Annotated in this window: 49 protein-coding genes (2 of these 49 cut by a window edge); 25 read left to right on the plus strand and 24 right to left on the minus strand. The window is 58.5% G+C overall.

Features of this window, described 5'->3' with window-relative positions:
• A protein-coding gene (locus tag ACQQZ8_RS12470) for an acyl-CoA dehydrogenase family protein (RefSeq protein ID WP_431710122.1) crosses the window boundary here: on the plus strand, positions 1-577 show its 3' portion. It extends 653 nt beyond the left edge of the window; the window shows 577 of its 1,230 coding nt (coding positions 654-1,230); its start codon lies beyond the left edge, outside the window; its stop codon occupies positions 575-577.
• 59 nt (positions 578-636) lie between these two features.
• Here the strand turns inward: ACQQZ8_RS12470 and hrpB are convergent, their stop codons facing one another.
• Together hrpB and ACQQZ8_RS12480 are read right to left on the minus strand one after the other, a co-directional pair.
• Positions 637-3,186, minus strand: a complete 2,550-nt coding sequence (gene hrpB / locus ACQQZ8_RS12475) for an ATP-dependent helicase HrpB (RefSeq protein WP_431710123.1) — start codon at positions 3,184-3,186, stop codon at positions 637-639.
• The gene (locus ACQQZ8_RS12480; protein WP_431710124.1) at positions 3,183-3,974 is read right to left on the minus strand and encodes an alpha/beta fold hydrolase; all 792 of its coding nucleotides are present in this window, start codon (positions 3,972-3,974) and stop codon (positions 3,183-3,185) included. The genes hrpB and ACQQZ8_RS12480 overlap by 4 nt, the downstream gene beginning before the upstream one ends.
• A 311-nt stretch (positions 3,975-4,285) precedes the next feature.
• Here ACQQZ8_RS12480 and ACQQZ8_RS12485 point away from each other — a divergent pair, with 311 nt between their 5' ends.
• The 3 genes from ACQQZ8_RS12485 to ACQQZ8_RS12495 all read left to right on the plus strand — a co-directional run bounded on the left by ACQQZ8_RS12485 (position 4,286) and on the right by ACQQZ8_RS12495 (position 7,366).
• Positions 4,286-4,408 (plus strand): hypothetical protein, encoded by a 123-nt coding sequence (locus tag ACQQZ8_RS12485; protein WP_431710125.1) that lies wholly within the window; start codon positions 4,286-4,288, stop codon positions 4,406-4,408.
• A gap of 264 nt (positions 4,409-4,672) precedes the next feature.
• Positions 4,673-5,734, plus strand: coding sequence for an L-glyceraldehyde 3-phosphate reductase (gene mgrA, locus ACQQZ8_RS12490; protein WP_431710126.1), 1,062 nt, complete (start codon positions 4,673-4,675; stop codon positions 5,732-5,734).
• Between the two features lie 249 nt (positions 5,735-5,983).
• A complete protein-coding gene (locus ACQQZ8_RS12495; protein ID WP_431710127.1) occupies positions 5,984-7,366 on the plus strand; it encodes an NAD-dependent succinate-semialdehyde dehydrogenase in 1,383 nt (460 codons plus the stop codon).
• A gap of 67 nt (positions 7,367-7,433) precedes the next feature.
• Here the strand turns inward: ACQQZ8_RS12495 and ACQQZ8_RS12500 are convergent, their stop codons facing one another.
• From ACQQZ8_RS12500 to istA, 5 genes are all read right to left on the minus strand, one after another.
• Entirely contained in the window at positions 7,434-8,567 is a 1,134-nt protein-coding gene (locus ACQQZ8_RS12500; protein WP_431710128.1) for an HTTM domain-containing protein, read from the minus strand.
• Positions 8,564-9,379 (minus strand): DUF5819 family protein, encoded by an 816-nt coding sequence (locus ACQQZ8_RS12505; protein ID WP_431710129.1) that lies wholly within the window; start codon positions 9,377-9,379, stop codon positions 8,564-8,566. The genes ACQQZ8_RS12500 and ACQQZ8_RS12505 overlap by 4 nt, the downstream gene beginning before the upstream one ends.
• A 178-nt stretch (positions 9,380-9,557) precedes the next feature.
• Positions 9,558-15,152: a choice-of-anchor G family protein gene (locus ACQQZ8_RS12510; RefSeq protein ID WP_431710130.1), complete on the minus strand. Its 5,595-nt coding sequence runs from the start codon at positions 15,150-15,152 to the stop codon at positions 9,558-9,560.
• A gap of 192 nt (positions 15,153-15,344) precedes the next feature.
• The gene (istB, locus tag ACQQZ8_RS12515; RefSeq protein ID WP_431710131.1) at positions 15,345-16,124 is read right to left on the minus strand and encodes an IS21-like element helper ATPase IstB; all 780 of its coding nucleotides are present in this window, start codon (positions 16,122-16,124) and stop codon (positions 15,345-15,347) included.
• Positions 16,125-16,126: 2 nt separating this feature from the next.
• The gene (istA, locus tag ACQQZ8_RS12520; RefSeq protein ID WP_431710132.1) at positions 16,127-17,656 is read right to left on the minus strand and encodes an IS21 family transposase; all 1,530 of its coding nucleotides are present in this window, start codon (positions 17,654-17,656) and stop codon (positions 16,127-16,129) included.
• Positions 17,657-18,240: 584 nt separating this feature from the next.
• On the opposite strand from istA, the gene ACQQZ8_RS12525 reads away from it, so the two are divergent.
• The gene (locus ACQQZ8_RS12525) at positions 18,241-18,912 is read left to right on the plus strand and encodes a LuxR C-terminal-related transcriptional regulator (RefSeq protein WP_431710133.1); all 672 of its coding nucleotides are present in this window, start codon (positions 18,241-18,243) and stop codon (positions 18,910-18,912) included.
• A gap of 10 nt (positions 18,913-18,922) precedes the next feature.
• Here the strand turns inward: ACQQZ8_RS12525 and ACQQZ8_RS12530 are convergent, their stop codons facing one another.
• From ACQQZ8_RS12530 to ACQQZ8_RS12540, 3 genes are all read right to left on the minus strand, one after another.
• The gene (locus ACQQZ8_RS12530) at positions 18,923-19,534 is read right to left on the minus strand and encodes an SH3 domain-containing protein (RefSeq protein ID WP_431710134.1); all 612 of its coding nucleotides are present in this window, start codon (positions 19,532-19,534) and stop codon (positions 18,923-18,925) included.
• 204 nt (positions 19,535-19,738) lie between these two features.
• A complete protein-coding gene (locus ACQQZ8_RS12535) occupies positions 19,739-20,239 on the minus strand; it encodes a ferritin (RefSeq protein WP_431710135.1) in 501 nt (166 codons plus the stop codon).
• Between the two features lie 186 nt (positions 20,240-20,425).
• Complete coding sequence (locus tag ACQQZ8_RS12540; RefSeq protein WP_431710136.1) at positions 20,426-22,777, minus strand: Tex family protein; 2,352 nt, start codon at positions 22,775-22,777, stop codon at positions 20,426-20,428.
• 102 nt (positions 22,778-22,879) lie between these two features.
• Here ACQQZ8_RS12540 and ACQQZ8_RS12545 point away from each other — a divergent pair, with 102 nt between their 5' ends.
• The 3 genes from ACQQZ8_RS12545 to ACQQZ8_RS12555 are packed head-to-tail and all read left to right on the plus strand — an operon-like array spanning position 22,880 to position 23,658.
• Complete coding sequence (locus tag ACQQZ8_RS12545) at positions 22,880-23,089, plus strand: hypothetical protein (protein WP_431710137.1); 210 nt, start codon at positions 22,880-22,882, stop codon at positions 23,087-23,089.
• 18 nt (positions 23,090-23,107) lie between these two features.
• A complete protein-coding gene (locus ACQQZ8_RS12550; protein ID WP_431710138.1) occupies positions 23,108-23,230 on the plus strand; it encodes a hypothetical protein in 123 nt (40 codons plus the stop codon).
• 20 nt (positions 23,231-23,250) lie between these two features.
• Positions 23,251-23,658 (plus strand): RNA-binding S4 domain-containing protein, encoded by a 408-nt coding sequence (locus ACQQZ8_RS12555; protein WP_431710139.1) that lies wholly within the window; start codon positions 23,251-23,253, stop codon positions 23,656-23,658.
• Here ACQQZ8_RS12555 and ACQQZ8_RS12560 read toward each other — a convergent pair.
• Positions 23,619-25,589 carry a prolyl oligopeptidase family serine peptidase gene (locus ACQQZ8_RS12560; RefSeq protein WP_431710140.1) on the minus strand — a complete coding sequence of 657 codons (1,971 nt, stop codon included), beginning with the start codon at positions 25,587-25,589 and terminating at the stop codon, positions 23,619-23,621. The two genes, ACQQZ8_RS12555 and ACQQZ8_RS12560, sit on opposite strands and share 40 nt — an antisense overlap.
• A gap of 68 nt (positions 25,590-25,657) precedes the next feature.
• Between ACQQZ8_RS12560 and ACQQZ8_RS12565 the strand changes: the two genes are divergently transcribed.
• Positions 25,658-26,182 carry a DUF1697 domain-containing protein gene (locus ACQQZ8_RS12565; protein ID WP_431710141.1) on the plus strand — a complete coding sequence of 175 codons (525 nt, stop codon included), beginning with the start codon at positions 25,658-25,660 and terminating at the stop codon, positions 26,180-26,182.
• A 70-nt stretch (positions 26,183-26,252) separates the two neighbouring features.
• On the plus strand, positions 26,253-26,906 hold the full coding sequence (locus tag ACQQZ8_RS12570; protein WP_431712195.1) for a trimeric intracellular cation channel family protein: 654 nt from the start codon (positions 26,253-26,255) through the stop codon (positions 26,904-26,906).
• Between the two features lie 12 nt (positions 26,907-26,918).
• Here the strand turns inward: ACQQZ8_RS12570 and ACQQZ8_RS12575 are convergent, their stop codons facing one another.
• Together ACQQZ8_RS12575 and ACQQZ8_RS12580 are read right to left on the minus strand one after the other, a co-directional pair.
• Positions 26,919-28,172: a CynX/NimT family MFS transporter gene (locus tag ACQQZ8_RS12575; protein WP_431710142.1), complete on the minus strand. Its 1,254-nt coding sequence runs from the start codon at positions 28,170-28,172 to the stop codon at positions 26,919-26,921.
• Positions 28,173-28,191: 19 nt separating this feature from the next.
• Positions 28,192-28,746, minus strand: coding sequence for a TetR family transcriptional regulator (locus ACQQZ8_RS12580; RefSeq protein WP_431710143.1), 555 nt, complete (start codon positions 28,744-28,746; stop codon positions 28,192-28,194).
• Positions 28,747-28,878: 132 nt separating this feature from the next.
• On the opposite strand from ACQQZ8_RS12580, the gene ACQQZ8_RS12585 reads away from it, so the two are divergent.
• From ACQQZ8_RS12585 to ACQQZ8_RS12595, 3 genes are all read left to right on the plus strand, one after another.
• Complete coding sequence (locus tag ACQQZ8_RS12585) at positions 28,879-30,399, plus strand: MFS transporter (RefSeq protein WP_431710144.1); 1,521 nt, start codon at positions 28,879-28,881, stop codon at positions 30,397-30,399.
• Between the two features lie 299 nt (positions 30,400-30,698).
• Positions 30,699-30,902, plus strand: coding sequence for a cold-shock protein (locus tag ACQQZ8_RS12590; RefSeq protein WP_265161222.1), 204 nt, complete (start codon positions 30,699-30,701; stop codon positions 30,900-30,902).
• Between the two features lie 127 nt (positions 30,903-31,029).
• Positions 31,030-32,022 (plus strand): LLM class flavin-dependent oxidoreductase, encoded by a 993-nt coding sequence (locus tag ACQQZ8_RS12595; RefSeq protein WP_431710145.1) that lies wholly within the window; start codon positions 31,030-31,032, stop codon positions 32,020-32,022.
• Between the two features lie 26 nt (positions 32,023-32,048).
• On the opposite strand, the gene ACQQZ8_RS12600 is transcribed toward ACQQZ8_RS12595, so the two are convergent.
• A complete protein-coding gene (locus ACQQZ8_RS12600; protein ID WP_431710146.1) occupies positions 32,049-32,540 on the minus strand; it encodes a hypothetical protein in 492 nt (163 codons plus the stop codon).
• Positions 32,541-32,549: 9 nt separating this feature from the next.
• On the minus strand, positions 32,550-33,803 hold the full coding sequence (locus ACQQZ8_RS12605) for an MFS transporter (protein ID WP_431710147.1): 1,254 nt from the start codon (positions 33,801-33,803) through the stop codon (positions 32,550-32,552).
• Positions 33,804-34,083: 280 nt separating this feature from the next.
• On the opposite strand from ACQQZ8_RS12605, the gene ACQQZ8_RS12610 reads away from it, so the two are divergent.
• From ACQQZ8_RS12610 to ACQQZ8_RS12625, 4 genes are all read left to right on the plus strand, one after another.
• The gene (locus ACQQZ8_RS12610) at positions 34,084-34,518 is read left to right on the plus strand and encodes an Lrp/AsnC family transcriptional regulator (protein ID WP_431712196.1); all 435 of its coding nucleotides are present in this window, start codon (positions 34,084-34,086) and stop codon (positions 34,516-34,518) included.
• A gap of 126 nt (positions 34,519-34,644) precedes the next feature.
• Positions 34,645-34,884, plus strand: coding sequence for a hypothetical protein (locus ACQQZ8_RS12615; protein WP_431710148.1), 240 nt, complete (start codon positions 34,645-34,647; stop codon positions 34,882-34,884).
• Between the two features lie 69 nt (positions 34,885-34,953).
• Entirely contained in the window at positions 34,954-35,874 is a 921-nt protein-coding gene (locus ACQQZ8_RS12620; RefSeq protein WP_431710149.1) for a LysR family transcriptional regulator, read from the plus strand.
• Positions 35,875-35,903: 29 nt separating this feature from the next.
• Positions 35,904-36,938 (plus strand): enoyl-CoA hydratase/isomerase family protein, encoded by a 1,035-nt coding sequence (locus ACQQZ8_RS12625; protein ID WP_431710150.1) that lies wholly within the window; start codon positions 35,904-35,906, stop codon positions 36,936-36,938.
• Between the two features lie 8 nt (positions 36,939-36,946).
• On the opposite strand, the gene ACQQZ8_RS12630 is transcribed toward ACQQZ8_RS12625, so the two are convergent.
• Genes ACQQZ8_RS12630 through ACQQZ8_RS12640 form a run of 3 tightly spaced genes read right to left on the minus strand, consistent with a single transcriptional unit; the run spans position 36,947 to position 42,265 of the window.
• Positions 36,947-38,716 (minus strand): FMN-binding glutamate synthase family protein, encoded by a 1,770-nt coding sequence (locus tag ACQQZ8_RS12630; protein ID WP_431710151.1) that lies wholly within the window; start codon positions 38,714-38,716, stop codon positions 36,947-36,949.
• 40 nt (positions 38,717-38,756) lie between these two features.
• Positions 38,757-40,553: an amino acid ABC transporter ATP-binding/permease protein gene (locus tag ACQQZ8_RS12635; protein WP_431710152.1), complete on the minus strand. Its 1,797-nt coding sequence runs from the start codon at positions 40,551-40,553 to the stop codon at positions 38,757-38,759.
• Positions 40,550-42,265 carry an ABC transporter ATP-binding protein/permease gene (locus ACQQZ8_RS12640; RefSeq protein ID WP_431710153.1) on the minus strand — a complete coding sequence of 572 codons (1,716 nt, stop codon included), beginning with the start codon at positions 42,263-42,265 and terminating at the stop codon, positions 40,550-40,552. The genes ACQQZ8_RS12635 and ACQQZ8_RS12640 overlap by 4 nt, the downstream gene beginning before the upstream one ends.
• A gap of 116 nt (positions 42,266-42,381) precedes the next feature.
• On the opposite strand from ACQQZ8_RS12640, the gene ACQQZ8_RS12645 reads away from it, so the two are divergent.
• Positions 42,382-43,392: an acyl-CoA thioesterase gene (locus ACQQZ8_RS12645; RefSeq protein ID WP_431710154.1), complete on the plus strand. Its 1,011-nt coding sequence runs from the start codon at positions 42,382-42,384 to the stop codon at positions 43,390-43,392.
• Between the two features lie 5 nt (positions 43,393-43,397).
• Positions 43,398-44,021: a phosphoribosylanthranilate isomerase gene (locus ACQQZ8_RS12650; protein ID WP_431710155.1), complete on the plus strand. Its 624-nt coding sequence runs from the start codon at positions 43,398-43,400 to the stop codon at positions 44,019-44,021.
• Positions 44,022-44,024: 3 nt separating this feature from the next.
• Here the strand turns inward: ACQQZ8_RS12650 and ACQQZ8_RS12655 are convergent, their stop codons facing one another.
• Positions 44,025-44,576: an acyl-CoA thioesterase gene (locus tag ACQQZ8_RS12655; protein WP_431710156.1), complete on the minus strand. Its 552-nt coding sequence runs from the start codon at positions 44,574-44,576 to the stop codon at positions 44,025-44,027.
• 137 nt (positions 44,577-44,713) lie between these two features.
• Between ACQQZ8_RS12655 and ACQQZ8_RS12660 the strand changes: the two genes are divergently transcribed.
• The 6 genes from ACQQZ8_RS12660 to ACQQZ8_RS12685 all read left to right on the plus strand — a co-directional run bounded on the left by ACQQZ8_RS12660 (position 44,714) and on the right by ACQQZ8_RS12685 (position 51,360).
• The gene (locus tag ACQQZ8_RS12660) at positions 44,714-46,078 is read left to right on the plus strand and encodes a sensor histidine kinase (RefSeq protein ID WP_431710157.1); all 1,365 of its coding nucleotides are present in this window, start codon (positions 44,714-44,716) and stop codon (positions 46,076-46,078) included.
• Positions 46,075-46,731 (plus strand): response regulator, encoded by a 657-nt coding sequence (locus tag ACQQZ8_RS12665; RefSeq protein ID WP_431710158.1) that lies wholly within the window; start codon positions 46,075-46,077, stop codon positions 46,729-46,731. Before ACQQZ8_RS12660 ends, ACQQZ8_RS12665 begins: the two co-directional genes overlap by 4 nt.
• Before the next feature lie 85 nt (positions 46,732-46,816).
• Entirely contained in the window at positions 46,817-47,698 is an 882-nt protein-coding gene (locus tag ACQQZ8_RS12670) for an ABC transporter ATP-binding protein (protein WP_431710159.1), read from the plus strand.
• A complete protein-coding gene (locus ACQQZ8_RS12675) occupies positions 47,695-48,861 on the plus strand; it encodes an ABC transporter permease (protein WP_431710160.1) in 1,167 nt (388 codons plus the stop codon). The genes ACQQZ8_RS12670 and ACQQZ8_RS12675 overlap by 4 nt, the downstream gene beginning before the upstream one ends.
• Positions 48,862-49,066: 205 nt before the next feature.
• Positions 49,067-49,693: a hypothetical protein gene (locus ACQQZ8_RS12680; RefSeq protein ID WP_431710161.1), complete on the plus strand. Its 627-nt coding sequence runs from the start codon at positions 49,067-49,069 to the stop codon at positions 49,691-49,693.
• A gap of 29 nt (positions 49,694-49,722) precedes the next feature.
• Entirely contained in the window at positions 49,723-51,360 is a 1,638-nt protein-coding gene (locus ACQQZ8_RS12685; RefSeq protein WP_431710162.1) for a DUF222 domain-containing protein, read from the plus strand.
• Positions 51,361-51,487: 127 nt separating this feature from the next.
• Here ACQQZ8_RS12685 and ACQQZ8_RS12690 read toward each other — a convergent pair whose 3' ends face one another.
• The 5 genes from ACQQZ8_RS12690 to ACQQZ8_RS12710 all read right to left on the minus strand — a co-directional run.
• Complete coding sequence (locus ACQQZ8_RS12690; protein ID WP_431710163.1) at positions 51,488-52,954, minus strand: amidase; 1,467 nt, start codon at positions 52,952-52,954, stop codon at positions 51,488-51,490.
• Positions 52,954-54,261 (minus strand): M20 family metallo-hydrolase, encoded by a 1,308-nt coding sequence (locus ACQQZ8_RS12695; RefSeq protein WP_431710164.1) that lies wholly within the window; start codon positions 54,259-54,261, stop codon positions 52,954-52,956. Before ACQQZ8_RS12695 ends, ACQQZ8_RS12690 begins: the two co-directional genes overlap by 1 nt.
• A 54-nt stretch (positions 54,262-54,315) precedes the next feature.
• Entirely contained in the window at positions 54,316-55,677 is a 1,362-nt protein-coding gene (locus ACQQZ8_RS12700) for an MFS transporter (RefSeq protein WP_431710165.1), read from the minus strand.
• Positions 55,678-55,815: 138 nt separating this feature from the next.
• A complete protein-coding gene (locus tag ACQQZ8_RS12705; protein ID WP_431710166.1) occupies positions 55,816-56,730 on the minus strand; it encodes a LysR substrate-binding domain-containing protein in 915 nt (304 codons plus the stop codon).
• Between the two features lie 119 nt (positions 56,731-56,849).
• A protein-coding gene (locus tag ACQQZ8_RS12710; RefSeq protein WP_431710167.1) for a proline dehydrogenase family protein crosses the window boundary here: on the minus strand, positions 56,850-57,671 show its final stretch. It continues 2,700 nt past the right edge of the window; 822 of the gene's 3,522 nt are visible here — the last part of the coding sequence; the start codon falls outside the window, past its right edge — the gene reads right to left on this strand; it ends in the stop codon at positions 56,850-56,852.

Here is a 57,671-nt window from a genome sequence, read left to right on the forward strand (position 1 = left end):
GTACCGCGGAAGCACCATTGAAAACAAACTTTCGCTGCGTGCCATCTGGCAAGCTCATATTCGAATGGACGATGTATTCGTCCCGGACGCCATGGTTTTACCCGCGGCCAAAAGCTTCAAGGATACCGCCGGGGTTCTCTTCGCCACCCGGCTAGGCGTAGCTTGGGCCGCCGTCGGCCACGCCACCGCCTGCTACGAATCGGCAGTGCAATACGCCCAGCAGCGTATCCAGTTCGGCCGACCTCTGGCCGCCACCCAGATTGTGCAGGAGCGACTGGCCAGAATGCAGTCCGAGCTGGCAACCATCCAGCTGCTCGCGGTGCAATCCACCAAACGTGAGATGCAGGGCAAACTCACCGGCCCAGCCGCTTCGCTGGCCAAATACACCGCCACCCGCACCGCCCGCTCCATCGCTGCCAACGCCCGCGATCTACTCGGCGGCAACGGCATCCTGACCACTAATCGGGTGGCTCGGCACTTCGCTGATATGGAAGCCCTCCACACCTATGAGGGAACCGAAACCGTTCAGGCCCTCATTATGGGCCGAGCCATTACCGGGCACTCCGCGTTCGCCTAACCGACTCGGACCTTTCGGCTTTCCAGCCCCGGCAACGGTGCGCTGGAAAGCTGATTGTCCTACCCCAAACGCTTCTTTGTCTTGGCCGTCGCCACATGCTCCCACGGATTTTCCGGCCACGGATGCTTCGGATAGCGGCCACGCATTTCCGAACGCACCTGCGCATAGGGTCCGTTCCAAAAACTTGCCAAATCTTCGGTGACGGCCAGTGTGCGCCCCGCCGGCGAGAGCAGATGAAACTGCACCGCCACCCTGCCTTCCAGTAACCGCGGAGATTGTGCCAAACCAAAGCACTCCTGCAATTTCACGGCTACCACCACCGGACCTTCTGCTTCCTGCGGGTCGGGGAATTGCAGGCGAATGCGTGAGCCACTGGGAACTTGCAGTCGCTCGGGCACCAACTGATCAAAGTCATGTGCGTGCTGCCAAGGTATCAACCGGCGGAGTGCCGCAGCTAAGTCAATCTTCTCGCCTCGTTGTCCGATGACCAGCGCCGCCAGTTCAGCTTCCAGCCACTGCTCGCTGCAGCCGATCAGCGAGGCTTCATCCATGGGGCTAAAAGGTTCGCCCCATTCCCGATGCGCCAAGGCCAGCCGGGCGCGCAGTACCGAGAATTCTGGCTGATGCCCAAAAAGTTGTAGCCCCTCACGGTGCAAAGCCGCCCGAACCGCTTGCTGTGCTAAGTTCGCCTCAGCCTTCACCGGGGTGGACAAGAGTTCGATGGCACCGAGAGATTCGATTCGGCGGGCGGCGAGTTTCCCCTCACGGTACTCGGCCTGTTTGGTCACTTGATGTAATTGCGGTACTAGGTCCAGTACCTCCGCACGCCCAATCTCCGCCGCCAGCCGGATGACCGCTTGCGCTCCGCTGCGACCCACCTCGGCAATGGCCAGAAATTCTGCCTCGTCCAAGTGGCTTTTTGGTGGTAGCTTAGCCCGGGTTCCAGAGGCCAACAGGTACTCCCCCACAGCCACTCGGTATCCCACCCAGTGCGGGTAAGCCAGTGCGATGATCCCTGCCACGGCCTCAGAATCGCTCGCCTGTTTACCCCCGAACCGTTCAGCTAGACGTTGAAATCGCGCCCGTTCATTGGCCCAGGATCGGTGCCCCGGGTGTTGAACGGATTGCAGCTGCCGCAACAAGCCCTGCGCGTCTGCGTCGCTGGCCCGTTCGGTACTGGTCAGCAGTGCAACCACCGAGGCCGCGGCCCGAGCCCCGAAATACTCAGCTCCTTCAAGTAACGCCCGCCCTAGTCGAGGTTCGGCCGGGATTTGGACCAGCGCGGCGCCTTGTTCGCTTAACCGCCCTGAGTCGTCTACCGCGCCAAGCGCAACCAGCTGGGAATGCGCTTCCTGCATTGCCGTAACCGGCGGACGCGCCCACATATCTAATCCTTCACCACCCGGGGTACCCCAAGCACACAGGTATAACGCTGCCTGAGTCAGATCCGCGGTCCGGATCTCCGGGGTGAGGTAAGCCGCAGCCGCGGTAAAGGAGCGTTCGTCCAAGGTGCGCACCACCTTGCCCGGCCCCAAACGTCCAGCACGTCCGGCCCGTTGGGTGGCCGAAGCGCGGCTGGCCACCACCGTGACCAATCCACTCATTCCACGTGCGGCGTCCCGTCGCGGTTCACGCGCGTACCCGGAATCGATCACCAGGTTCACTCGCGGTACGGTCAGCGAGGACTCGGCAACCGAGGTTGCCACAATGATCCTCGGCGGTTCGTGGGGTGACGGGTCACGAAGAATCTGGTCCTGTTCCCAGCCCGGAATCCCGGCGTGCAACGCCAAAGCCGCGATCCTGCCATCGGTCTCAATCGCTTGGCACACCCGTTGAACTTCGGCCACCCCGGGAACGAAAACCAACGTATCGTGCGCCTGCCCGTCGGCGGTATTTAGCAGGGTGTGCTCAATCGCGTTGCGCGCAATGTGCTGCAAGTATTCCCGCTCTAGGCCGCGTTCGCCATTGCGGGTACCGTTAAACGCGGCGAATTCTGCTTCGACAGGGTGCTGAATCCCCTGGCCGGACACGATCCGCGCTGGTACGCCACGTGCTAAAAAGTCTGCCAATTCCTCGGCGTGCAGGGTAGCGCTCATGACTAGCAGCGCAAAGTCTTCACGCAACTGACTGACCTGGTTCAGCATCGCCAGCAGGAGATCGGTGTCGATGGATCGCTCGTGAACTTCATCGACGATAACCGCGGAAATATTCGGCAGATCCGGGTTTTGCAGCAACCTGCGTAACAACAACCCTGCGGTGACAAATTCGACCCGAGTACCGGGCCCGGTAGCTTGTTCCCCGCGCACCGAAAAACCAATCCGCTCTCCCACTGCGCTACCGTCGAGGAACGCCAAACGACGTGCTGCCGCCCGCGCCGCCATTCGTCGCGGTTGAGTGACAATAACCCGTCCGGTCAATCGATGCGCGGCCAAAGCATTCGCTACCGCAGGTGGCACGATTGTGGTTTTTCCCGAACCCGGCGGCGCCTGAATCACTTGCGGTAAGTCCACCGCTTCGGCCAGATTCTGTTGCACCTGCTGATAGTTCTCCCCGAATGCCAACCCCGAAGAAATCAGCGTCAGGTCAAACTCTGGACAGGACTCACTCATTGGCTTACCCGTTGGATAAAGCCCGCAATAGCTTCGGTGACCGGTTCGATCGGGTACAGCGTCCCGCCATGAGTTCGGCCCACCAGCGAGACCATACGCGCCTGAGGCATGGTTCTAGCCATCACCTTATTGTGCTCGAAGCGTGGCTGATCCCGGGTCCCGATCAGCAGCAAGGTGGGTACGCGCAGCGAGCTCAGTGCATCAAGTTCGATGTTCTGCTGAGTTTCAGCGGCTTCAAAGTAGGCGGCCAGAGCCAGTGGGTCATTGGCCAGAAAGGCCATCCGAGTGGCCGGGTCGAGTCGTCCACGGGTTTCTTGACCGGTAACAAACCCTTCAATGTCCCCAGCACGCAACACATCCAAGTAACCATCGAAGAATAGACCGTCTATTTCCCCGGATTCGATGGCATAGGTTCCGCCGAGCATGCTGAGACTCAGCACCCGCTCTGGCTGTGTCAGGGCAATAGCTAACGCGGTGCGGCTTCCCATGGAATATCCCACGAAATGTGCCCGCTCCAATCCGAGGTGATCCATCACCGCGAGGATATCGCCGGTAATCAGTTCCATCGAATAGCTGGCGCTATCGTGCGGTTTGCCGGACTTACCGTGGCCACGCAGATCAATGCGGATGGTGCGTCGCTGCCCGCCCAACGCTTTGGTGTAGCCCAGCCCACGCCAAATCGACCGGGACAGCGCCGACCCGTGCAGGAAGATGATTGCTTCACCAGTGGCGCGGTCATCGTCGAAGTAGATCTCGGTTCCGTCGGCAGAATTGATAATACTGGGCATACCTTCGATTAAAGCTCACCCTCAGGGCACAGGGTAATTCCTAACTGGCTCTGGTGCACTGCACAGCCAGCACCTAGGTTCGCTTCTTAGAGTAGAAGTACCTCAATGAAGGTGCGAGTGATGATTGCAAGCGCCGGATGTTGTATCCCCTTCCTCTTGGAAACAACATCCGGCGTTTGGCTTTTAATGATCCGTGCTGGTTCCCCCTGCAAGTATGTCCAGCCTCTCGACAAGCGCTGCGAAGAAGAGAACACTGGAGACAGATCCTTAGGATCCGTTCACTGTTGGTGCAACCTCGTAAAGGACAGCTCATGACTCAGGAACCCCAGAAGCAGCCGAGCGACGAAGAGATTCAGCATGACCACGATGAGGAACTAGTGGAGGAATGGGAAGATGAATCTTTCCCCGCATCCGACCCACCCTCAAACTATTGAATCCCCATTTCCTTGGCTGTGCTCACGAAACACTCAGCAATTTTCAAGAATCGCTTCCTAGAGTGGTGCATACCTTCTCAAGGTGCGAGTGATCTACAGAACCGATCCGTGGCGGCGTTACCTCCTTGACCGCCACGGATCGGTTTTTCTTTCCCCGGGCTTCCAACTGGCATCCACCACCGGGTTATGAGCAAAAAGACCCGCGCGGTGTTCTAGGCTTAAACCTGTTCTTGGCCTTGGCCAGTAAAAAGAGAAAGGTGCACCGTGGAGTACGAACGCTTCAGCTCAACCGTAGATTCCCACCGCCCGTGGGTCGCCGCAGCGGATCGATACGAGCATTTCGGGTATCGGCGGGTGGGCTCCTCCGGCTTACTTCTCCCACCCATTTCTCTGGGGTTGTGGTGGAACTTTGGAGACAACCGCACCTTCGACAGTCAGCGTGAAATCTTACGTCATGCTTTCGATAACGGAATCAACCACTTCGACCTGGCCAATAATTACGGCCCGCCGGCTGGGTCAGCTGAGGAAAACTTTGGTCGGATGCTGCGCGGAGATTTCCGGCCTTATCGTGATGAGCTGATCATTTCCTCCAAGGCTGGTTGGGATATGTGGGCCGGGCCCTTCGGTACTTTCGGTTCACGCAAGTACTTGATGTCTTCCGCCGATGCCTCTCTGCGACGGATGGGGCTGGACTACGTCGATATTTTCTATTCACATCGATTCGATCCAAAAACTCCTCTGGAAGAAACCATCGGGGCGCTGGATACCTTGGTCCGTCAGGGGAAGGCCCTATACGTGGGCATTTCGTCCTATTCCTCTGAACGCACGGCTCAAGCGGCCGCCATCGCCAAGGATTTAGGCACCCCGTTGGTTATCCACCAGCCCTCCTACAACATGTTGAATCCGTGGGTGGAGCACGGATTGCTACAGACCCTGGAGCAGGAGCAGATGGGATCGATCGCGTTCACGCCGCTGGCGCAGGGGTTGCTGACGGATAAATACTTGGGGCGCAACGAAGTCGAGCGTTCCGGAGGACGCCGTTCCTTGGAGGATCAGCTAACCGAGGAGAACCTGAAGAAAATCCAAGCACTCGACGCACTAGCTCAAACTCGTGGCCAGTCCTTGGCGCAGCTTGCCATCGCTTGGCTGTTGCGTGATGGCGCTGCCACCTCGGTGCTTATCGGTGCTTCATCCACAGTGCAATTGGACGAGAATCTCGGCGCGTTGCAGAACACCGAATTCAGTGCTGCGGAGTTGAGTGAAATTTCCTCTATCACTCAAGGAGATGCCGGTATTGACTGGTGGAAGACCTCGGCCATCGGCTAGCAGAGAACTGTAGTTTCAGGGGTCGGAGCGGATCTGCCACTCCGACCCCTGAGAAGTACTCAAACTCCACGGTTTCCGTACTTTGACGCGGCCGATTCGACTAGATGCGCAGTGGCCTAATTCCGCCACCACAGATAAGCTCAGAGATGCGCGTCGTGAGCCGCTTCACATCGAGTCGATAACAACGACCGTTGCAGCAGCCACGAGTAATTGGCAAGCACGTCTTTGTACACATCGACAGGAGCGATAATGAGTGCCCAAACCTACAAGGTCCTAAATCCCGCCACCGGCCAGATCGTTGAGGAATTTCCGGTAGCCACTGACGACGAGGTTCAGCAGGCCCTGTCTGCCTCACAAAGCGCCTACGAATCGTGGAGCCAGAGCGACATTCACGACCGAGCCAAGATCGTGACGCGGATCGCCGAAATTTTTGCCGAACGCGCCGATGAATTGGGTCGAGTGATGACCACCGAAATGGGCAAACCACTGTCCGAGGCCGTCGGAGAGGCCGAGTTCTGCAAGGAAATCTTCGAATACTTCGCCACTGAAGGTCCCACACTGGCAGCGGATCAACCGATCAAATCGCTCTCCGGGGGCAAGGCCGTAGTTCAGAAGCGTCCTGTCGGCCCTCTCTTAGGCATTATGCCGTGGAACTTCCCGCTCTACCAGGTGGCTCGTTTTGCTGCCCCGAACCTGATGCTGGGCAACACCATCATTCTGAAGCATGCGGAGTCCTGCCCGCGGTCAGCACTGCTAATCCAAGAAATCTTCGACGCCGCAGGCCTACCGGCTGGGGTCTACACCAACCTGTTTGCTACCCATGAGCAGATCTCCACGATCATTGCAGATCCACGTATTCAAGGGGTCTCGTTAACCGGTTCGGAGCGGGCTGGAGCCATCATCGGTGAGCAGGCTGGCCGTAACCTTAAGAAGGCCGTGCTGGAGCTGGGCGGATCGGATCCATTCGTGGTTCTCGATTCCCAAGATATCGCCGGGATTGCCGAGTCCGCATGGGGGTTCCGCATCGACAACACCGGCCAGGCTTGTAACTCAAATAAGCGAATGATCGTCATGGAGGACATCTATGACGAGTTTGTCGCCGAATTGACGAAGCATGCCGAAGGACTGAAGCCCGGAGATCCGCTAGAGGAAGCGGATGGAACCTTCGCGCCGATGTCTTCGCGCAAAGCCGCCGAAGATCTGCACGAACAAGTACAAGACGCCGTCTCCAAGGGTGCCACGTTGCACGCTGGCGGGGTACTACACGATGGTCCGGCCGCTTACTACTCCCCTGCGGTATTGACCGGAGTCACTAAAGACATGCGGGCCTACTACGAGGAGCTTTTCGGACCGGTGGCAGTGGTCTACAAGGTTTCTGATGATGAAGAAGCCTTGGCGTTGGCCAACGACACTATCTACGGGTTGGGTGGCTCAGTACATTCCGAGGATCAAATGCGGGCAGAGAAAGTCGCCATGCGCCTGCAGTCCGGTATGGCCAATGTGAACGCTGCCAGTGCTGAGGGTGCCGAAATGCCTTTTGGTGGCGTTAAGCGCTCCGGATTTGGGCGCGAACTCGGCCCACTAGGCATGGATGAGTTCGTCAATAAGCGCCTGTACTACATCGGTGACTAGTTAAACCAAAACGTTGGTTCGCCAAGGGTAATCCTAGCGAACCAACGCTTTTGGCTTTCCGAAGTGTTTACACTAGAGCTTTCTCTGGCTGCCTTGTAACTTCCGCATCTTCTGTCGAGGAATTATTTTTCGCTTCGTTAGGCGGTTGGGCCGAATGTTTAATCCATCCCAAGAGCCGCAACCAAGTCACGTCTCGGACGAAGATTGCATCGATAGCGATCATCGACAGGGAGAACCAAGGGATACCCATCAGGAGGGCAATGGCGACATGGAAGGACACTAGAGCAAATAGAATCGGAATTCGCGTCCATCGGTGCAGCAGTGCCCCAGGGAATACGATTTGAATGATGATCGATCCGATGCTTCCCAGAGCCACCACTCCCGCAGAAACAATGATCAGATCATTTATTTCTGGCCATGGGCTAAAACGCATTGTGCTCAAGGGCCCGTAGATGGCCGAGCCGTCTTTCCAAGTTGCACCACCAGCTTTAAATAACGCGCCGGCCACATAGATCATGAAGACCTGGCAGGCCAGAGCAACAATGGCTAGGTTGTGCAGCAGACTAGTCAGCTCTACCGGAAGCACCCGATTGCCGTTGAGCAGCTTCCTAAATACTGATTTTTCACTTGCGACCGCGTTCTTTCGTCGAACCGCGTCAAAGGATAGTTTTCCTGAATGGTCGGTAAAGAGCATCAGGATCATAGCGATTCGTAACGCGTTGTCGCCTTGGTCGCCTCCGAAGTACGGCGCTTCGATCAGATTAATCCAAAGCACGAGAAGGATCGGTAGGACGACACGCGCCCGGTAGCCAACGATCAACGCCAGCGATAAGGCCATGAGAACCAAAAAGTACACGGTAACTAGAACTTCGTTACCGGCAATTTTCTGAAACAGCTGGAATAGCCAGACGTCATTAAAGATTCCATACTGCTTTTCCAAATGGCCCGACCAAGCTGCCGCAGCCCCATAGGTATAGTGCCTCGTACCGAAGTTAGTGAGCAGAAGTCCTAGAGCTGTGCAACCGATGAGGATTCGCGTTACAGCGATGCCATATGCAGCTCGCTTCCCGTCCAGCAACCAGCTCTCAATGGTGAGCAAGACGCGGGACAATGCCTTAAGTAGATGCCTCGGACCTTCTCGCCACAGAGCAGTCCATAGTCGGACGAAAATTGTTAGAACTTTAGAGAGTTTCTCTTTCATCGCTTTTCAACTTCTTCCAACGATGCGAACACCTCGGCAAATTTCTCTTCATTCTGTCCAGAGACAACGCTTGTTCCTCGCCAGCCAGAAGTAATGTAACTCGGCGCTGGCCGTTCAGCATCTGGTTCGTTGCGTTGGCTGAACGGAACTATGTTTTGGTATCCAACGCGAAATTGAACAGACCTGACGTTGTCCCCCCATAGAGCCTTGGCAACTTGGGTTGCATACGCTGTGGCGATGCCCTCCAATTCAATAAATTCTCTGGTGTCCTTCTTGGCGGAGTTACCAGCTTTCTCGACGACCTCGGTAAGAGCGCTGGCATATCGCTCCGACCAATCTTCACCTTTGAAGTAATTGTGTCCGACGGATTTTTGCTGCTCATCTGTCAGATCTCTATAGGCCCCGCGATATTTGTTCACAAGGTGGTTAGATGCCAAAGATGCACGGGCTGGAAAAAAATTGTGATGAATAAGATCCATCTCACGGCTTACCGCGTCTACCCACTCTGTCCGCTCGGCACCCTGGTCATTCTCTACCACAGCGCGAACAAGGAAAATATTGTCACTTGCGATCGGTTTTGGGGCAAAAACTGACCAGTTCTGGCTAAACGTTGGCGACATATAGACCTGTAGGGCTTTACCGGGAACCATCTCTCGAAGCCCATTATTCGGTGCGATCCACAAGAAAGTAGCGAATATATGCCAAGCGGTTGCCAATACGCACAAGATGCCAACTACGCGCAACCAAACAGGCCGCTTTTTCGCAGAGGCCTGAGGCCTCTTGCTCTCGCTGATCGTTGTCTGTTCGTTCATGCCTTCATCTTCAACATTCGGTTCGAAGCTGCAGCCATGCTTTGAGTTGTGCTGAACAGCTATTGGAAAATCCCCTACTGCAATTCTGGCTGGCTAGGCCCGCAACAGTGAAGTAGATGACGATGAGCCAGACTGCCGAATGGCAGTCTGGCTCATCATCTAATTACCACTTCTTGAATCAGACCTTCGCCCGACGACCGAAGTGGATTCCCACTCCAGCCAGTACCAAAGCCAAGGCCAGACCTCCGATGATCAAGGCTCCCGAAGCCCCGGTGTCTACCAGTTCTTCATCCTTATCATGACCATCAGTGCCGTCAGTTCCATCGGTACCATCAGTGCCGTCAGTTCCATCGGTACCATCAGTGCCGTCAGTTCCATCGGTACCATCAGTGCCGTCAGTTCCATCGGTACCATCAGTGCCGTCAGTTCCATCGGTACCATCAGTGCCGTCAGTTCCATCGGTACCATCAGTGCCGTCAGTTCCATCGGTACCATCAGTGTCCGTCTCACTTGGCTCGACAACTGTGAACACGGTTGTGTCCTCAGTTATCGAGTCGTTGGCAGTCACACTGTAGGCCCCTGGAGCAACATCATTGAAAGTTACACTCCAGTTTCCTGCATCATCCGATTCAGTTACCAGTTCTGATTCAGCGATTGCTGGCAGCGGCAATTCACCTTGAGGTACGAGCTCTGCGTTCACGTTGACCGTGACGTTTGGCATCGACTTACCCGTAACTGCAACGTTCGGGCCTTCGACTTGGGAATTTTCAATCGGGGTCCCGATAGCTACGGGGATGTAGGTTCCATCGGAATCCGACCCGTCAGTTTCAGTGCCGTCTACTTCAGTACCCTCAACCTCAGTACCTTCAACCTCGGTACCTTCAACGTCGGTGCCGTCAGTTTCAGTGCCGTCTACTTCAGTACCCTCAACCTCAGTACCTTCAACCTCGGTACCTTCAACGTCGGTGCCGTCAGTTTCAGTGCCGTCTACTTCAGTACCCTCAGTCTCGGTGCCATCGGTCTCGGTGCCATCGGTCTCGGTGCCATCGGTCTCGGTGCCATCAACCTCAGTACCCTCAGTCTCGGTGCCATCGGTTTCAGTGCCATCAACCTCAGTACCCTCAGTCTCGGTGCCATCGGTCTCGGTGCCATCAACCTCAGTACCCTCAGTCTCGGTGCCATCGGTTTCAGTGCCATCAACCTCAGTACCCTCAGTCTCGGTGCCATCGGTTTCAGTGCCATCAACCTCAGTACCCTCAGTCTCGGTGCCATCGGTTTCAGTGCCATCAACCTCAGTACCCTCAGTCTCGGTGCCATCGGTCTCGGTGCCGTCTACTTCAGTACCCTCAGTCTCGGTGCCATCGGTTTCAGTGCCATCAACCTCAGTACCCTCAACCTCAGTACCCTCAACATCGGTGCCATCGGTTTCAGTGCCGTCTACTTCAGTACCCTCAACATCGGTGCCATCGGTTTCAGTACCCTCAACCTCAGTACCCTCAGTCTCGGTGCCATCGGTTTCAGTGCCGTCTACTTCAGTACCCTCAACCTCAGTACCCTCAACCTCGGTACCTTCAACGTCGGTGCCATCGGTTTCAGTGCCGTCTACTTCAGTACCCTCAACCTCAGTACCCTCAACCTCAGTACCCTCAACCTCGGTACCTTCAACTTCGGCGCCTTCAGTGCCGTCTACTTCAGTACCCTCAGTCTCGGTGCCATCGGTTTCAGTGCCGTCTACTTCAGTACCCTCAACCTCAGTACCCTCAGTCTCAGTGCCATCGGTCTCGGTTCCATCAACCTCAGTACCCTCAACCTCAGTACCCTCAGTCTCGGTGCCATCGGTTTCAGTGCCGTCTACTTCAGTACCCTCAACCTCAGTACCCTCAGTCTCAGTGCCATCGGTCTCGGTTCCATCAACCTCAGTACCCTCAGTCTCAGTACCTTCAACGTCGGTGCCATCGGTTTCGGTGCCGTCTACTTCAGTACCCTCAACCTCGGTACCTTCAACGTCGGTGCCATCGGTTTCGGTGCCATCGGTTTCGGTGCCGTCTACTTCAGTACCCTCAACCTCGGTACCTTCAACGTCGGTGCCATCGGTTTCGGTGCCATCGGTTTCAGTGCCGTCTACTTCAGTACCCTCAACCTCAGTACCTTCAACCTCGGTACCTTCAACGTCGGTGCCATCGGTTTCAGTACCCTCAGTCTCGGTGCCATCGGTCTCGGTGCCCTCAACCTCAGTACCCTCAGTCTCGGTGCCATCGGTTTCAGTGCCGTCAACCTCAGTACCCTCAACCTCGGTACCTTCAACGTCGGTGCCATCGGTTTCGGTGCCGTCTACTTCAGTACCCTCAGTCTCGGTGCCATCGGTTTCAGTGCCGTCAACCTCAGTACCCTCAACCTCGGTACCTTCAACGTCGGTGCCATCGGTTTCGGTGCCGTCTACTTCAGTACCCTCAGTCTCGGTGCCATCGGTTTCAGTGCCGTCAACCTCAGTACCCTCAACCTCAGTACCCTCAACATCGGTGCCATCGGTTTCAGTGCCGTCTACTTCAGTACCCTCAACCTCAGTACCCTCAGTCTCAGTGCCATCGGTCTCGGTGCCATCGGTCTCGGTGCCCTCAACCTCAGTACCCTCAGTCTCGGTGCCATCGGTTTCAGTGCCGTCAACCTCAGTACCCTCAACCTCGGTACCTTCAACGTCGGTGCCATCGGTTTCGGTGCCGTCTACTTCAGTACCCTCAGTCTCGGTGCCATCGGTTTCAGTGCCGTCAACCTCAGTACCCTCAACCTCGGTACCTTCAACGTCGGTGCCATCGGTTTCGGTGCCATCGGTTTCGGTGCCGTCTACTTCAGTACCCTCAGTCTCGGTGCCATCGGTTTCAGTGCCGTCAACCTCAGTACCCTCAACCTCAGTACCCTCAACATCGGTGCCATCGGTTTCAGTGCCGTCTACTTCAGTACCCTCAACCTCAGTACCCTCAGTCTCAGTGCCATCGGTCTCGGTTCCATCAACCTCAGTACCCTCAACCTCAGTACCCTCAGTCTCAGTGCCATCGGTTTCAGTGCCGTCAACCTCAGTACCCTCAACCTCAGTACCTTCAACGTCGGTGCCATCTGTTTCAGTGCCGTCAACCTCAGTACCCTCAACCTCAGTACCTTCAACGTCGGTGCCATCGGTTTCAGTGCCGTCAACCTCAGTACCCTCAACCTCAGTACCTTCAACCTCGGTACCTTCAACGTCGGTGCCATCGGTTTCAGTACCCTCAGTCTCGGTGCCATCGGTTTCAGTGCCGTCTACTTCAGTACCCTCAGTCTCGGTGCCATCGGTTTCAGTACCCTCAGTCTCAGTGCCATCGGTCTCGGTGCCCTCAACCTCAGTACCCTCAGTCTCGGTGCCATCGGTTTCAGTGCCGTCTACTTCAGTACCCTCAACCTCAGTACCCTCAGTCTCAGTGCCATCGGTCTCGGTGCCCTCAACGTCTGTGCCATCGGTTTCGGTTCCGTCTACTTCAGTACCCTCAACCTCAGTACCCTCAACCTCAGTACCCTCAGTCTCAGTGCCATCGGTTTCAGTGCCGTCGGTCTCGGTTCCATCAACCTCAGTACCCTCAACCTCAGTACCCTCAGTCTCGGTGCCATCGGTTTCAGTGCCGTCTACTTCAGTACCCTCAACCTCGGTACCTTCAACGTCGGTGCCATCGGTTTCAGTGCCGTCTACTTCAGTACCTTCAACCTCAGTACCCTCAGTGTCAGTACCTTCAACCTCGGTACCTTCAACCTCGGCGCCTTCAGTCTCAGTGCCTTCAGTCTCAGTGCCATCGGTCTCAGTGCCGTCTACTTCAGTACCCTCAACGTCAGTACCCTCAACCTCGGTACCCTCAGTCTCGGTGCCATCGGTTGGGTCCGTTTCATTTTCATCGGACACCACAACGATATTTACTGAGTCAGAGTTTCCAGTATCTTCAGTATCGACTGCTTGCACATCATAAGTGCCCGGTTCAACATTCTGGAAGACGAAAGACCAGGTGCCGTCAGGCTGAACGGTTACGGTCTGTGGACCCTGAACAAGATTCCCGTCAGCACCTATTAATGACACGTTTAGAGTGGTTTCTGGTTCAGCGGTACCAGATACGAAAATAGTCGATCCAGTGAGCTCTTCATTGTTTACCGGAGTAACAATGACAATCGGAGTCTGCTCATTTTGCGCACGCACTGCTGAGGTTCCCAATGAGACCTTTGCTGCATTCGCGTTCGGGAGCAATGTCAAACTCAGTGCAGTGACATAACTTGCTGGTTGACCAGATAACTCCGTATCGGCTTGTTCGTTCAGTGTCACCTGAAGTAGCGCTGAAAGAGCTGGGTTTAACGCCGGAGCCAACGGAGTGACGATCGAAGCAACTAGGGCATCCACTGCAGGCTTAACTGCGTCAATGGTGGTAGTCAGCAAAGTACCCACCACAGGACGGATGATATTCACAACCCGCGAAAGTAGTGGCGCGACTGCTTCCCCCAGCCCGTCGCCTTCGATAACAGGTTGATTCCCACTGACACCTGCGAAGTCACCCAAAGTTCCGCTGACAGTAACTGCAATGTCGACTAGTAGCAATCGCACATCGAGGTCAACCACGAGTTCAACGCTATTAATTGTCGCGATCAGTGCGTCACGGAGATCAGTGGTCACATTCGTCAAAATTGTGGTCAGCTCGGTGGTGATCAGAGGGATCGTGTTAACGCTAACCAGCTCAGTCCCGGCATCTTGACCGTTTAATCCACCAGAAATAATCTTCGATAGATCGACTGTGACGTCACCCGTTCCTAGGTTCACGCTAACTAGGCCGGTATCTGAAGTGATCGTGCCTTGGAGCACATCGGTTTTCACTGTCGCCAATGCTTCAGGTAATCCGTCAATACCCAAAGTTGCCGTTTCAACGCCCAAGTTGAGTACTGGGAGCGAGATCGCTTCCAGTGATCCTACAAGGCTACCGAGGACACCTGTGGTTCCCAGTGCGGTGTTGAGCGTCGTGCCGGTAGCATCGACGACGTCGCCAAGCGCAGTCGTCAGATTCTCAACAGCAGGGCTCGATAGATTTAGACTAGCGTTAGCCAGACCATACGTGCGCTCAACAGAACCATTCTCCGCTTCCGCGCGAGAAGCCAAAGCCCCTAGCTCGAGCGCTACTTCATCCACGATTTCGTCGGTTAGCCCATCGATGCCAAGCTGAGCAAGTAATGCGGTTGCATCGATCTGGGCGGGGTCGTTTCCAGAAACTGCACTGAGATTAATGGAGCCATCCTCGGCAACGGCGCCGGACGAAGCAATCGCCGATGTGGAGCTCGGTGTTGATGCAAAACTATGAGCTGCGCCGAGTTCACCAAGGTGCAGTAAACCACCATTGCCAGCATTGCTGATCAGAGGAAGTTGAATGCCTCCCCCCAGGTCCAAAGCGACGCTGTCGTTCAATAAACCAACATTCAGCGGATTCCGAACCGCGTCACTGCCTGCGTCGCTCGGAAAACCCTGGGTACTTGTTGCTACATCGGCAAGGTCAACGCCGAGCAGGTTTGCGTCTAATACCTGACCTAACGCTTCTGATGTGTCTGCTGGCGCCGCGTTCGCGGCACCAACTGCTGGGACAGCAAATAACGTTGCCGCTACGACACCCGCCAAAAGCCGGCGACCGCTACCACCCCTCAGTCCATTTAGCGGCGGTGAAGCTTTTTGCACCACTTTTCCTCCAAGGATCATCTCAAGATGTCGGCGCCTGCATTGGAACATGAGACACCCAACTTGACCCTAGAAGGATACACAGGGAATGTCAAGGGACATTGGTTTCTGCCCACGGGCGGCCACGAAAAATGCCCACCATTGGCCAACAAAACTGCCCGCTGACGGCCACCACCACTGCCCACTGTGAAAGTAATTTCCAGCCTGGCGGTGACCAACAGCAGTCCACCCCGGGAACTCGTCCTAGTGCAACGCGCTCACCCCCGCCCCGGCCAGCGCCTGAGTCAGTCGGACCGAGTCACCACTGGTCTGGCAAATATGGGCATGGTGTAGCAACCTGTCCACTGTCGCGGTAGCAAGAGTCTTTGGCATCAACTCGTCAAACCCCGCGGGGTGCAAGTTCGAGGAAATCGCTACCGAGCTCTTCTCATACGCGGCATCAACCACCCGGTAAAGCGCTTCAGCAGCGTCTTCAGGCACCGGTAACAACCCAATATCATCAATAATGACCAGGTCAGAACGCAGAATCTTGTCCACGGCTTTGCTCACTGACGCGTCGACCCGGTGTGAGCGCACGATCCCGGCAAGGCGTTCAAGGGTAAACCACGCAACTTTCAGCCCTTCATCCACCGCGTGCTGCCCCAACGCTTCGAGGAAGAACGTTTTACCAGTGCCAGAAGGGCCTGCCAGCACAAGGTTTTCCGCACGCTGAACCCATTCCAAAGTTCGTAAGGCCTGCTGCGTCGCAACCGGGATGGTTGAAAGCGTTGGATCCCATGTATCGAACGTTTTCCCAGTGGGAAACCCTGCGGCTTTGCGCCTGCTAGCGATCACCGACCGGGAACGGCCGGTTGTTTCCTCCTGAAGTAAGGCCCGCAGCACCTCGGCCGGTTCCCACCGCTGGGACTTTGCCGTGGCGAGTAGTTCGGGGGCCGCGAGGCGGGCGTGTGGCATCCTTAGGGCACGGAACTGGGCTTCGAGGTCTTCTGGAAGCGGTGGTGCGGAATTGATGCTGATCACCATTTCTACTGTTCTCCTGTCGGTTCAGTGGCCCCGAAATCGGCCCATGATCTGGTTCCTTGCGTCAAGGAACTCTGCTCACTACCCTGATGCTTCACGGGCTGATTGCCAACGACTTCACAGGCCAAGATGGAGCGTAAGTCTTCATAACCGAACCGATGATGCGTCGCAGCTAACCCGAGGGCCCGGTCCACCGCAGCAGTGCCATGTAACTTGGCAAGGCTGACCGCTTCAGCCATTTTCACCAAGATCCGGTCCGTGCCTACCGCGGCCGCTTCACACAGCCAGGTGGTGGCTCCGGCACCGATGGCGCAGAAATCTCGTTCTGCCTGGGTACGGGGCTTAGGCTCTTTCACTCCCGGAATCTTCTGCTCTTGATTCCCGGAGAAATGCTCGGATTTCACCGCCACCATCCCCGGGCCCAGCTTCAAGTGCGAGGCCACCTGTTCTGGCCCGTCAACACCTTGATGAACAATGACCACGGTGGCTTGTAAACCGACTCCCACGGTGCGCACCCACACCGTTTCACCGAGCAACCGTCCGGGCACTGAGTAGCGTGCGTTCTCATAACTGATCATGGAAGTGTTCATCGGCACCTTACGGCTTTCGCCCAGCGCGAGGGTGAACGGCTCATCCGGGATCCGGTGCAGCGCACCCTGCTCTGTAGCGGTGAGCAGGTCCATCGGTGCTTGCCCAGTGGACCGGTGTTTCTTCTGATTCACCTGCGCCATGAACTGGTCGCAAGCCTCCTCAAGCTCTTCAAAAGAGTTGTAAGCGGGGCGCAAGTTCGTCTCTGTGGGTACGAGATCCGCCTTCGCGATTTTCACCGCGTTCTCCACTCCGCCCTTCGTTGCTGGATCTCGTGGTTCACAGGTCAATACGCTCACCGAGTAGTAGCGGGCGAACGTCACCGCCGACCTGTTACGCACCGGGATACCGGCTACATGCATCACCGTCACGGTTTTCTCGTTATCGGTCAACACATACGTCGGCGCACCACCCAACAGCCGGAAGGTGCGGTCCAAAGCGGCGAACACGGTAGGCCCCTGCCGGTCAGGCAACGCGAGCACAACCCGGAAGCGAGACCAAGCCAACCAGGCGACGAACAGCACGGTTTTCACGCCGTTCACCACTGGCCCATCACCGAAATCGTACTGAAGCCACAACCCTGGCTCGGTCACCCACGGCAGATGATTGCGCTGATTGCCTAGCCGATAGGAACGCTTCAGCTCGGCCACCGATCGGCGGGTGGAACGTTCAGAACCGGTGTAGCCCATGCTGATGAGTTTTTCGTGGACTTTATCGGCACGGATCAGGCCCGAAGACTCACCAATGAGCTGCTCAATTATTACCCGGTACTCATCGGTGATTTTTGTGCGGGGTTTCATCCCAGGAATCGGAGCGCCTGAATTACGGGCTTTGACGTGCTTAGCAACGGTGTGGTGTGAGCAGCCGGCAAGTTCGGCGGCTGCGCGAAACGAACCGGTTCGGTCGTACGCTGCAAGAATTTCCATGATTTCTCCGTCAGACTTCATAGAGGGGCTCCTTTCAGAACCATGGGTTGATGAGTTGTTGGTACTTTTCATCAAACCCGATGGAAAGGAGCCCCGCTCTCTTCCCTCGCCGAGGTGGCATCAGGGTGAGAACAAGGTTGGTTATGAAATCAGTGGGCAAAGAGTGCTGGCCATGAGCGGGTAATTCTGCTGTCCGTCAGCGGGCAGTTTTGTTGTCCGTGTGTGGGCATTTATTTGGCCACCTATGGGCAGTTTTTCATGTCCGCTTACAGGGAACTATCAGGTTTTTTGTATCCATTTCTGAGCCCCGGAAGTCTCGATATTTTGGCCATCCGGCTAAAAAGAAATATCCAATCGTTACCTACTTTTCAGTAAGTAGCCGATTGCCAGCTAATTGTCAGGTTCTCCTGAGGATTTACATTTTGCTAATAGACTTTCGCATAGAGATACCGTTTCCATCACACCTTTTTTCGTCGTAAAGGATGACAAGGTAGGCGACACTGACTATACGATGAAGAGCAATGGCGAACTAGCTAAGGGGCAGGATCCTACTTGGGGAAGTGAAGCTCGCTAGCACGGATAAAGTTTGAACAAGGAATGGCTTTATGTTGACTTCCCCGCTGCGTGTTCATTTGGCTGATAGCGACCACTTTTCGCGCGCAGGTATCAGTAGTGCGCTGGCTGAGGCGCAAGATTTGGTATTAGAAAAGTATTATTCATCGATTGCGGAAGCTGTTGAGGGTTCGATTACTCATCTGCCCGATATCGTCCTAGTTGAGGGAACGCTGAAAGGCGAAAACCTTGACGACGCGATCAGCAGCATCGTTTCTGGCTCCCCGACCACCAAGGTCGTGATGTTGGCGGTACAACATGACACAAGCAGCATGACTAAGGCCCACGCTGCGGGAAGTTCTGGTTACCTGACGAAAGACACCATACAATTCGAACTGCCGGCAGCATTACGAATGATCGCCGAGGGCTACTCGCTGTTCGCCCAGCCCTCCGATGATGAGATCTTTCCTCCGCGTTCGCGGTTGTTGACAAATCGTCACGCGGTTTTAGAATCTCTTGGCCCACGCGATTGCCAACTAGTAGCGCTGGTCGCGGCGGGAAATACGAACTCCAGAATCGCCAGGAGCATGCATATCAGCGAGGGCTCGGTGAAGCTCGACCTTGCTAGGATCATGGAGAAACTACAGATTGCCAACCGAGTGCAACTGGCCGTCATTGCAGCCGAGGCAGGGATAATTTCGTTCGCAGATTTGGAATCAAACTGATCGCATCGGATTAGTACACTGTGCGTAACTGACTCGCCGGAATCCACATTATGTCCCCGTCACGCTCAATCTTCCGCCAAGCGCCTTGGCGAGCTACCACGATGACCGCTGTATCGGCCTGCAGGATCCTCGCTAGCGGGTAGTGATCGCCCGGACCACGGCGTGCATTCAATGTAATAGTGGTCAACGCGCGTTGTTGAGGCACCGAGATTAGACTGCCCGGAGAAGGGCGGTTGGGCAGCGACTGCAAATACATGCTGGGCACCCAGCCCAGTAATTCCCCGCACTGTATCTGTGCCCACAGCCCCTGTTGCACGAGTGTCTTGACTTTAGCGCCCTGCTCAACAACCTTGATAATCGGGTATCCAGTGCCAGCCCCCTTGCGCAGGTTCAGTGTCGCAGTGGTGGCGTGAGTATTCTGCACATATGAGTATCGTGATGGTGCTGGGTTATCTGAGCTTTCATCTTCTGGGCGACGTTCATCGCTATCAGGGACGACGGAGATCTCTTCGAGATAGACCGCTGGAACCCAACCGTACATACGCCGCACATAAACCTGTGCCCATGAGCCACGAACTTCTACTAAGGAAAGTTCCTGCCCTTCGGCTATTTGGGTCTGCACCAGATAGTGGCGTCCCGCGCCTTTCCGCAATTTCAGCGTTGCCGTCGTGCGGTGCGTTAGGGCCGGAGTCTGAGAACTCGCCTGTCCGCGTGAGGATCCCACCCGGTTCACATACACCTCGAAAACTAAAAAACTTGGGGAAACAGCGACTGCTGTTTCCCTAAGTTTATTTCAATATTCGATTCGCCGTGTGCAAGGCTAGCTTTAGCTGCTGGACTTACGCGAAGAAAGCTCCGCTTCGATGCGCAACAGACCGCTTCCATCGTCACCGACCAAGCGAATACGATCCAAGATCTCGCCCACAGTGGCTTCTTCCTCGACCTGCTCATCGATGAACCAGTGCAACAGTGGCAAGGCGTCGATATCCGATTCGTTCTGGGCCACACGGTAGAGCTCACGAATGGACTCCGAAACCTTCTGCTCATGAGCCAGCGACGCAGCGAACGCATCTTCGACGGATTTGATGTTCAGGTTCGGGGCTGGCTGCTCTCCAATTGCAGGATGAGCACCGCGGTCAGCCATGTGCATGATGAATTTTTCCGCGTGCTCGATTTCCTCATCGGACTGGGCGCGGAACCACTGGGCGATGCCGGGGAAGCTTTGAACTTCCATCTCGGCAGCCAGCTGACGGTAGACAGTGGCGGCGGCTAGTTCCAGAGTGATCTGCTGGTTGAATGCTTCTGCAAGTTTTCCTGTAAGTTCCATGGCTCTAGCCTACGAGCATTTGGGTGCCTTGTCATCGCAGTTATGACACACTAAGTCAAGGTTTAATTAGCTCACGCTACTGGTTTGACTTGGGGTTAATTGAGGCACAACAAAGTTTGGGTAGGGATACCTAGCTTCGGCGCTCGTCCTCGGAAGTCGCGCGCCGAAGCTGGTACGAATCACAGCTTAGCTCAGACCGGCTTTACGCAGGGCCTCGGCCATGGCGGTGTTAGCCGGCGCTGGCTGCTTAGACATCGCTGGCTTGCGTCTGTTACCTGTCCGGCTTCCTGCAGAGTTTTCACCACGCGCTCCGCGAGAAGTGCGTTCGGCATCCTTGTCACCAGGAAGTGGATCGTCTAATCGGAGGGTCAGCGAGATCCGTTTGCGGGCCGCATCGACATCTAAGACTTTCACCTTCACGATTTGGCCGGAGGTAACTACTTCGCGCGGATCAGATATGAACTTGGTGCTCATCGCTGAAACGTGAATTAGTCCGTCCTGATGCACTCCAATGTCTACAAAGGCGCCGAAGGCGGCTACGTTGGAAATGGTTCCTTCCAGGATCATGCCGGGGGTGAGATCCTTAATGGTTTCCACCCCTTCGCGCAGGGTAGCGGTGACGAATTCACCGCGCGGGTCACGCCCCGGACGCTGCAATTCGTTAATCACGTCACGGATGGTCGGTTCACCAAATTGCTCGGTGACGAACTGGGAAAGGTTCAGTTCGGAGAGTCGGCGGCCTTGCTCAGAGGCCGACCGTTGGAGCGTGCGCGCCAAGTCGTAGGCTTCCGGGTGGACTGCCGAAGCATCCAAAGGTTCAGTTCCCCCACTGACGCGCAAGAATCCCGCGCACTGTTCGAAGGCCTTGGCACCAAGACGCGGCACCTTTAATAAATCTCTACGGGTCGCGAAACGGCCATTGGCGTTGCGATGCTCCACAATATTGCGACTTAGCAGCGGTCCCACGCCAGCTACCCGTGACAGCAGTGCCGGGGAGGCGGTGTTCACGTCCACGCCCACCGCATTCACACAATCTTCCACCACTGCATCCAGCGCCCGGTCGAGTTTCCCGGCACTAACATCGTGCTGATATTGACCAACCCCAATAGATTTCGGGTCAATTTTCACTAGTTCGGCCAAAGGATCTTGGAGCCGCCGGGCGATGGAGACCGCGCCACGTAGGGACACATCCATATCCGGAAGTTCCGCACTGGCAAGCTCTGAGGCAGAGTACACCGAGGCGCCAGCCTCGGAGACGATCACCTTGGCGGGTTTAGTCCCGTGCAAGTGCTTGATGACCTCAGCAGCCAGACGATCGGTTTCGCGACCCGCGGTTCCATTGCCCACCGCGATCAGCTCGATGCCGTGCTTGCGGGCAAGCTCACTGAGGATAGCTACGGACTGATCCCATTTGTTAGCTGGAGCATGCGGGTAGATCGTGGCGGTATCCAACACTTGGCCAGTCATGTCCACCACCGCCACCTTCACCCCGGTGCGCAGGCCCGGGTCTAGTCCCAGCACTGCCTTGGAACCCGCTGGTGCTACCAACAACACATCGCGCAGGTTGGCGGCGAAAATTTTGACGGATTCGTCTTCGGCCGCCTCGAATAGTCGCGTCCGCAGATCCGACTCAAAGCGAGTTAAGAGTCGTGCCTTCCAAGCTAACCGAACAGTCTGGTTCAACCATTTTCCGGCCGGGGTGTCCACGCCAGCGTTCGTGCCCAAACTGTGCGCCACCGCAGCTTCATAGCCGGCGCGTGCTTCGGATAGGGCCGTATCGTCGCGCGGATCAGCCTCGGCTAGTTGCAGGTTCAGCACTCCGTCGCGTTCTCCGCGTAGCAGCGCCAGCACCCGGTGGGCCGGCAGGTTTTCCAACGGAGCACAATAGTCTAGGTAGTCGGCGTATTTGCCCTGCCCCTCGGCATTAGCGCCGGCACTGACGGTGGCAGAGAGGCGACCGGTATGCCATAAGCGCTCACGCAATTCGCTGGCCAATGCCACATCTTGGGAGACCCGCTCGGTCACGATTGACCGCGCTCCGGAGAGTACCTCGGCGGCGGATGAGAAACCGGCTTCCGGGTTCAGATAGTTGGCGGCAAGTTCCTCGGGATCCAATTGTGGATTGGTCAAAAGTTGCTCTGCTACCGGTTCCAAACCAGCTTCGCGAGCGATCTGTGCCTTGGTGCGACGCTTTGATTTGAAGGGAAGATAGATATCTTCCAATTCGGCCTTGGTCAGTGCCGCATCAATGGCCGCGGCCAGTTCCTCGCTGAGTTTACCCATCTCGGCAATGGCTTCACGCACTGCGACGCGGCGTTCTTCCAGCTCGCGCAGATAGCGCAGCCGATCTTCGAGAACACGCAGTTGGGCATCGTCCAAGGTCCCGGTCACTTCCTTGCGGTAGCGAGCGATGAAGGGAACCGTGGATCCGGAATCCAAGAGTTCGATGGCCGCCTTCACCTGCCAAGTTTGCACCGGCACGGCAGCGGAAAGCTCTTCGGTCAGACGTTGAATAATACGTTGTTCTGCGCTGTTCACCGAACCATTGTGCCCCACCGCGGGCGGTACTTGGATGATCGACTCGGCTCCCACTCAGCTGATCCCCAAACTAATTCGTTAAAGTTGGTTGTTATGGGGTACATGAAACAACGCAAATTCTATGGAGTTACGGCACTCTTGCTGCTGACCGTTGGAACCGCCGGTTGCTCCGCGGTGGAGCAGACGGCGTCGGACGCAGCTCAGCAGCTGACCGATGCCGCGTCCAAAGAGTTCGTCCGGCAGGCCTGCGCACCATTGCAAGATGGCCGGATTGACCTCGCCGAAATGCGCGTTCTGACCTCTCTGGTTTAGGCCTTCGACGGTGGCGGGTTGCCCCCAGAGATCGTCGAACCACTCAAGGAACTCGCCGCCTCCTCGGAGAGCAGCGCCCCAGCGGCAATCCAGCAACGGCTGCTGCAGGCCTGTGACGACGCTGGCGCCACCAACGGCTAAGCTGACCTAAACTCGTAGGCATGCCCCACGTTTCAACAACTCCCAAGGTTCGACTGGACGCCTGGCTCTGGGCCGTTCGGATTTATAAGACCCGCTCCGCGGCCACGACTGCTTGTCGCGCCGGGCATGTGAAACTCAACGGTGCTCCTGTCAAGGCCTCTCAGCCGGTGGTTCCCGGAGATAAATTGCGGGTCCGCAAAGACGGTTTTGACCGTGAGTTGGAAGTCACCGCGCTCATCGCTAAGCGTGTTGGTGCTCCGGTGGCGGTCAAGTGCTACCTTGACCACACCCCACCGCGGGAAAAAATCGTCATTCCGATGGTTCCGGTGCGGGACCGCGGTGCCGGACGGCCCACCAAGAAGGACCGCCGGGAGATGGATAAGCTGCGTCAGTCTTGGCGGCCGGATAGTTCCAATTCCGGGACCTGAGCGTGAAACCCGAAGATTTGTGCGTAGAAGGCCAACGAACTTTCCAGCGCCCGAATAATATTGGCCTGCTGTCGAAAACCATGTTGTTCTCCAGCGAAGAGAATATAGGCGTGCGGAATTCCGCGTCGGGCTAGTTCCTCAACGACCACCTCGGATTGGGCGGGCGGAACCACCTTGTCCTCGTCGCCTTGCAGGATCAGCACCGGGCAGTTCAACTTTTCCAGGTGGTTGATCGGGGCACGCTGCGCGTAAAGCTCAGCATCTTGCGGGTAGGGTCCAACCAGAGAAAACATGTACTGGGATTCGAAATCGTGGGTGTCGGATACCAGCGAGACCAAATCCGAGACCCCGTAACGACTGATTCCGGCTTTAAACCGGTCGGAGAAGGTCAACGCGCACAGCACAGTCCACCCGCCGGCCGAACCACCTTCGATACCGATCCGTTCCGGGTCCGCGATTCCGCGTTCGACCAAGGCATCGATGACCGCCACGGTATCCTGCACATCCACCACACCCCATTGCCCACGCAGACGGTTGCGGTAGGCCCGGCCGTAGCCGCTGGATCCGCCATAGTTAATGTCCACCACCCCGATACCGCGGGAGGTGTAGTAGGCCACCGTGGCGGAGAGGGTGGCCGCGGCCTGCGAGGTCGGGCCGCCGTGCACCATCGCCACATAGGGGGCGAGCTCCCCGGGCAAAGCCGTATAGCCGGTGTTGCGCGGCCGGTAGAGCAACGCATGAACCGGCTCACCCTGGGCGTTAGTGCACTCCAGCTCTTCAACTTCAGGGAGTTCCGCGGGTGCCGGAAGCTTTTCGATGGCTCGAGCCAGGCTCCGGGTCTGTCGCTGGTCCAGCTCGATCAGGGTGATCTCTTCACCCTTGGTCATCGATGAGGTGGCGGCGAGCAGCTGGTTGCCGCGCAACTGCAGCGGCCGGATCCTGGTGTAGGCGCCCGTGTCAAGCCGCTCTTCGCTGCCGGTGGTGAGATCCACGGCGACCAGTTCAGTCAACCCGGTGCCCCGGGACATCAGTAGTTGGTGCTCATCACGCACCAGATACCAGGTGGTGCCCACCTGCCAGAGCGGTCCGGCGTATTCGGCTGCGGCGTGCAGAATCTGCCGGCTACGGTTCTCCGTCAGCGTGTATTCATGCGGATTCCACCAGCCAGATTCATCGCTGAGATAGACCAGCCGCCCAGAATCGAGCCATTCTGGTTGAAGCACCGAAATCTCGCTGCCACCGGCAATGGTCTGCGACTGGCTAACCCCCTCCGCGGTCAGCAGTCCTACCCGAAGTTCGGTACCATCCCAGGGCATATTTGGGTGCTCCCAAGTAATCCAGGCAAGTTTGGATGCATCGGGGCTCAGCCGTGGAGCGGCCACAAAACGCGCTGCAGGGGTCAGCCTCGTGATCGCACTGCTCTCAGCCGCGGCGCTCCCATCCAGCGGGACGCGCACGATCTGCCGCACGGGTTCGGAAGTGTTATCTTCCAAAATCGCCAGAATATGCTGCGCGTCGCTTCCGGGGATCAGCTCGGCAAAGCGTAGCAGCGGGTTTCCGTCCCGCTGACTGTCCGGGGTTAACGCACGAATTTCGGCGGTGGCCAGATCCAACAGGTAGAGACGCTGGTCGGCAAAGTTCGCAAAAATGATCAGGGGTTTGGGCTCTTCAACCAGCAGCCACGAGGCGCCACCGTATTCGTGCACTCGCGAACGCACATTGTATGGCTGCGGGATCAGCTCGCGCTGCACTTGTCCCGTGGCGCCGTCCGCCAGCCACAGGGTAATCCGTCCACCCTGCTCGGGGCGAGCTTGCTGAAACACGACGCTGGAGCCTAGAAAAGCGGCCCCACCTAAAGGTTTGGTGCCGGCCGCGACATCTGCGGCAGTGATCAATGAGGGCCAAGAACCGCAGGGAAGAGGGGTGCGCATATCTGAATCCTAGTTGACTTCGCCCACCGTTACTCGACAGCACAACGCAGCTGGGCTTGGATGGGTTTATGAATCGCTACGTGGTGTTATTGCGCGGGGTCAACGTCGGTGGGGTGAAGCTACCGATGGCGGAGTTCAGCGCAGCATTGGCGGCGGGCGGCTTCGCCACGGTGCGCACCGTGCTGGCTACCGGCAACGCCGTATGCGACGCATCGGGGAGTGTCGAACAGGTTGCTGAACGTGTGGAATCCATCGTGCAGCATCACTTTGGGCTGCCGGTTCCCGCGCTGGTGTATTCCGGCGCGGAGTTTGGCGACATCGCCAACTGGCCGTTCCCGCTGCAACCTCCGGGCGAAGAGTTTCACCGTTATCTCAGTTTTAGCCGCGACCCACAGGCTGCACGGCACCTAGCCGGACAGCTTCCGGCGACCGTGGGCGAGTACCTCGTGCACGGTCCGGTGCTGTACTGGTGGGCTGCCAAAGGCACGAGCACCACCTGTCCGCTGGCCACCGCGCTGCAGCGTCTCGCGCGGCAGCACCTGCTGACCACCCGAAACCTTAACACTGTGCAGAAGATCGCGAAACTTCTCTAGTCTCGGATCGGCCCCCATAATAGGAGCAGCCACTTATTTGCTGCCGTGGGAGAATGCCACCTTGTCCACCATGTTTCTGATCATCGAGCTCACCGGGATCTTTTTCTTCGCCGTCTCCGGCTCGCTGGTCGCTGCCCGCCGCGGCTTCGATGTCATCGGCTCGATGTTCTTAGCCGGGGTGGCCGGGTTGGGTGGCGGTGTGGTGCGTGACTTGATTTTGGATCAGACCCCTGCCACCTTCACCAACCCGATCTACTTCTCCCCCGCGGTCCTCGGGGCGCTATTGGTGTATTTCTTCACCCCGGCGGTGCAAAAACTCCAGCGGCTGATCCTGTTGTTCGATGCCGGCGGGCTGGGACTATTTTGTGTTACCGGAACCATGAAGGCGCTGACTTTTGGGATGAATCCGATTACCGCGGTCTTGCTCGGAGTGACTACCGCCGTCGGAGGCGGACTTTTGCGTGATGTCATTTCCAATGTGACACCCGAACTTTTTAACCCGCGCGATATTTATGCGCTGCCCGCCATCACCGGTGCCACCTGCACCTCACTGTTATGGGCGCTGGGCTGGTTTACCCCGCTCAGTGGTGTCATCGTGGCCGTACTCGTATTTCTGGCCCGCTTGGCTTCATTGAAATACGGTTGGCGAGTGCCGATGGCGGCCGGTCACTGGCATAAGGAACATTCAAATCCGCCGAATGACGGCCCGCAGCGGCACTACTAGCGACAGCCTGAGCTAACCGATTCGTTCGCGCCCTCCCAGCGCTTCGCCGCCGGGGGCATCGTCCTCAATGGTGCGCGGTGGGTTGATCATAATCGCGCCAAGCAGCATCACCACGATGCACAGCCCAAGCATTGAAAAGGCCACTGCCCATGAGTTCGTGGCCTGCCGCACCACTCCAAAGAGCATCGGCACAATCGCCGCCCCAGCATATCCCAGCCCTTGGGCGAATCCGGAGAGCACCCCGGAACCGTAAGTGGTGCGCGATCTCAGATTCATCATCAAGAGCGCGATCGCGAAGGTGCCCTGCCCCAAACCGGCTAAGGCAACCCATAGCGCAGTGTTCTGCGTGGGCGAGAAGTACACGCCCAAATGCCCGCCGATCCAACACAGGGTGAAGATTCCCACCGCGATGAGCGGGTGCCTGAGTTTAGGCACCCAGAGCGGGACGAGCAGGCTCACCGGCAGCCCGAGAATCGCAAAGAGCGCCAGCATCGATCCAGCGCTTGCTTCGCTCACCCCCTGGTCCACCAAATAGGGCGGAAGCCAGGTGAAATAGACATAGGTTTGCGCGGAGTTGCCAGCCAGATAGATCGCTAGGCCCCACGCAACCTTCGAACGCCACGGATTGATTCTCACCGCCGGTGCGGTGCCTGGGGCGGTTGGCAAGTGGTCGGGGCGATCGATTTTCCGGTCCGCGAGCAGTTGGATCGCCCACGGGAGCAGCACGATTCCGGACAGCAACGCCCAGGAACCGATCGATAGTTGCCAGCTCGTCAAGTTCGCCAAGGGTACGGAGAACTGCGGCGCAATCCAGGTACCCACCGCGAGCATCGTGACGTAACCGCTGGTCACCAGACCAATATGTTTGGGGAAATACTTTTTGACCAACGGTGGCAGCACCACGTTGCCCATCCCGTATCCCGCCAAGGTCACCACGGACAGGGCCAAGAAAAGCCACACCTCGCCCACCCAGGGGCGGATCACTTGACCAACCACGGCCAACACCACCGCGAGCACCAAGGTGCGTTCCAGTCCCCAGCCACGGATCAACCGTGGGGTCAGTAGTCCAAATACCGCGAAAGCAATGGGTGCAAGCATCGCCAGTAACCCGGTACTGAACTCGGTGAAGACTAAGTTTTCCTGCATACGTTGCAACAACGGCGGCACCGATACCACGGCCGCACGCAACGACAAGGCCATCAGTAATATGCCCAGCAGGGCCCCGATTTTGCCCTTCAATGCGGCGCCACGTTCTTCTTGGCTCATGAGCTCCCTCACAACAGACCTACTCGTTGAGATTGCTCAACTTTCTTAGTTTAGCCACCAACTCTAATAACTGGGCTAGGCGGTCAGCAAAATCCGCGTCATGCCACCACGCCGGACGCCCGGCGTGGGCATAGAGTCCCTCACCGATCAGCATGATTGCCTGAGCCGACGCCGGGTCGGGAACCTCTGCGAGAATCAGCTCATACCAACGCCGCTGGATCTTTTGCAAAGCCACCCGGGCTTCGTCCATCCCGGCTTGCCCCAAACGTTCCACGGCCAGCAGGTAACGATCAAACTCCGTGCCCAAAATCGCCGAGGTGCGCACGTAATGCGCGGCCGGACCCTCCGGGGCTGTGGCCATCTGCCGGAAATCTTCGGCGGCAAGATCCGCACAGTGACTAATCACCGCCCTCGCCAAGGCCTCCTTGGTGGCGAAATGATAGAGCAACCCACCCTTGGAGACATCCGCGCGCGCCGCGGTGGCATCCATAGTGGCCGATCGCTCCCCCTCTTCACAGAGCAACCAAACATAGGCCTCGAGGATTTTCGTCCGCGCCAACGGTGGTCTAGCCATAAAAAATAACGACTCCAGCCGGTGATAGATCTGACATCGCTCTCCATAGTAACAATACAGTCCAGACGGTACAGTAATACGTGGGGCGTTCACCCCTCACCTCAAACTCCGCGAACGCAGATGGACTGACTCATGGAAAAACTCACCGCACAGCTCACCCCCGGCTCGCTCACCGCGCGGCGACGTTGGGCTGCCCTGACGGTACTGCTCTTTCCAGTGTTGCTCGTTTCGGTGGACAACACCGTCCTCTCCTTTGCCGTCCCAGCAATTTCGGCCGCGCTACAACCTACCGGCAATCAACTGTTGTGGATCATCGACATCTACCCGCTGGTGCTAGCCGGACTCTTGGTCCCAATGGGCTCGCTCGGTGACCGAATCGGACGTCGCAAACTACTGTTGCTGGGCGCCGTTGGCTTCGCTCTCGTCTCCGCTGTGGCCGCATTCGCCACCGACGCCAATCAGCTGATTGCTGCCCGTGTCCTGTTGGGATTCTTTGGTGCCATGCTGATGCCCTCCACCTTGTCACTGATTCGCAATATCTTTAGCGACGCCACGGAGCGGCGGACCGCGATCGCGATTTGGGCCGCGGCCTTCTCCGGAGGTGCCGTGCTCGGGCCGATCTTGGGTGGAATTCTTTTGGAGCACTTCTGGTGGGGCTCGATCTTCCTCTTGGCCGTGCCGATGCTGCTACCACTGTTGATCGGTGGGGTGCTGTTGCTGCCCGAGTCTCGCGACCCCCACCCGGGGAAGGTTGATCCGGTCTCGATCCTGCTGATCATCATGACCCTGTTGCCCTTTGTCTACGCGGTGAAATCACTCACGACCGCGGCCTGGTATATCCCGGTTGCCGCACTGGGCCTGAGCCTACTGTGCGGGGTGATCTTTGTGCGCCGTCAGCTCGCTCGGCCAAATCCCATGCTTGATGTCCGCCTGTTTAGCAACCGGATCTTCTCCGGTGCGCTGGTAATCAACCTGATCAGCGTGTTCTCTCTGGTGGGATTCATTTACTTCGTTTCCCAGCACCTGCAGCTGATTTCCGGTCTCACCCCCTTTGAAGCGGGCCTCTGGATGACTCCGGGTCTCGTGCTGACAATGGTTTTTGGGCTGTTGGCGGTCCGCTTCGCAAACCGCTTCGGAGCCTCAAATGTGATGATCGCCGGTCTGGTGCTCAGCGCGTTGGCCTATGCACTGGTCGTTTTTGCCGGGTCGGCCGGGAATGACACCTGGTTGCTGGTGGCGTTCTGTGTTCTCGGGCTGGGAATTGGGATGAGTGAAACCTTATCCAATGACTTGGTGATCTCCGAGGTCCCAGCAGCTAAGGCCGGGGCAGCCTCGGCGATCTCCGAAACTGCCTACGAGGTGGGTTCGGTACTTGGCACCGCGGTTTTGGGAACGATTTTGAACGGCATCTATGCCGCGACTTTGAAAGTTCCGACCTCGCTGACCTCCGCCCAGTCGGAGGCCGCCACCCAAACCTTGGCTGGCGCTCATACGGTGGCCGCGGAATTAGACGCGAAGACTTCACTCACCCTCTTAGAGACAGCGGCTCAGGCCTTCGATCACGGAGTGCTGGTGACGGCTTCCTTGGCGGCAATTTTGGCTCTGGTGGCCGCAATTGTGGTTTTTCGTGTCGTAAAACCGGTCGCAAAGTAACTATTAGTCGCATCTTTACCAAAATCTAGATTAATTCCTGCGAAGTTATTCAGTTGGGACGAAACTCCACGTAGGCTAGGAGATGTAGTTTCAAAGTAATTCGCGAAGTACCCTTTAGAAGCTTGAAGACCTCACCAGTTGAAAGTCCAAAGTCTTTCTAGACGTGAAGTGAATGACCTGGCTGCTTTGCACAACCGGTCGACGGTTCCTCACCGAGGAGTTATCGCCGGTTTGCGTGGAAACAACCACTTCCGCCACGAGGTGTGGCGGAAATACGTCTGAAAGGACCAAAAAGAATAATGGCAACTGGAATCGTAAAATGGTTCAACGCTGAAAAGGGCTTCGGCTTCATCGCTCCAGACAGCGGCGAACCAGATGTCTTCGCACACTTCTCCGCCATCCAGACCCAGGGCTTCCGTACCTTGGACGAGGGCCAGAAGGTTGAGTTCGAGGTTGTTGAGGGTCCAAAGGGCCTGCAGGCAGCTGACATTCGCGCTCTCTAAAGGCGAAGCGACTACACGCCAAGCTTTTTAGACCGGTGCCGAACGGAGTAATCCGATCGGCACCGGTTTTTGCTTTCCTGCGCAGCCGCCACGGAATACTCGGGGCTCATCGGCGGTTGCATTAGGTGTGAAGCTCTCTATTCTTGATTTAGCCCCCGTCGCACCGGGCAGCACCGTATCCGAATCGTTCAAGGCATCAGTACGTTTGGCACAGCTGGCCGAAAGTGTGAACTATGAACGTATCTGGTACGCCGAGCACCACAACATGTCCACCATCGCTTCCTCCGCGACCGCGGTTCTCATCGGGCATATTGCCGGGCAGACCGAACGGATTCGCTTGGGATCAGGCGGAGTCATGTTGCCAAACCATTCCCCACTGGTCATTGCCGAACAGTTCGGTACGCTGGCCGAACTCTACGGTAACCGAATCGACTTAGGGTTAGGCCGGGCTCCGGGAACCGATCCGGTGACGCTGCGGGCACTACGCCGTGACCCCTCGGCCGCCGAATCTTTCCCACACGACGTCTTAGAGCTGCAAGCCTACCTCGCCGGTGAGTCCCGAATTAAGGGTGTCGAAGCCATTCCGGGTTCCGGGACGCGGGTACCGCTCTACATCTTGGGCTCTTCGCTTTTCGGCGCAAAATTAGCCGCCCAGCTGGGGTTACCATACTCTTTCGCATCCCATTTCGCTCCAGCGGCACTGCATCAGGCCATCGCGGTTTACCGGGAGGAATTCACCGCCTCCGAGCAGCTGGCCGAACCTTATGTCATCGCTGGAGTGGGTGTTTTGGCCGCGGAGAACAACACCCGAGCACACGAATTAATGGACCAGGCTAAGCGGCAACGTGTCGCCTCATTCCTCGGCCGCGGACGGGATCAAGAGTTCACCGAAGCCGAGATCGATATGCTTATGAGCACCCCGCAAGCCGAACAGATCTTGGACATGATGCGGTACACGGCTTTGGGTGGCCCCGAGCAGGTGGCCGACTATCTGGAGCACTTTGCCCAAAATACCGAGGCCGATGAACTGATCACCGTGCACTATCCACTGGAGGAATCCGACCGACTCACTTCAGTGAAACTCACTGCACAAGCCTGCGCCCTGACGTCTGTGAGCTAAAGCGGAGTCGAGGTGCGCGGGTGAAGTTAGACTTTGAGGCTAATCCAACGTCGCGCGGCAAAAACTAGCGCGACAATCAAGGTGATCACCAGCAACCCCTCGACGCCAATGTAGGCATAATGCCAGAGCGATCCGCCCTCAGAATTCCCGGCCAACACCGCATCGGTGCGTTGGGACAGCCCAGGGCGGATCGCCACGGTCTTCACTAGCAGCCATACCCCGAGCACTCCCAGCACGCTCCACCAGGCCCTATCGACGCCCTGCTTAATGGAACCGGCCAGCAACAGGAGGAACAGTAGGATCTCCACCATGTTCATCGCCGCAAAGACTAGCCGGCCGATGCCCAACCCCAGCGGAATCGTGATTCCCGGGGCCTGAAATTTCAACGGCGCCTCGATAAAGGAGATCCCGAGGATTAGCCCCAGCCAGATGGCCGGGACGAACACCCGGGCGCTGACCGCCCAACGGGCAGAGGTTTTGTGGGGCGTTTGGGCTGCGGTAGAAGACTGCTGACTCATACTTCCACTTTACGCCCGAAAATTTTCCTTGGTGCGCGCCTGTCGGAGCCATGCTACAACGGCTAAAGTCACCGCCAGCAGGATGGCTGCGCTAAGAAAAATTCGCATCCCGGTGGCCATTCCGAAGACTCCTGCCGCCCACCCCAGCCCAATCACCGGTAGCGCGCTACCGAGATAGGTGATCAGGTAGATCGAGCTGACGGTACGCGCATGCGCCGAGATCTCCACCGAGTCCACCGCGGCGGCAAAAGCGGAACGAAAGGTGAGTCCCTGCCCCACACCGAGGACCAGCAGCGCACAGAGCACCACCGCAAGGTGGGCTCGTTCCACCCCAATCAGCAGTGTCCCCAAAGCCAAGGCCATGCTCAGCGTGGCGAACGCCTGCAACTGTCGTCCACGAACCGCACTGAGCTGACTCAGCGCGGAAGCCAGCAGCGGAAGTCCAGCTAACGCACCGACTAGTACCGGTGAGCGCAAGTCGAAGACCGCCGCGAAATGTCCGGGGGCCAACGAAAGGATGAAACCGTACACCGCGAAGCTCAAAAAACCGGTGCCTGCGGCCAACCAAAAATCCTCATTGGCTTGGGCTGGAACTAACCCGGGACGCGGCGCCAAGGCATTGCGGCGCTGCCCGAACGCGGCTGGGGCAATCGCTGGTCGAGCCCGCACCACACTCAAGGGAATCAGTAAGGCTAACAACACCGCGCCCTGTAAGAAAAACGCGGTACGCATCCCTCCGGGCAACATCGCTAAGGCACCACCGAGCACTGGACCAATGGCGACCCCACCGGAGGAGGCCAGCAAAGTAAACCGGGAAGCCCACTGTGGCTTGGTGGGCAGCAGTTCGCGCAGCGCCGCCGCGCTGGCTCCGGTAGCCAATGCCACCGATAGCCCCTGCAAGGCTCTGCCCACACACAGGGTGACTAGCCCCTGCGCCCCAGCGAACACCAAAGTTCCCAGTAACCCCACCAACACGGCGGTGACCAATGCGGCACGGCGTCCAATATGATCCGACCAATGCCCGATGCTCACCAACCCCAGCATCAACGCCAAGACATAACTGGCGAAAGCGACCGTGGTACCTAGGGTGCCTAGGCCCAAGGAGCTTTGCAATTGCGGGTAGAGCGGGGTGGCTAGATTGGCCCCGCAGAGCAGCACAAAGATCACCGCGGCGGATAACAGCAAGCGCATCGATGCCGGAGCGTCCCAGCTGGCTCGGGAATCTACCGCGGGCTGCATCCGCAGCTCACTAATCAGCGACATTCGTGCCTTCCGCCTTTCTTTGCTCCGTGCCACCTCCGCGGGGATCTGGCTGCGTGAGTTGTTTGAGCCAAACCACAAACAGCAAAAGTGAGATTGAGCGTTCTGCGCTGTCTGAGGTGAAAAAGTGTTAAGTTCACTCACTAATATGGGATAGTTCTAGAGGAACAATCACCCGAAGCCGGGTCAATTGAGCAAAACATCCAATAATCGGTATTTCCGAAGAGTCTGGAGAGAACTTTTGGTGCGTTTGGACGACGTCGATGTCAAGATCCTGTTGGAAATGATCGGCGACCCACGGATCCAGATATCGGATCTGGCCGAACAGGTGGGCATCGCGCGGAACACCGCCCAAAGCCGCATGCGCCGCCTACTGCGCGGTGGGGTGTTACGCGAGGGTGGACGAGAGATCGATCTGGCCGGGCTGGGCTACGATGTGCTGGCTTTCGTGACCTTGGAAGTGATGCACCGTGATATCGATTCGGTGATTTCCGCGCTGCGTTCCATCCCGAACATTCTGGAAGTCCACGAAATCTCCGGCAACGGAGACGTGTGGCTGCGGTTGGCTGCCACCGACACCCATCAGCTGCAGTCGGCGTTACGTCAGATCCTGCGGATTCGCGGAGTGAACCGCTCGGAAACTACATTCGCGCTGCACACACATCTGGCCTACCGGTGCGCCCCTTTGTTAGAACAGTATCGACAGGATCACGGCTAGGAATTTTGCGCTCCAAAATGGCTCTTCCGTTGCTACGGCCCACACCTTAAGCTGTAGGTACACCGTAGCCACGAGGAGTATTCCACGGCTCACTTGGTACTCCTCGAAGAACTGAAGGAGTACGTCATGACCCGCGATTTCGACACTACTGAATTTGCCGTACAGTACGGAAACGACCTCTATGAGCCCGACGACGGTCGGGATTCCCAGGCCTATGAAGGTTCCAGCGATATGCCCGAAAGCATGCGCAATATCGACCCGCTAGCCAAACGCAGCTACCTGCTGGATGACGATTTGGAAACGGAAAGCGATCTGGATAACGAGTTTCTTGAAGAGAACTACAGCCCGGAGGAGGTCGAGGACTAGTCGCGATCCCCGGTACCCGGTCACCCGGCGTTCCCGGCAATCCGCGGCCCGAGCACTAGACTTGAGTACGTGATTAACCCGGTACATTTGCGCACACTACTCGAAGTGGTAGCTCACCGTTCTTTCGCCACCGCCGCCAGCCGTCTGGGCTATACCGCCAGCGCGGTCTCCCAACAAATGACGGCCTTGGAGCGCGCCGCAGGAACCACCCTGTTCTTGCGTGGTGCCCGTTCTATCACGCCCACTCCGGCGGCGCTACGCATGGTGCGCCATGCCAAACGAGTACTCACCGACATCGACGCGTTGCTGGCCGATGTGGCCACCGTGAACACCGAGGGGCAAGAACATGAGGAAATCCGGGTGGGGATTTTTCCTTCGCTGGCCGCCTACGCGCTGCCGCAGCTACTAGCTGCCGAAGATTGGTCATCGCTGGGTATTAATCTGCGACTCTGGATCGGTGAGCCGCAGCAAACCGTCGCCGGTTTAGGTGCCGGTGGCGATTTAGATCTGGCGCTAATCTTCCAGGTGGGGCCCGGAGGACTCAGTTGGCCGTCCAATCTCTCCCGAGTTTGGCTCGGCGATGATCAGTTCCGCGTGGTGGTCCCAGCCAGTTGGCCGCTGTCCGATGATTCCACCTTGAGTTTGGATCAGCTGGCCGAGTGGCCATGGATTATGCACCATCCTGGGGCATCAGACGCGACGCTGATCGCCCGGCTCTTCGCCTCCTACAACATTCACCCGCAGGTGGCCGCCTACTGCGATGATTTTGAAACCTCGCTGAATCTGGTGGCTGCCGGTTTTGGGGCGGCGCTGGTTCCAGACTTGGCGATGGCTCGCGCCCCACATCGGCTGCGCATCGTCGACGCTCCAGAGATCCGGTTGGCCCGATCAATCTTTGCGCTCATGCCCGAGCAGGGCGCCAAACCCAAGGCCACCGTGGTCTTGGACCGGCTTGCACAGGTACTCGATTCGCACCCTACTGTGCGCTAATCCACCCAGTTTTGAAGGAAAAGAGGATCATGACCGAACTGGTAATCTCTCAGGTACACGGGCCGATCGGGATGCTTCAGCTGAACCGCCCGCAGAAGCTCAACGCGCTCAATCTGGAGATGCTCCAGCGCGTGAATCGCATCCTGCAGGATTGGGCCGAGGACCCGAGCATCGAATTGGTGGTACTCAGTGGTCTGGGAGAACGTGGATTCTGCGCCGGCGGGGATATAGCGGCCTTCCATGCTGCGGTGACGAGCGGAGAGCATGACGCCTTCCACCGGCTACTGGATCTGGAATTCGGGATCGATTATCTCATCTCTGTGTACCCCAAACCGTTGATCAGTCTCGCGCACGGGATCACCATGGGCGGCGGAATCGGTTTGGCCTCCCACGCCCCGGTGCGGGTGGTCACCCCTGATGCCCGGATGGGAATGCCCGAAGCTCGCATCGGCTACACCCCGGACGTAGGAGGGAGCCACCTCTTGGCGCTCGCACCGGGACATTTCGGTGAATACTATGCGATGAGTGCACAGAGCTTCTCGGGGGCCGACGCCGTATACCTCGGATTTGCCGATGTGGTGATGGAACCGGCGGTGCAGGCCGAACTCATCGATGAGCTCGATGATCTGGTGGGCTTGGATGCCGGGCAGCTGATCGCCACCCTTGAACTGTTGCACGGCAGTGTTGCCTCCAGCAGGCTGGAGTTAGAGCAGGGTTGGGTGGATCATGCCTTCTCGGCTCAGACTCCGCAAGAAGTACTGGCTCGCCTGGATGACATGGCTCACCCACGAGCCGCGGAGACTGCCGGGGCGATTCGCGCGAACTCTCCCACCTCGGTGGCCAGTGCCTTCTATGCGGTGCGTGCTGCTCGGGCCGAGAATCATCTGCGTTCGGCTCTAGACCGGGAGCTTCGGCTGGCCGATCATCTGATGCACCTGCCGGATCTGGCCGAAGGGATCCGCGCCCAGGTAATCGATAAGGATCGCAACCCGGCGTGGATGCCGGCTTCGTTGGAGCAGGTTGACCATGCGGGACTGCTACGGCTGATGGATTCGAAGGACTAACCCCTGCATTAGCTCTTGGGTCGTCCAGGCCGCCCCTCTGGCCGGGTGGCGTCGGAAGGGACCGGTTTCACGCTCTGTGAGTCCCGGGGTTCTACCCGTGGCACATTACTTCCTGGCACGCGGTATTGCCCGTCCGCGGGAATGATCGCCACGGGGGCTGGGATCGTATAGGTCAGCGGGGCGTGCTCCCCGAAGTGATCCGGATCGGCCTGCGCCCAATCCTCCGCCCAACTACTTGGCACCTGTTCAAGCAACTCCCCCGGACGTAACCAGTGAAAGAGCGAAGCGTAGGAACGGGTGCTTTGAGTGTTCACCCGACGGCGCAGCATCCGCGGGGTGAGCTGCTCCGGTCCATCCAAACCCATGGAGGCGATTAGTTGCGCCGCCTCAGTCACGGTCAACCGGTGATAGTTATACACACGGTTACCCTTGTCCTCGATATTTAGCGCCATCACTAGCCGACGGTCCTGTGTAGCAACCCCGACCGGGCAACGGTTGGTGTGGCATTTTTGGGCTTGAATGCACCCGGTGGCCATCATCATCGGGCGGGCGGCAAAACAGAAATCCGCGCCCTGAATCAGTCGTTTGACGATATCGCTACCGGAGGCGATCTTTCCGGCGGCCCCCACCCGCACTTGATCGCGCAGGCCGGTACCAACCAGCGCGTTGTGCACCAACATCAGGCCCTCAGTCAGCGGGGTCCCCACATGATCCTCGTACTCTAGCGGCGCGGCACCGGTACCGCCCTCTGCACCATCCACGGTGATGAAATCTATGAGGATCCCGGTTTCTACCATCGCCTTACAGATCGCCAACACATCGGTCCGCGAGCCGACACAGAGTTTAATGCCGATGGGTTTACCGTCGCTCAGTTCACGCAATCTGGCCACGAACTGCAGTAGTTCGCGCGGGGTGCTGAACTCGGGGTGACTGGCCGGGGAGATGCAGTCTTCACCGCGGGGTACCCCACGAGCCATGGCAATTTGCGTCGAGACCTTTGCTGCTGGCAACACCCCACCTAAGCCGGGTTTAGCACCTTGGGACAATTTGATGGTGATCCCCTTGACCACAGCATTGGCCGCCTTCTGGGCAAAACCTTCGGGGTCAAACCGCCCGTTAGCGGTGCGGCACCCAAAGTAGCCCGAACCGATTTCCCAGAACAGGTCCGCCCCGTAACGCAGGTGATATTCGCTGAGCCCACCTTCCCCGGTTTCCTGCATGAACTGACCCTTGGCTGCGCCTTTATTCATCGCGAGAACCGCATTTTTGGACAGCGCCCCGAAACTCATCGAGGAGATGTTCAGCAATGAGACGCGCACCGGGCGGGTGCATTGGCTAGAACCGATGCGCACACCATGTTGTTCGACCGGTGGGGCCGACGGCGCGGTGGAATGCAGCAGGTATTCGTAGCCCACCTGGTTCACGTCGCGTTCGGTGCCGAAGGCCTTGTGACTGTCGGCCCCTTTGGCTCGGGCGTAGATCAATGACCGGGTGTCCCGGTCAAAGGGTTTACCATCGGTGTTCCGTTCGATGAAGTACTGCTGAATCTCGGGGCGGATGAACTCGAAGAAGAACCGGGTATGGCCCAGCACCGGGAAATTACGAAGGATCGCATGCTTCGTTTGCACCACATCGTGAATCGCGAGAACCAGCAGGGCGGCACTCACCGCGGCAAGGATCCACCAGGCGTGGCTGCCCACGGCCAGGGCGAAGATCGCTGCGAGCACCGCCGCGGTTCCCAGCAGGATCAGGAAAATCAGGACAAAAAACCGTGCCATAGGCCGAGCCTAGCCCTGTGGTGTGCGTCCGCGATACCCCTTAACCCAGTTGTCTTGGCGGTTGACCGGCCAACGGCACGGCTTCGATACTATCGAGTTCGCGTTGCCGCATCCGGCTAAAGAGCGAGGATTCATCGGCCAGCAGTGTCGCCGCCGGGCCGCGTTCATGGATCCGTCCGCGATCCAAGACCAAGACGGTGTCGAAGTTTTCCAACACCGCCAAGCGGTGGCTGATCATCAATAACCCCATTCCCGCATCCACCCGGCGCTGCACCACTGCCAGCACCGCCGCTTCGGTCTGGGTATCCAGCGCACTGGTGGCCTCATCCAGAATCAGTATCCGTGGGTTGCGTAGCAGGGCGCGCGCCAGCACCACACGTTGACGTTGCCCACCGGAAATCCGTGAGCCGCGCTCCCCCAATTTGGTGTCCAACCCGGCACGTTGGGTCTGTAGCCAGGATCCCAAACCGAGCTCATGCAACAAGCTCAGCAGTTGTTCATCCCCGGGGTTAGCCCGGCCCAACAGCAGGTTGTCGCGCAAGCTTCCGCGGATCAACGAATCGTTTTGGGCCACCATCACCAGCCGTTCACGCACATCATGTTTCGCCAGCTCGGCGGTATCCACGCCGTCGAGCAACACTTGGCCAGTCGCTGGCAGGGTGCGCAGCAGAGCGTGCGCTACCGAGGATTTGCCGGATCCCGAGGCTCCAATCAACCCCACTCGTTGCCCAGGGGCCAGGTCAAAGTCCAGTTGCTCGACCACCGGCTGTCCGGCCCGGTGGATACCTAGATTGCTGACCCGCAGCCCCTCGCCGGTCTGCTCGGGAGCCTGCGGATGTAGCGGGTCGCCGACCGCGGGAGCAGTGCGGTGGTTAACGTAGAGCCGGTCGATACTGTGCAAAGATTCTTGCAAAGTAGAGACGAACCCGTCGACCGCGCGCACTGCCTCAAAGGAAGGCACGCACAACACCACCAGCAGTAGCAGCACGCCGGCATCGAGAGTCCCGAGACCGTTGAGCAAAATGCCCAAAGCCGCCAGCCAAGGGATGAGGCTCACCAAGGCCGAACGTACTCCAAGCATGCGGGCGGCGGCCCGAGCAACGTTCGGATCTTGGTGCGTATTGTGCAGCCGAGACGCCAGCGCCCGCTGGGCGTTGAGGCTGAAGACCACCTCGGCTCCGGCGAGGGTATCGGCAATGACCGCACTAGCTGCACGGCGTGCCCCGGTCTCCGCTTGGGTGGCCCGTTGCAGGGTGCGAAGTCCTAGCAGCGGGATCACGAGTCCGAGCAGCAGATACCCGGCCAGCAGAATCAACCCGCTGCCCAGATCCACGCTAAGACACACCCAGAGACCGATCGATCCGCTGACCACTACCGCGGCCACGGCCGGGGGCAAGGTGTGGGCGAAAAATACCTCCACCCGGTCGATATCGCGCACCGCACGTTGCAGCATCGCCCCACTATGCGAGCCGACCGCGAACGGGGCTTGGCGTTCGTAGTCGGCGTAGATTTGGGTGCGCAACCGAGCTAATGCCAAGAAAGCCACCCGGTGGCCCACAAACTGTTCGGCATAACGCAGCCCACCCTTGGCCAAAGCCAACCCCACCAAACAGCCGGCGAGCGCCGGGTAATCCAGCTGTGCTCCGGGCAGACTCAGGTCTAAGCCCGCTGCCCGCAGCAGGCCGAGCGCTGCCACATAGTAGATCCCTAAGGAAGCTAGACGCGTCCCGCAAGCCAAAAACGCGGCCAAAAGCAGGCGAGCCAGCAGATCCCGGGTGCAGGAAATGATCCAGCGTAGCGCCGCAGAGCGCGAACTCGTGTGCTTTTCCGTGCTCATGATTCCTCCCCTGAGTGTGCGCTGCGTGCGGTCGAGCTGGCCATCGCCCGGGCCAGATAACCGTCTTGGGCCAGCACCTGCGCGGTTGGGCCCGCCTGAATTACTTTTCCGGCCTCCATCACCACCACCCGGTCATAGTCGGACAGCAAGGAAAGCCGGTGGGTGACGGTGATGACCGTACGATCCGCAGCCACTTCACGCAAGAGTTGGAGCACTTGGGCTTCGGTGCGCACATCTAGCGCACTGGTGGGCTCATCCAAAAGCAATACCGCCCGGTCGGCGAGGATGGCCCGGGCAATAGCCAAACGTTGACCTTGGCCGCCGGAGAGCCGCGTGCCGGCCTCGCCCAAGGGTAGGTCTAGGCCATGCGGGAGTGCGGCGAACCAGGGGGCTAACCCCACCCGGGTTAGCAGGTCGATCATTTCCGCGTCGCTGGCCTGAGGGTCGGCCAGCGCGAGGTTTTCGCGCAGGCTCATCGCAAAAAGATTCACGTTTTGATCCACAACCGCGGTATTCCAACGCAAGGTTGCTGTCCCCATGCCCTGCCGGGTGTCGTGAATGATCCCGGCGCTGGTTTCTAACTGACCGGCTAAAAGCCGCAGCAGGGTGGTTTTGCCGCTGCCCGAAGCGCCGATGATGGCGGTGCGTGAGCCGGGTGGGAAACTCAATTGGAGGTCACTGATCGTGTCCTTGTCCGACTCATATCCCGCGGCCACCCCTTCGAGTTGGAAGCCGCTGGCACGCAAGTCCACCGTTAATGGTTCAAGCATCCCTGGGTGACGTTCCTCGGCTAGGGTCTGGGTGATTCGGGTTTCGGCGGCCTTGCCGGTCATCCCAATGTAGAAGAAACTGCCCACATAATTCACCGGGGCCAACATCAACAGGCTCAACGCCACTAGGCTCACGGCTTCCCCCAGGCTGAGTACCCCGGTGTGCAATTTCCACCAGGCCAGCCCGGCCGCGGTGGCCAGCAGCAACATGGCAAAGGTCGCATCGATCACCAGCAATACCAGTTGGTTGCGGGCTAAGAGTTTCATCACCTGCACGCGCACCTGCTCCGCCGCGGCGGACACCTTGGTACCCATCCAGCCCGAGGCGTTATTGAGTTTGAGCATGCTCAGGTTGCGTAGTGCGTCCATAAAGACCGCGGCCAAGGTTCCTTGGGCCCGCCGGTAGGCTCCGGAGGAAGACCGGAAGAGTTTGGAAAAGCCCAGCACGATCACCGGGACCAGTAGCAACAGGATTCCAAGGATCCCGGCTGCCTGCAGGTCCAGAAACACCGCCACAAAACCCAACACGATCACCGGGGCAATGACCGCGGCCAGCGCCGGACCGATGAACCCGGCGCGATAGCGCACCATCCGGTCCACCGCATCCATCGCGGTATTCACCCGTTCCCCGTGCCCACCCCGGGGCAGGGCCAGTGGCCCAATGGCCAGATAATGTTCCAACAACCGGGCCCGGGCGGTGTCCTGCATCCGCGTCGTCGCCCGCTGAATGATCACTGGGATTAGCACCAGTGCGGCACCGGCCAACAGCACTGCACCAAGTACCTGGATGACCCACGAACGGTCCAACCGTTCCCCGGCAAGACCAATGTCCAGTGCGACACCCAACAGCACTGCCAGCCAAGCGGTCGCGGCACTGGAGATCACCGAAAGCCCCACCACCACTGCGGTGGGCGAAGAACCGGGGGTCAAAACTTTACTCACCTCTCCATCGTAGGCCGCGCAGCCAGCGCCGGGTGGCTGACCCCACCGGTGGCGCGGCAGCCGGGAGCGAAGTCATGCAATTGCGCGCCACATTACCGGTAGCGCACACTTGATCCATGGACGCGGCCACTAGCACCGATCGGGCATATCAGATCACCCTCAGATTTCTTGCGGCTCCCATGGATGTGGGGCTGTCGGGCACGGTGGAGGCCGGGACCATCCTAGAGTGGGTGGATAAGGCCGCCTATGCCGCCGCCGTGGGATGGGCTTCGAGCTACTGTGTCACCGCCTATGTGGGCAACATCCACTTTGCCGACCCAGTAAACTCCGGGGACCTGGTAGAGGTCACCTCCAGTATTGTGTACACCGGAACTTCCTCCATGCATGTCTACACCGAGGTGTCCTTCCGTGACTTGCGCGGCACCGGAACCCGCACCTCCACCACCTGTCTCGTGATTTTTGTGGCGGTCGACGATGCCGGCAAACCCCGCGCGGTGCCAGCTTTCACCCCACGCACCGCTGTGGAACACGAACGCCGGGAACGCGCACTGGCGCGGATCGAGATCCGTGAGGCGATCGTGGCGGAAATGAAGGGGCAGACCTACACTCAGGCGGGGACCGCCGAGCGGATCACGCTACGCTTCCTAGCCGAACCGACCGACGTGAATTGGGGTGGAAAGGTGCACGGCGGGATTGTGATGAAGTGGATCGATCAGGCTGCGGCCCTATGTGCTGCCCGTTATTGTGGGCGGGATGCGGTCGCGGTGTTCTCCGGCGGGATCCGTTTCTACCGCCCACTCTTCATCGGCCACTTGGTGGAAGTGGAAGCCCGGTTGGTGTACACCGGTTCCAAGGGCATGCATATTGCGGTGCACGTGCGTTCCGGGGATCCGAAAACCGGGCAGCTGGAATTGACCACCTATTGTTTGACCGTGATGGTGGCCCGTGATGAAACCGGGACCGCCGTGCCGGTTCCGGTATGGCAACCGGTGAGCGCAGAGGATCACGCATTGTGGGAACATGCCCGCGCCTTGCTCTCCATCCGGGCGAACTCCCCGGGTGGCTACACTCCCACCCACTTGGGCACCACCGAACAGCGCAGCAACCCCGATTTTTCAGGAGCCTAACTTCCGTGAATCCCCGCGCCTTTGTGAAAATCTGCGGTTTGTCGACCGATGCCGATGTGGATACGGCTATCGCCCACGGGGCCGATGCCTTAGGTTTCGTGCTCACCGCATCACCTCGCCAAATCAGTCCCGAGCAGGCCGCGGCACTGATTCAACGCATCCCTGAGCGGGTGGCCAGCGTCGCGGTCTTTCGTTCCGAACCGGTAATGGAAGCCATCGAGCTGGCTCGAGCGGCGCAGGTCGGGTGGATTCAGTTGCACGGTATACGGACCGCCGAAGAGATCGCTGCGGTGCAACAGGCCGGGTTCAAGGCCATCCGCGCGGTTCGCATGGATGCCAGTGCAGCACAGTTCGCTGACTTGGGTGAGGATTTGTTACTGATCGATGCCGCGATTCCCGGCAGCGGGCAGAGCTGGGATTACGCGGCGGTGCGTCCGCTGGCCGCGGGCCGGAACTGGCTGGTGGCCGGGGGCCTCAGTGCCGACAACGTGGCTCAGGCGCTGGAATTATCCCAAGCCAGCGGCGTCGATGTGTCTTCCGGGGTGGAATCCACCCGCGGGGTCAAGGATCAGCAAAAAATCATCGATTTCCTCACCGCAGCGCATCGCCGGGCGCAAGCGCGCGGCTAAACACTAGCCAATCCAGCGATGCGGAGCTGGCTTGCGCGAGCCCGGTAGCGCGGTTTCTTCACGCCAGCGGGTCAGCCACTGCGGAAGTTCACGCTCCAGCGGCAAGCTCACCCCGGCCGCGGCAAAAATCTGCTCATTAGGCACCGGGCCCTTGGCCGAGACCATCCGGGTAGCGATATAGCCGCGTGCGTAGATCTCGCCCTTGACCACGATCCGCTGTTCAAAGTAGATGCATTTTTCATCCGCGCCCAGCAGCAGGGTTTCTTGCGTGAAACGGGTCCCGAACTTCACCGATTTACGGAAAGTAATGGTTTCGGCCTGCACCACTGGGGTCCACCCGTTCTTCCGGATCGTGCGAAAGACTCCCGAACGGAACATCAGATCGAAGCGACCTAAATCGAAAATCGAGAAGTACATCCCATTATTGATGTGGCCGGCGAAGTCAATATCGGTCAGCGTGGCACGCATCGGTAGCGTGCCAGCATCCAACATTGAGATCCGCGGACGTTTGCGCGCGGAGAGTAGCAGCGCGATGAGACGAAAAATCATGTGCATACCGTCACATTACCGCCCAGTAACCACATGTTCCACCCGGCACTCAACTTTCGGCGTAATCCATCGGAAGCACGACTCCAACCCACCCCGAGCGGTAAGGTGCTCGGAGGGCAGCTCATCTCACCCAAGGAACCGACATGACTTTTCTCCGCGAACTGATGCACCGCACCATTCCCGCCTTGCCACCGGCCGAATGGGAACGCCCTGCACCCCCGCCCCAAGGCTACCGCCGGGACCTTTTCGCGGCCCTGGGCTTTATGGTGTTCGCGGTACTCATGCAGGAATTGGTGCAATCACTCACTGAAATCGAGCAGACACCGGCGCGCGAAGTGGCTTATGGCGCGACCATCGCCATCGTACTGCCGCTAGCGTTCCGCCGCCGCTATCCGATCCTGATGATGCTCATCTCCTCGGCGGTATTCATGATCGCCGGGAACAGCGGCGCCGCGGTAGTAGCCATGCAACTTTGTTTCCAGCTCGGTTATTTCCTGTCCATCTATTCCGCGGTAGCGTGGGCCCGAAACCGTCGTGCCCTACGTCTGGCCTTGAGCATGATGCTGCTGGCGATGGCCGCCTGGTTGCTGCTCTCCTTCTTCACCGCGGATCTGCTAGAAATTAACAACCTGAACATCGTCGATGCCCCCGCCGGGTTCATCGACCCGGCGCAAGCCCTACCGATCTACGTATTCTTGATGAACCTGCTGTATTTCGGCGGAGCCATTTTCCTGGGGCTAACCGGCTGGTCCAAGGCCTATTCCAATGAATTAGTGATCGACCAGGCCCGCCGCATCGCCGAACAAACCGAAGAATTAGCCGCCCGCGCAGTAACCGAAGAACGGCTACGCATCGCCCGGGAGTTACACGATGTGGTGGCCCACCACATCTCCGCGGTAGGCGTGCAGGCCTCCGCGGCCCGGCTGGTACAGCAGCGTGACCCGGCCAAGGCCGCCGAACTGATGCACGGCATCGAAAACTCAGCACGCCAAGCAGTGGGTGAAACCCGGGCACTTCTTGGGGTGTTACGTGAAGAACCAACGGCCGCGGACGGTACCGCGGACACCGTGCGGCATCCCGAACCCTCACTGGCTCAACTAGATCAACTGGTGGAACAACAGGCTGCGCTGGGACTGCAGGTGAGCCTGCTGGTCGCTGAGCATCGCCCGGACTTCCTTGCCGCCCTACCGCAGGGACTCTCGCTGGCGCTCTACCGCATCAGTAGCGAGGCGCTCACCAATGTGCGCACCCACTCCACCGCACGACAGGCCCGGCTGGCGCTGCGCTCGGGATGCGATGAGCAGGGCAGCTGGGTCGAAGTCGAAGTCACCGACGATGGCCGGGCCGTGCTCGGCAGTGGCGGTTCCGGCTTCGGATTACGCGGCATCCGCGAACGGGCCAAGTTACACCGCGGTGAAGTGGAGATCGGTCCACGCACCGAGCGGGGCTGGCGCACCCGCGCCCGGCTGCGGATAAGCACCGAAGCAAACACTAAAATCGAACTATGAACCCCATCCGCGTCGTCATCGCCGATGACCAGCCCCTCATCCTCTCCAGCCTGCAACTCGTTCTGGAAACCGACCCCGGGATCAGCGTGGTAGGCACCGCGCGCACCGGCGCGCAAGCCATCGGCATGGTCCACGAACTAGCCCCCGAGGTGGTGCTAATGGATATTCAGATGCCCGAAATGGACGGAATCGCCGCCACCGCACACCTCGTGCGCGACACCTCGGCCAAAATTATCGTGCTGACCACCTTCAACCGCGACGACTACCTCTTCGACGCGTTAGACGCCGGCGCCAGCGGGTTCCTGCTCAAAAATACCGAACCGGAAAACCTGATTCAGGCGGTACACCAGGTCGCCGCCGGTCATGGGCTACTCTCCCCCGAAGTGACCTTGAAACTCATTCGTCGACGGACCCCGCATCCGGCCTCCGCCGAGGATGCCGAAGCACAGGTTTTGCTGCACAAACTCACCGAACGTGAGCTACAGGTACTGACCGCGCTCGCCGGCGGGAAAAATAATCAGGAGATCGCCGAGCAACTGGGATTGAGCGAAGCCACCGTCAAAACCCATCTGTCCAACCTCTTAGCCAAAACGAATCTACGCGACCGGGTTCAAGCGGCACTCTTTGCCCACCGTGTGGGACTCATCCAATAGTTTCATCCTTGGGTGTGACTTCCACCGATGCGGTTTTTCCTAAGCTTGAGGTAACCAGCCACCCGCATCGCACAAGGAGCAACTCGTGCTCAAACTGGAAAATATCGCTCGATCCTTCGGGGACCGACCGGTGCTACGTGAGATCAGCTTCGAGGTCCCGCGTGGAGCGCTCACCGGTTTCGTCGGTGCCAACGGCGCCGGGAAAACCACGACCATGCGCATCATCATGGGGTTATTGACCGCCCACGCGGGACGGGTCACCCTCGACGGGAAGGAGCTGTGGCAAACCACCCGGCCTAACTTTGGTTATATGCCCGAAGAACGTGGGCTATACCCACGCCAACCGGTCATCGACCAGCTGGTGTACCTCGGCGCCTTGCACGGGCTCAGCCGCCCGGTGGCTCGCAGCCGAGCCATGGAGCTGCTGGAACGCTTCGGGTTGGCCGACCGGGCCAAGGCCAAACTTGACTCGCTCTCTTTGGGTAATCAGCAGCGCGTGCAGGTCACCGCGGCGCTGCTGCACGAACCTGAGGTGTTAGTGCTCGATGAACCCTTCAGCGGGTTGGACCCGCTGGCGGTGGATGCGATGAGTTCGATCCTGCACGACTATGCCGCCCGCGGAGTACCCATCCTCTTCTCCTCCCATCAGCTGGACCTGCTCGAAAGCCTCGTGGAGAACGTGGTGATCATTCAGGATGGTGGGATCGTCGCCAGTGGGTCGGCCGATCGACTGCGCGCACAGCATGCCACGATGCACCGTTTAGTTCTCGATGGCGATACCGGCTGGTTGCGCCAGACGCCGGGAGTTGAAACTCTCGACATTGCGGGCCACGAAGCATTACTCCGCTTCGCTTCGGATCAAGTCGCCCAACAAGTGTTGGCCCAAGCCCTGCAACGCGGTTCTGTCCACGAATTTTCATTACAACGCCCCAGCTTGGCAGATATCTACCGTGAGGTCATCCGATGAGCAGCACCCCAGCCTGGCTAACCGTGACCTTACGCGAAGTCGAAACCAAGATCCGCGACCGAGCCTTCATTATCTCCACCCTGATCACCGTGTTGTTGATTGTCGGCGCCATCGTGCTCACCTCCTTCCTCGCCAACCGCACCAGTAACTATTCCGTCGCCGCAGCGGATCAACTTTCGCAGCAGGTGCTACAGCAGGCCCAACAACGGCAAGGCGAGGACGTGGAACTGAGTATTGCGCAGCCCAATGCGAGCGACGCTCAGTCCCAACTGGCCGAGGGTGAACTTGATGCCATTCTGAGCAGCGACGGCGCCGACGGCTTCATTGTGCAGGGCCGTGAAGAAATCCCCAGCGCCCTAAGCAGCTTGCTCTCCAGCTCCGCCCAAGAGGTGATGACCGCGCAGCTGTTGCAGTCCTCGGGACTTGATCCCGCACTGCTCCCGGACGCTGATCTGTTGCGTGTTGAACTGTTAGAGGGAGATGCCGAACGCAACTCGATGATCCAGGCAATGGCGTTCATCTTCTCCTTCCTGTTCTATATGGCGGCTTTGCTCTTCGGCATGCCGATCGCGAACTCGGTGATCGAAGAGAAGCAAAACCGTGTGGTGGAGATTCTGGCCAGCGCCATCAAATTGCGCGAACTCTTGGCCGGCAAAATCCTGGGCAATATTATTTTGGCGGTCGGACAGTTGCTGATCTTCCTGGGCGTGGGTTTGGCCGCTGCCTGGCTCTCCCCGGTAGAGATCCCCTTCCTGGGGGTCGTCTCGCAGGTCGCCACCTGGTTCGTCGTCTTCTTCCTTGCCGGGTTCTTGGTGCTGGCCGGATTCTGGGCTGCCCTGGGTGCGTTGGCCGCACGCACCGAAGACCTACAACAATCCTCCGGTCCGGTGGTCACCTTGTTGGTCGGCATCCTCTTTGTGGGGCTCTACGCCAAGGGCACGGTTCTGGTGATCGCCTCCTACATCCCCATCGTCTCCTCGGTAGCGATGCCCATCCGCCTGCTCACCGGTAACGTGCCGTGGTGGGAGCCGGCGCTCTCACTGTTGGTCGTGGTGGCCTTCAGCTGGGCGGTCTTGATCTTTGCCGAGAAAATCTATCGTCGCGCGGTCATGCACACCGGCGGGGCCCTGACCCTACGCAAGGCCTTAAAGCTCGAAGACTAAGGTGCTGGACCGCAAGGTCAACCTCGCTCGGGAAGCAACGTCCGAATTACCGGGCAGCAGCGCTCTTCCTTCACCAGCGATGCCGCCCCGGTTCGGATGGTGTGTTGCCCAGTTGCGACACAGCCCCACGGGTTAAGCTGACTCAGGAGCAAACCGAACACTTGTGGGCCCGGCCCACATCTGGCGCCACGCAGGAGCAGCACCTTTGAGCACCACGTCCCCACGTATCCAGTTACCGGCCCGACAGCTTCTGCTGTGGTTGATACTCCTCATCGGTTTGGTGACCAACGCCGCTTTGAGCCTCGCTCATCTGGTTTTGGCTGGCGGCACTTTCTTGGTTATCACCCTCTGGGTGGTGCGTGTACTGGTGCTCGCCAGCTGTTGGTTGGTACCGGGTAGGCGAAGCACCAAGCTCTGGGCCATGGGGGTGATCTTGGGTGCTCTGGTGCTCGATGCGGTACTCAAAGCTCCGGTCATCGGCACCGTCGAATACGGTGACTGGTTCCTTGTCCGCTCTCTTGATCTCACCGACAGTTACTCCGGATATCTGATCACTTGCGGGTTCTTGCTCCCATTGCTGGTGCTGACCGGCTGGCTGATTCTCCGCCCGAAACGCGCTGCCGGGTGGATCACTGCGCTAACGGGTAGTCTCATCATGTCTTGGGTGATGCTCATGGTGAGTAATTCCGAATCAGCCACCACCACCGTATACATCCTTCTCGGGGTGGCCCGCTGGGTGCTGCCCGCGTGGGCGGCGGTGCTGGCCGACCGGCTGGCTAAGCCAACGGCCGCACGACAAAACTTATCCACAAATTCACGCCGACCGGATTAAAACCGAGAAGAGCACCTCACACTGGGGACATGTTATCCAACACCCCGGCCTCCGAGCTCAGCCAGTTGCAACGGCTGCTGCACTCGCTGCAATCGCTGCAATCGCTGCAGCATGACGGTACGGTGGTGCGCCCGGACACTGATCCAGCGCTCTGGCGGGATCTGTTTGCGGCAACCTCGCACATTTTCACGATCTTGCGCGAATCCTTAGCCGAAACCACCGACCCGCGGATGGCACTGGAACTGGCCACCATGGCACAGTCGCTACAGCATCAAGCCACCCGGATGGCGCTCACCGCCGCAGACCGGATCGCAGCCAGCAACGCCCATCAGCTCGACCCGGCCGAGTACGAGCAACTGCGCACCATGCCAGCGGATCTGACGCAGCCAGCCCGCCGCTGCACCGGCCGTCCTAGCTTCAAGAACCCGGCCGAAGCTCTAGCTGCCTGGCTACGCATCCCCTACACCCAAGCCCGGCAGCAACTGCTTGACGCCAGTGATTTGATCGCACGACGCGATGCCGCAGGAACCCCGCTAAGTCCACGGTTTGGGCATCTGGCCAAACTCTTCAACGACCCGAGCTATAACCCGGATCAGGTGCGTAGCACCAGCGCCAAGCTGGCTAAACATGAACCAACCGATACGTCCTTTGACGGGGTTCCTTGTGCCCCGACGCTGCGTCACGCCGATGGCCGGACTGTGGAGGAACACGCGGCTAAGCTCCTGCAACAACGCCCCGAAGCGCGTGAATCGGATCAACTGGTGAAAAACCTGATTCAGGATGCGGCGAGTCACAGTTCACGGAGTACCCGCGCGGCATTGCGCCTTGGGGTCTTCCGCTTGCCGGTACGCAACCCACGGTGTCGTGAATACCTGCTGCGGGTCTCGCTTGTCGATGCCGAACGGATCGAGTCGGCCATCGCTCAAGCCAACAACCCGCGCACGCTGGCCGGTCAGGCAGCACGCAACATGCCAACCGAAGGCTCCACAATTGAATCTGCTTCCGAACGCCCGGATTTCCTGCCCGAGGACATGGCGGATGCTGAACGATGGGAGCCTGAGGCGCCAGGGCTCGAAGCCACACCCGCCGAACGAGCCATGAACGCGCTCATGGATCTGCTATCAAGTAGCACCGCAGGTGTCACCGGCCGAAAGAAAGTCTTACCCCGGGTGATCGTCCACCTGCAACTACAACAGCTGAAAAACTTAGCTGCAGGCCATGCCCGCACTGCCCATGGGATCCACCTACCTCCCGATGAACTCCGACAGCTGCTGTGTCAGGCGGAGATCATTCCCGCGGTGTTCAATTCCCAAGGTGCCATTCTCGATTACGGACGCACCCGACGACTGGTACCACCAGCTCTGCGGGAAATCGTGTTAGCGCGTGATCGCGGGTGTCTGGTTCCGGGCTGTTCTGTGCCACCAAGCCATCTGGAGATCCACCATATTGAGCCGTGGTACCGCGGCGGAAAAACGGCATTGAATAACCTGGGGCCGGCCTGCGATTCGCATCATCACGCGATCGAAACCGGGGAAATCAAGATCGTGATGCGCAATGGACTGCCCCATGCCCTCATGCCGACGCATCTAGACCCGGATCAAGTCCCACGGCGGAACACCTATTGGAACCCGCCATCGCAGACCCCCGGGTTCGAGCCACCGTGCTGACTGCCGGGTTCGAGCCACCGTGCTGACTGCCGTCCCGGTTTCCCCCAAACCTCCCACGAGGTGGGGCGGCCAGCAGCCGTTGTTGCTCGAACCCGGGTTTACCCTAAGCTCCGGGAACCTCCCCCAATTACCGGTGGCTCATTTGTGGTTGCGGCAGGTCTGTGGCGCGTGAGTCAAAACCCAGCAGTTCCTCTAGGTGCTGCGCGGCCGCGAAGACCTTCCTTTCTTCGCGCGGCTGCCCAACGATCTGCATGCCAATGGGGATACCCGCCTCGCCGATCCCGATCGGAATGTTCATCACGGCTCGCTGATTACAAATATTGAAGGGGCTGGTCATATGGCCTTCCCAATAATGTTCCAGATGCCGGCCCCGCAAGGTGATCCCGTCTAGGTAATCCCCCTCGGCCTCCAGCCAACTCATCGCATTGGTCGGACACAACAAGATGTCGATCTTCTCGGTGGCCCGATTCAGTTCGGCATTGATCCGATTATCAAGTTGTAAGGAGTCAATCAGGCTATGAGTTTCAGCGGCCTGCAGCGCTCGGTGGATGAACTTCTTGGTGTAGGTTGCTTGTTCTTCCGCGGAGTGCTGAAGAAGCTGCTGCATCGCTGGAGCGAGGATTTGCCCGAAGTGCGCCAGATAGGTTTCACGAATCTGCACGGTCGTCCAGGGCAGTTCAACTTCCTGAACCTCAGCACCGGCCGCACGCAAGCGCGCTACGACGGTGTTCATTGCCCGCACCACGGGTTCCGCGACTGGATAGTCACCCAGCTGGATGCTCAGACCAAACCGGATTCCGGTTAACGGTGGCAAGTTTTCTGACAGGGGATCTTCACCGTGTGCACCCCACGAATTTACGTCGGCACGATGTGCTCCGGCCATTATCGAAGTTAGTAGCGCGGTGTCCGCCACGGTGCGTGCCAACGGACCATCGCCACGGTACCAATCCGCGGCCAGATACCCAGCCCCGGGTACTCGACCGTAAGGTGCTTTGTACCCCACTGTCCCGGTGAAAGCTGCTGGAATACGGGTTGATCCGGCAATATCCGATGCGGTCGCCAGAGTCGTGAACCCGGCAGCCAATGCGGCAGCAGACCCTCCAGAGGAGCCTCCCGGGGATTTAGCACGGTTGAACGGGTTGCGTGTCACGCCCCACATCGGCGAGTGCGTAACTGTGGCACAACTAAATTCAGGGCTGGTCGTCCGGGCATGGATAATCGCGCCCGCGGCTTGCAACCGATCAACGATTGGATGGTTTTCCGTGGCCACGACGTGCTGATGCGCTAACAGCCCCTGACTCAGGCTCAAGCCAGCGATGCCGTGCTTTTCTTTAGTCGCCACCGTAATTCCTAGCAGTGCCGGTAATTGCTCATCGCGCACCCGTGCCCTTGCATACCGTTCGTCGGCGTGATGAGCCTGCTCAAGAGCGGTCTTTTCCAACACCTCGGTAATAGCGCCGATCCCCTCGGGCCCCGGATCAAAGGTATGAATGCGTTCCAACTGTGCTTGGAGCACTTCGCTGGGTGCGATGTCCCCTCGAATGAAGGCGGCGCGTTGTTCGGCGGCGGTGAGGAAGCAAATCTCTTCAGACATCAGCGCACCATACTCACAGTCGTCGAGCGTAAAGCTTCATCCCGAAGCAAGTCACCGTCATCGGCATTCGAAGCGTCCGGGCTCAAGGCCCCGCAAACCATGCGGTATCCGACGGTGCTCAAGGCTTCTAGACCGGTCAGCATATCGTCATCGGTGCTGAATTCGCGTTCGCAATGGCTCACCCCGTCAACGGACGGAATGAACATCATCACCGTCGGGGCGATGCGGTTCATCGCCACCGAATCGTGTCCGGCCATGGTGCGGATGCGGCGGACCGAGACTCCCAGTTCGGCTCCAACCTTTTCGATTAGTTCCAGTCCGTCTTCCGGGTAGTACTGGATTTCTCGAATATCGAAATCGTTCACGAGAATCCGAATCTCATGCTCTTCGGCGATCTGTGCGATCTGTTCCAGTAGCACCTGACGGGCCTCAATAACCGTCTGTTTTTTCTCAGCACGCAGGTCAGCTACTAGGTGGACACGACGAGCAACCACAATTGGGGAGTTTGGTTCGAGGGTCATACGTCCGACCGAGGAAACAATGCTCTCGGGTTCAAAGCGGTTCACTACGTCGTGCACTTTCAAGATCACCTTGCTGGCGGCCACGAGCGCGTCATGTCGATCGGCCATGGCCGTCGCACCGGTATGGGATTGTTCGCCGAGCACCTCGACATCGAGTTTCTGGGTGTACCAGGAGTAGTCCACCGCGCCGAGGCTGATTCCTTCACGTTCCAGAATCCGTCCTTGTTCAATGTGTATTTCAGCGTAGCCAGCGACGTCCGGTCCCGCATCGGTTCCTAAATACCCAATGGCTTCTAGGGCTTGGGAAACAGTAGTCCCGGCCAGATCTTGAACCTGCAGCATCTGCTCACGATCCATCAGCCCGGCAAAGACTGAGGACCCCATGATGGAAGGGGCAAAGCGTCCGCCCTCTTCGTTGAACCAGTTCACCACACCAATATTGAATTTTGGTTGCTCCGAATTCTGGCCCAGCTGTTCGCTAATGTTTTTCGCTGCGTGCAACCCGGCGATGACGCCGTAGGCACCATCGAAGCGTCCACCCAGCGGTTGGGAGTCGAGGTGTGAACCAAGCAGAATATATGGCGCCCCGGGGACCAATTCGTTGAGTGCAAACATATTTCCGATGGCATCGGTTTGCAGTTCCCAGCCTTGTTCGCGGGTGAATTTCGCGAACCAGTCGCGGCTGAGTTTGTCTTCGGCGGTGGCTGCTTGGCGTTCTACACCGTTATTTTCGGTGGCGCCAAAGGTTGCTACATGATGGAAGTCAGCGAGGAAATCGTTGCCCATGAGCTGTCCTTTCAAAAAACTTGCAAGTTGTACTGGGTGGGTGGGCCGCGGGTTCTAGGCGGCTGGTGCAGTGTTTTTCTCACCCAGCACCGGGTGAGTTTCCGGCACCGGAGTGAAGACCAAGAGACAGAAGACCACTGCGGCGGCCGCAGCCATGTACACCCCTGGCATCATCGGCACACCGCTGAGGCTCACCAGCATCGTGCCAATAAATGGTGCTGTTCCACCGAACACCGCGTAGGCCACGTTGTAGCTGATCGCCGAGGAAGTGAAGCGAGTCTTGGTCTTGAAGATTTCGACGAAGAAGGTGTAGCAGCCGCCCCCGTAGACGCACATCGGGATCACGAAGAGCAGCTGACCGGCGATCGCCAGTGGTAGTGACCCGCTGGTGACCAGCCAGAAGCACGGCATACTCAGCAGAGCCAACATTGCCGAACCGGCGATGAGCATGGTCTTGCGGCCGTACCGATCGCCGAGCTTTCCACCAATTGGCAGGAGCAGGGCATAACTAGCCATGGCGACAGCGTTAGCCAGCAACGATTGTTCTCGGCTCAAGTTTCCGGAGACTTCCACATAGGAGACGAAATAGCCGGACAGGAAGTAGAAACCCATCGCGGTCAATGCCATCACGAAGATGACCTGCAGCATGCGTAGCTTATTCTCGGCGAACGCTTCGCGCAGGGGGCTGTATTCCTTATGTTCGTTCTTGCGCAACACTTCCTTGAAGACCTCAGATTCTTCAGTCTTGGCGCGGATCCACAATCCGAAGAACGCCATCGGCAGCGCCAACAGGAACGGAATACGCCAGCCATAGGACATGAACGCTTCGCTACTCATCGTGGAGGAAAGCACCAGAATCAGGGTGCCGCCGAACACCGACGGCAATGCGGTTGCCGACAGGGTGATGGTCAGCCAGAATCCACGTCGGTCCAGCGGCGCGTGCTCAAAGACGAAGGCTGGCGCACCCACCGACTCCCCACCGGCAGAGAACCCTTGAATCAGCCGACACAGCACCAACAGCATCGGAGCCAGTGCCCCGATTTGAGCGTAGGTGGGTAGCAAGCCAATGCCGAACGTTGCCACACCGATAGCCATCAGCGTGATGAATAGAACCCGGCGACGTCCAATTCGGTCACCCAGGGCACCGAAAAACACTCCACCAAGGGGGCGAACCAAGAATGCCACACCAAAGGTTGCGAACGTGGCCAGAAGCCCTGCCATGGTGCTGCCCGAGGGGAAGAACAGGTGCGAGAGAGTCACCGCCGACAACCCGTAAAGCGTGAAGTCATAGAATTCGATAAATTGGCCGACGCTACCGCCTGCTAATACTCGACGTTGCATGCCGGTTGCCTTAACTTTAGGCTGCGGCGCTTCGGGGCTCAGCATGGGTTCCGAGGTGCTTTTGTTGATTGTCACGCGTTTGCCTGCTTTCGCTCGCCGGCCACAGATGAGATGGCTCGGTTACTGAAGATGTGCTTGGAACTCATCATGACGTGATCGCCACCACACCGTCCAACGCATTTCTTCGCACACCGTGATCGTTTTTTCCGATCACTAGCCGTTGAAGTCGTTCAGTTCTTCGCTGGCGAAGCGTGCAAATGCTTGGGCTTTACGACCCATGGCTTGCTTGACGGGATGCACCACGACGATGTCGATGGGTTGCACTGGATCGCTGATTTCCACGCGCACCACTGGCAGCCCGGTATAGGTCATCGCATTGTCTAACCGGCGGTTCAAGATCGAGTAGCCCAATCCCATGGCCACATAAGAGCGCACGGTTTCATAACCCGACACCCGATAACGAATCTTCGGGCGCAACTCTAGGGAACTGAATAAGCGCAAGAAGTATTCGCGTGAATGTTCTTGATCCAATAAGACGAAAGGTTCGTCCTGCAACTGGGACAGATGTACGGGCTGACCATCTTGAGCCAGCGGATGGTCTTGGGCCAGGATCACGTGGGCGCCAATCCGTTCCACCGGTTGCATAGTGAACCCGGCACCGACTCCTAGGTCGTACATTAGCGCGATTTCACATTCGCCACGCTCCAGAGCACTGAGAATTTCCTGCTGGGTGCCTTCCAAAAAGGTCAGATCAATTCCCGGGTGACGCTGGGCGAAGCCGCTGAGCAGGCGTGGAGCAATGAAGGGGGCAATCGGGGCGAAAATACCGACGCGCAGCTGACCGGTGAGCCCTTGGGATGCTCCGCTGACACTCGCATGCAGGATCTCAGCATCCTCCAAGAGTGCGCGGGCGCCGGATAAGAGGCGTTTGCCATCGTCGGTCAGCTGCAGCCCGCGGCTTGCCAAGCGACGGAAGAGCGTGACCGAGAGTTCATTTTCCAGCTGGCTAACCGCCGCGGACAGCGTGGATTGGGTGACATTCAACGATTGGGCGGCCGCTCGCATATTTTCCAGTCGTGCCACCTCCATAAAGTAGCGCAGCTGAATCAAGGTGAAGGTTCTGGCCATGTCGCACATCTTATCCAGATAGGCGTTGATCCGAGGATTTCACTGCTTAACGTCAAGGGGGCGCTGCCCTGATACTTGCGGTATCAGAACAGCGCCCCCGAGATGGGTTGTGAACGGCACTAGATCAGATCGTTACTCAACGGATGCGGCGTACCGAAGCGGTGAGCCGTAATGGAAACCGCCTGCTCGTGCAGGAAGGGCAACAGTTCCACTCGGCCAGCACCGGTGACCGGCGACGCGTAGATCGCCACATCCGGTTTACCGTTGGTGGCCTCGGAGACTTCGGCAACCGAGCCGCCGATCAAGCGAATCCGTGCCGCGGATTCCGGCCCATTTTTCGCGGCTAGGGCCTTGGCTCGTGTGGCAAAAGCTGCTGCATCTTCACGCACCACGGTCACCGAGTGTTCGGCTAGCAGGTTCCGCACCCCGCGTGGCAACTCCACATCACTGGAGAAGACGACGCGCGATCCGGCAGTAACACCGGCGGCGACCACGCGCAGTCCCTCAGCAATTCCGTGTCCGCTGCTCTCGGCTTCGAAGCGCACAGTCACATCCACCGGCAAGTACCGCAGGATATTTCGCTCGGCCAACAGTCCACTGCGGTCCTTGGCCTGATTGAATTCCTTGTTCCACCAGAGCTTGTCATTTCCCAAGGCGGCGGCCAGCCACTGCTCATCGGCTGATGCCAAATCTGCGGTGCTGAGTAAACGCTGGTCAAAGCTGGACAGTGCGGCGCCTTCGCGGACCGGCGCATCTTCCCAAGAGCCCAGACCCACTAGGTAGTTCGGGCCACCAGCCTTGGTTCCGGCACCGATCGCGGACTTCTTCCAGCCACCGAAAGGCTGACGCTGCACGATCGCCCCGGTAATTCCACGGTTCACGTAGATGTTGCCGGCCTGAACGTTCTCCAGCCAGTAGGCCAGTTCATCGCGGTCCAGCGA

Source organism: Glutamicibacter uratoxydans (genome assembly GCF_050753455.1).
GTDB classification, from domain to species: domain Bacteria; phylum Actinomycetota; class Actinomycetes; order Actinomycetales; family Micrococcaceae; genus Glutamicibacter; species Glutamicibacter uratoxydans_A.

What these genes read in the sequence shown, in the direction of transcription:
- ACQQZ8_RS12555 (WP_431710139.1), top strand. Translation starts at nt 23,251, where the DNA reads ATGCCCCACGTTTCAACAACTCCCAAGGTTCGACTGGACGCCTGGCTC.
- ACQQZ8_RS12545 (WP_431710137.1), top strand. Translation starts at nt 22,880, where the DNA reads ATGAAACAACGCAAATTCTATGGAGTTACGGCACTCTTGCTGCTGACC.
- ACQQZ8_RS12570 (WP_431712195.1), top strand. Translation starts at nt 26,253, where the DNA reads ATGTTTCTGATCATCGAGCTCACCGGGATCTTTTTCTTCGCCGTCTCC.
- hrpB (WP_431710123.1), bottom strand. Translation starts at nt 3,186, where the DNA reads ATGAGTGAGTCCTGTCCAGAGTTTGACCTGACGCTGATTTCTTCGGGG.
- ACQQZ8_RS12575 (WP_431710142.1), bottom strand. Translation starts at nt 28,172, where the DNA reads ATGAGCCAAGAAGAACGTGGCGCCGCATTGAAGGGCAAAATCGGGGCC.
- ACQQZ8_RS12690 (WP_431710163.1), bottom strand. Translation starts at nt 52,954, where the DNA reads ATGTCTGAAGAGATTTGCTTCCTCACCGCCGCCGAACAACGCGCCGCC.
- ACQQZ8_RS12535 (WP_431710135.1), bottom strand. Translation starts at nt 20,239, where the DNA reads ATGGAACTTACAGGAAAACTTGCAGAAGCATTCAACCAGCAGATCACT.
- ACQQZ8_RS12480 (WP_431710124.1), bottom strand. Translation starts at nt 3,974, where the DNA reads ATGCCCAGTATTATCAATTCTGCCGACGGAACCGAGATCTACTTCGAC.
- istB (WP_431710131.1), bottom strand. Translation starts at nt 16,124, where the DNA reads ATGGTGATCAGCATCAATTCCGCACCACCGCTTCCAGAAGACCTCGAA.
- ACQQZ8_RS12590 (WP_265161222.1), top strand. Translation starts at nt 30,699, where the DNA reads ATGGCAACTGGAATCGTAAAATGGTTCAACGCTGAAAAGGGCTTCGGC.
- ACQQZ8_RS12675 (WP_431710160.1), top strand. Translation starts at nt 47,695, where the DNA reads ATGAGCAGCACCCCAGCCTGGCTAACCGTGACCTTACGCGAAGTCGAA.
- istA (WP_431710132.1), bottom strand. Translation starts at nt 17,656, where the DNA reads ATGAAGTCTGACGGAGAAATCATGGAAATTCTTGCAGCGTACGACCGA.
- ACQQZ8_RS12600 (WP_431710146.1), bottom strand. Translation starts at nt 32,540, where the DNA reads ATGAGTCAGCAGTCTTCTACCGCAGCCCAAACGCCCCACAAAACCTCT.
- ACQQZ8_RS12560 (WP_431710140.1), bottom strand. Translation starts at nt 25,589, where the DNA reads ATGCGCACCCCTCTTCCCTGCGGTTCTTGGCCCTCATTGATCACTGCC.
- ACQQZ8_RS12660 (WP_431710157.1), top strand. Translation starts at nt 44,714, where the DNA reads ATGACTTTTCTCCGCGAACTGATGCACCGCACCATTCCCGCCTTGCCA.
- ACQQZ8_RS12525 (WP_431710133.1), top strand. Translation starts at nt 18,241, where the DNA reads ATGTTGACTTCCCCGCTGCGTGTTCATTTGGCTGATAGCGACCACTTT.
- ACQQZ8_RS12655 (WP_431710156.1), bottom strand. Translation starts at nt 44,576, where the DNA reads ATGCACATGATTTTTCGTCTCATCGCGCTGCTACTCTCCGCGCGCAAA.
- ACQQZ8_RS12665 (WP_431710158.1), top strand. Translation starts at nt 46,075, where the DNA reads ATGAACCCCATCCGCGTCGTCATCGCCGATGACCAGCCCCTCATCCTC.
- ACQQZ8_RS12685 (WP_431710162.1), top strand. Translation starts at nt 49,723, where the DNA reads ATGTTATCCAACACCCCGGCCTCCGAGCTCAGCCAGTTGCAACGGCTG.
- ACQQZ8_RS12500 (WP_431710128.1), bottom strand. Translation starts at nt 8,567, where the DNA reads ATGAAAGAGAAACTCTCTAAAGTTCTAACAATTTTCGTCCGACTATGG.
- ACQQZ8_RS12605 (WP_431710147.1), bottom strand. Translation starts at nt 33,803, where the DNA reads ATGTCGCTGATTAGTGAGCTGCGGATGCAGCCCGCGGTAGATTCCCGA.
- ACQQZ8_RS12580 (WP_431710143.1), bottom strand. Translation starts at nt 28,746, where the DNA reads ATGGCTAGACCACCGTTGGCGCGGACGAAAATCCTCGAGGCCTATGTT.
- ACQQZ8_RS12565 (WP_431710141.1), top strand. Translation starts at nt 25,658, where the DNA reads ATGAATCGCTACGTGGTGTTATTGCGCGGGGTCAACGTCGGTGGGGTG.
- ACQQZ8_RS12705 (WP_431710166.1), bottom strand. Translation starts at nt 56,730, where the DNA reads ATGGCCAGAACCTTCACCTTGATTCAGCTGCGCTACTTTATGGAGGTG.
- ACQQZ8_RS12635 (WP_431710152.1), bottom strand. Translation starts at nt 40,553, where the DNA reads ATGAGCACGGAAAAGCACACGAGTTCGCGCTCTGCGGCGCTACGCTGG.
- ACQQZ8_RS12505 (WP_431710129.1), bottom strand. Translation starts at nt 9,379, where the DNA reads ATGAACGAACAGACAACGATCAGCGAGAGCAAGAGGCCTCAGGCCTCT.
- ACQQZ8_RS12645 (WP_431710154.1), top strand. Translation starts at nt 42,382, where the DNA reads ATGGACGCGGCCACTAGCACCGATCGGGCATATCAGATCACCCTCAGA.
- ACQQZ8_RS12485 (WP_431710125.1), top strand. Translation starts at nt 4,286, where the DNA reads ATGACTCAGGAACCCCAGAAGCAGCCGAGCGACGAAGAGATTCAGCAT.
- ACQQZ8_RS12625 (WP_431710150.1), top strand. Translation starts at nt 35,904, where the DNA reads ATGACCGAACTGGTAATCTCTCAGGTACACGGGCCGATCGGGATGCTT.
- ACQQZ8_RS12695 (WP_431710164.1), bottom strand. Translation starts at nt 54,261, where the DNA reads ATGGGCAACGATTTCCTCGCTGACTTCCATCATGTAGCAACCTTTGGC.
- ACQQZ8_RS12585 (WP_431710144.1), top strand. Translation starts at nt 28,879, where the DNA reads ATGGAAAAACTCACCGCACAGCTCACCCCCGGCTCGCTCACCGCGCGG.
- ACQQZ8_RS12630 (WP_431710151.1), bottom strand. Translation starts at nt 38,716, where the DNA reads ATGGCACGGTTTTTTGTCCTGATTTTCCTGATCCTGCTGGGAACCGCG.
- ACQQZ8_RS12510 (WP_431710130.1), bottom strand. Translation starts at nt 15,152, where the DNA reads ATGTTCCAATGCAGGCGCCGACATCTTGAGATGATCCTTGGAGGAAAA.
- ACQQZ8_RS12495 (WP_431710127.1), top strand. Translation starts at nt 5,984, where the DNA reads ATGAGTGCCCAAACCTACAAGGTCCTAAATCCCGCCACCGGCCAGATC.
- ACQQZ8_RS12610 (WP_431712196.1), top strand. Translation starts at nt 34,084, where the DNA reads ATGATCGGCGACCCACGGATCCAGATATCGGATCTGGCCGAACAGGTG.
- ACQQZ8_RS12615 (WP_431710148.1), top strand. Translation starts at nt 34,645, where the DNA reads ATGACCCGCGATTTCGACACTACTGAATTTGCCGTACAGTACGGAAAC.